General features: G+C 49.3%; 47 protein-coding genes (1 of these 47 cut by a window edge). 16 read left to right on the top strand and 31 right to left on the bottom strand.

Translation table 11 applies throughout. From position 1 onward, the window contains the following. From ACFVRY_RS23370 to ACFVRY_RS23360, 3 genes are all read right to left on the bottom strand, one after another. A protein-coding gene (locus tag ACFVRY_RS23370) for a formate--tetrahydrofolate ligase (protein WP_387502689.1) crosses the window boundary here: on the bottom strand, positions 1-974 show its 5' portion. 658 nt of this gene lie to the left of the window's left edge; 974 of the gene's 1,632 nt are visible here — the first part of the coding sequence; its start codon is at positions 972-974; its stop codon lies beyond the left edge, outside the window. Between the two features lie 229 nt (positions 975-1,203). Continuing rightward, on the bottom strand, positions 1,204-1,680 hold the full coding sequence (locus ACFVRY_RS23365; RefSeq protein WP_066379192.1) for a glutathione peroxidase: 477 nt from the start codon (positions 1,678-1,680) through the stop codon (positions 1,204-1,206). Positions 1,681-1,857: 177 nt separating this feature from the next. Continuing rightward, complete coding sequence (locus ACFVRY_RS23360) at positions 1,858-4,323, bottom strand: glycoside hydrolase family 38 N-terminal domain-containing protein (protein WP_387502688.1); 2,466 nt, start codon at positions 4,321-4,323, stop codon at positions 1,858-1,860. Between the two features lie 212 nt (positions 4,324-4,535). Here ACFVRY_RS23360 and ACFVRY_RS23355 point away from each other — a divergent pair, with 212 nt between their 5' ends. Beyond that, on the top strand, positions 4,536-5,384 hold the full coding sequence (locus ACFVRY_RS23355; protein ID WP_387502687.1) for an AraC family transcriptional regulator: 849 nt from the start codon (positions 4,536-4,538) through the stop codon (positions 5,382-5,384). Positions 5,385-6,134: 750 nt separating this feature from the next. On the opposite strand, the gene ACFVRY_RS23350 is transcribed toward ACFVRY_RS23355, so the two are convergent. The 8 genes from ACFVRY_RS23350 to ACFVRY_RS23315 all read right to left on the bottom strand — a co-directional run bounded on the left by ACFVRY_RS23350 (position 6,135) and on the right by ACFVRY_RS23315 (position 16,181). Further along, on the bottom strand, positions 6,135-7,010 hold the full coding sequence (locus ACFVRY_RS23350; protein WP_387502686.1) for a M15 family metallopeptidase: 876 nt from the start codon (positions 7,008-7,010) through the stop codon (positions 6,135-6,137). A gap of 187 nt (positions 7,011-7,197) precedes the next feature. Then, a complete protein-coding gene (locus ACFVRY_RS23345) occupies positions 7,198-9,057 on the bottom strand; it encodes a DEAD/DEAH box helicase (protein WP_387502685.1) in 1,860 nt (619 codons plus the stop codon). 613 nt (positions 9,058-9,670) lie between these two features. Then, on the bottom strand, positions 9,671-11,341 hold the full coding sequence (locus tag ACFVRY_RS23340; RefSeq protein ID WP_387502684.1) for an AarF/UbiB family protein: 1,671 nt from the start codon (positions 11,339-11,341) through the stop codon (positions 9,671-9,673). Further along, positions 11,342-11,689 carry a phasin family protein gene (locus ACFVRY_RS23335; protein WP_387502683.1) on the bottom strand — a complete coding sequence of 116 codons (348 nt, stop codon included), beginning with the start codon at positions 11,687-11,689 and terminating at the stop codon, positions 11,342-11,344. A gap of 105 nt (positions 11,690-11,794) precedes the next feature. Further along, positions 11,795-12,433 (bottom strand): ThuA domain-containing protein, encoded by a 639-nt coding sequence (locus ACFVRY_RS23330; protein ID WP_066379228.1) that lies wholly within the window; start codon positions 12,431-12,433, stop codon positions 11,795-11,797. A gap of 203 nt (positions 12,434-12,636) precedes the next feature. Next, the gene (locus ACFVRY_RS23325) at positions 12,637-13,449 is read right to left on the bottom strand and encodes a uroporphyrinogen-III synthase (protein ID WP_387502682.1); all 813 of its coding nucleotides are present in this window, start codon (positions 13,447-13,449) and stop codon (positions 12,637-12,639) included. An 85-nt stretch (positions 13,450-13,534) separates the two neighbouring features. Further along, positions 13,535-15,523, bottom strand: coding sequence for a HAMP domain-containing methyl-accepting chemotaxis protein (locus ACFVRY_RS23320; protein ID WP_387502681.1), 1,989 nt, complete (start codon positions 15,521-15,523; stop codon positions 13,535-13,537). A gap of 262 nt (positions 15,524-15,785) precedes the next feature. Beyond that, positions 15,786-16,181, bottom strand: coding sequence for a Fur family transcriptional regulator (locus ACFVRY_RS23315; RefSeq protein WP_066379244.1), 396 nt, complete (start codon positions 16,179-16,181; stop codon positions 15,786-15,788). 186 nt (positions 16,182-16,367) lie between these two features. Between ACFVRY_RS23315 and ACFVRY_RS23310 the strand changes: the two genes are divergently transcribed. Beyond that, positions 16,368-17,510, top strand: a complete 1,143-nt coding sequence (locus ACFVRY_RS23310) for a GGDEF domain-containing protein (protein WP_387502680.1) — start codon at positions 16,368-16,370, stop codon at positions 17,508-17,510. On the opposite strand, the gene ACFVRY_RS23305 is transcribed toward ACFVRY_RS23310, so the two are convergent. Genes ACFVRY_RS23305 through ACFVRY_RS23295 form a run of 3 tightly spaced genes read right to left on the bottom strand, consistent with a single transcriptional unit; the run spans position 17,503 to position 21,072 of the window. After that, positions 17,503-18,600 carry a Ger(x)C family spore germination protein gene (locus ACFVRY_RS23305; RefSeq protein WP_387502679.1) on the bottom strand — a complete coding sequence of 366 codons (1,098 nt, stop codon included), beginning with the start codon at positions 18,598-18,600 and terminating at the stop codon, positions 17,503-17,505. The two genes, ACFVRY_RS23310 and ACFVRY_RS23305, sit on opposite strands and share 8 nt — an antisense overlap. Next, a complete protein-coding gene (locus ACFVRY_RS23300; RefSeq protein WP_387502678.1) occupies positions 18,597-19,706 on the bottom strand; it encodes a GerAB/ArcD/ProY family transporter in 1,110 nt (369 codons plus the stop codon). Before ACFVRY_RS23300 ends, ACFVRY_RS23305 begins: the two co-directional genes overlap by 4 nt. Further along, the gene (locus ACFVRY_RS23295; RefSeq protein WP_387502677.1) at positions 19,699-21,072 is read right to left on the bottom strand and encodes a spore germination protein; all 1,374 of its coding nucleotides are present in this window, start codon (positions 21,070-21,072) and stop codon (positions 19,699-19,701) included. Before ACFVRY_RS23295 ends, ACFVRY_RS23300 begins: the two co-directional genes overlap by 8 nt. Before the next feature lie 159 nt (positions 21,073-21,231). Here ACFVRY_RS23295 and ACFVRY_RS23290 point away from each other — a divergent pair, with 159 nt between their 5' ends. The 6 genes from ACFVRY_RS23290 to ACFVRY_RS23265 all read left to right on the top strand — a co-directional run bounded on the left by ACFVRY_RS23290 (position 21,232) and on the right by ACFVRY_RS23265 (position 26,927). Beyond that, positions 21,232-22,788, top strand: a complete 1,557-nt coding sequence (locus ACFVRY_RS23290) for an FAD-dependent oxidoreductase (protein ID WP_387502676.1) — start codon at positions 21,232-21,234, stop codon at positions 22,786-22,788. Between the two features lie 125 nt (positions 22,789-22,913). After that, positions 22,914-23,633: a 3-ketoacyl-ACP reductase gene (locus ACFVRY_RS23285; protein ID WP_387502675.1), complete on the top strand. Its 720-nt coding sequence runs from the start codon at positions 22,914-22,916 to the stop codon at positions 23,631-23,633. A gap of 51 nt (positions 23,634-23,684) precedes the next feature. Further along, positions 23,685-23,996 carry an antibiotic biosynthesis monooxygenase gene (locus tag ACFVRY_RS23280; RefSeq protein WP_379466514.1) on the top strand — a complete coding sequence of 104 codons (312 nt, stop codon included), beginning with the start codon at positions 23,685-23,687 and terminating at the stop codon, positions 23,994-23,996. A gap of 1,216 nt (positions 23,997-25,212) precedes the next feature. After that, positions 25,213-25,647, top strand: coding sequence for a hypothetical protein (locus ACFVRY_RS23275; RefSeq protein ID WP_066379282.1), 435 nt, complete (start codon positions 25,213-25,215; stop codon positions 25,645-25,647). 304 nt (positions 25,648-25,951) lie between these two features. Continuing rightward, positions 25,952-26,092, top strand: a complete 141-nt coding sequence (locus tag ACFVRY_RS23270; RefSeq protein WP_387502674.1) for a hypothetical protein — start codon at positions 25,952-25,954, stop codon at positions 26,090-26,092. Positions 26,093-26,345: 253 nt separating this feature from the next. Further along, positions 26,346-26,927 carry an IS3 family transposase gene (locus ACFVRY_RS23265; RefSeq protein WP_387502722.1) on the top strand — a complete coding sequence of 194 codons (582 nt, stop codon included), beginning with the start codon at positions 26,346-26,348 and terminating at the stop codon, positions 26,925-26,927. Positions 26,928-27,148: 221 nt separating this feature from the next. Here ACFVRY_RS23265 and ACFVRY_RS23260 read toward each other — a convergent pair whose 3' ends face one another. Continuing rightward, positions 27,149-27,547: a hypothetical protein gene (locus tag ACFVRY_RS23260; protein ID WP_066378509.1), complete on the bottom strand. Its 399-nt coding sequence runs from the start codon at positions 27,545-27,547 to the stop codon at positions 27,149-27,151. 751 nt (positions 27,548-28,298) lie between these two features. On the opposite strand from ACFVRY_RS23260, the gene ACFVRY_RS23255 reads away from it, so the two are divergent. Then, entirely contained in the window at positions 28,299-29,267 is a 969-nt protein-coding gene (locus tag ACFVRY_RS23255; protein ID WP_066378506.1) for an IS4 family transposase, read from the top strand. 373 nt (positions 29,268-29,640) lie between these two features. Here the strand turns inward: ACFVRY_RS23255 and ACFVRY_RS23250 are convergent, their stop codons facing one another. The 9 genes from ACFVRY_RS23250 to cidR form a co-directional block, all read right to left on the bottom strand. After that, the gene (locus tag ACFVRY_RS23250) at positions 29,641-29,811 is read right to left on the bottom strand and encodes a hypothetical protein (protein ID WP_387502673.1); all 171 of its coding nucleotides are present in this window, start codon (positions 29,809-29,811) and stop codon (positions 29,641-29,643) included. Between the two features lie 32 nt (positions 29,812-29,843). Next, positions 29,844-30,251, bottom strand: coding sequence for a hypothetical protein (locus tag ACFVRY_RS23245; protein ID WP_066378500.1), 408 nt, complete (start codon positions 30,249-30,251; stop codon positions 29,844-29,846). 298 nt (positions 30,252-30,549) lie between these two features. Beyond that, positions 30,550-32,766, bottom strand: coding sequence for an MMPL family transporter (locus tag ACFVRY_RS23240; RefSeq protein WP_387502672.1), 2,217 nt, complete (start codon positions 32,764-32,766; stop codon positions 30,550-30,552). Positions 32,767-33,088: 322 nt separating this feature from the next. After that, positions 33,089-34,987, bottom strand: coding sequence for an ABC transporter ATP-binding protein (locus tag ACFVRY_RS23235; protein ID WP_387502671.1), 1,899 nt, complete (start codon positions 34,985-34,987; stop codon positions 33,089-33,091). Further along, positions 34,984-36,744 carry an ABC transporter ATP-binding protein gene (locus ACFVRY_RS23230; RefSeq protein ID WP_387502670.1) on the bottom strand — a complete coding sequence of 587 codons (1,761 nt, stop codon included), beginning with the start codon at positions 36,742-36,744 and terminating at the stop codon, positions 34,984-34,986. Before ACFVRY_RS23230 ends, ACFVRY_RS23235 begins: the two co-directional genes overlap by 4 nt. Further along, positions 36,737-37,177, bottom strand: coding sequence for a MarR family winged helix-turn-helix transcriptional regulator (locus ACFVRY_RS23225; protein ID WP_387502669.1), 441 nt, complete (start codon positions 37,175-37,177; stop codon positions 36,737-36,739). The genes ACFVRY_RS23230 and ACFVRY_RS23225 overlap by 8 nt, the downstream gene beginning before the upstream one ends. Before the next feature lie 473 nt (positions 37,178-37,650). Then, a complete protein-coding gene (locus tag ACFVRY_RS23220) occupies positions 37,651-39,051 on the bottom strand; it encodes a DNA-binding protein (protein WP_387502668.1) in 1,401 nt (466 codons plus the stop codon). Between the two features lie 146 nt (positions 39,052-39,197). Continuing rightward, positions 39,198-39,482, bottom strand: a complete 285-nt coding sequence (locus tag ACFVRY_RS23215; protein ID WP_387502667.1) for an aspartyl-phosphate phosphatase Spo0E family protein — start codon at positions 39,480-39,482, stop codon at positions 39,198-39,200. A 110-nt stretch (positions 39,483-39,592) separates the two neighbouring features. Continuing rightward, entirely contained in the window at positions 39,593-40,480 is an 888-nt protein-coding gene (gene cidR, locus ACFVRY_RS23210; protein WP_387502666.1) for a cidABC operon transcriptional activator CidR, read from the bottom strand. Positions 40,481-40,592: 112 nt separating this feature from the next. On the opposite strand from cidR, the gene ACFVRY_RS23205 reads away from it, so the two are divergent. Then, positions 40,593-40,964 carry a CidA/LrgA family protein gene (locus ACFVRY_RS23205; RefSeq protein ID WP_387502665.1) on the top strand — a complete coding sequence of 124 codons (372 nt, stop codon included), beginning with the start codon at positions 40,593-40,595 and terminating at the stop codon, positions 40,962-40,964. After that, on the top strand, positions 40,964-41,644 hold the full coding sequence (locus ACFVRY_RS23200) for a CidB/LrgB family autolysis modulator (RefSeq protein ID WP_387502721.1): 681 nt from the start codon (positions 40,964-40,966) through the stop codon (positions 41,642-41,644). Before ACFVRY_RS23205 ends, ACFVRY_RS23200 begins: the two co-directional genes overlap by 1 nt. 101 nt (positions 41,645-41,745) lie before the next feature. Here the strand turns inward: ACFVRY_RS23200 and ACFVRY_RS23195 are convergent, their stop codons facing one another. Both ACFVRY_RS23195 and ACFVRY_RS23190 read right to left on the bottom strand, forming a co-directional pair. Continuing rightward, on the bottom strand, positions 41,746-42,714 hold the full coding sequence (locus tag ACFVRY_RS23195) for a Gfo/Idh/MocA family protein (RefSeq protein ID WP_387502664.1): 969 nt from the start codon (positions 42,712-42,714) through the stop codon (positions 41,746-41,748). 52 nt (positions 42,715-42,766) lie between these two features. Continuing rightward, positions 42,767-45,073, bottom strand: a complete 2,307-nt coding sequence (locus ACFVRY_RS23190; RefSeq protein WP_387502663.1) for a helicase C-terminal domain-containing protein — start codon at positions 45,071-45,073, stop codon at positions 42,767-42,769. 283 nt (positions 45,074-45,356) lie between these two features. Here ACFVRY_RS23190 and ACFVRY_RS23185 point away from each other — a divergent pair, with 283 nt between their 5' ends. Next, on the top strand, positions 45,357-47,222 hold the full coding sequence (locus ACFVRY_RS23185) for an LTA synthase family protein (RefSeq protein ID WP_387502662.1): 1,866 nt from the start codon (positions 45,357-45,359) through the stop codon (positions 47,220-47,222). Positions 47,223-47,302: 80 nt separating this feature from the next. Here ACFVRY_RS23185 and ACFVRY_RS23180 read toward each other — a convergent pair whose 3' ends face one another. After that, positions 47,303-47,734: a MarR family winged helix-turn-helix transcriptional regulator gene (locus ACFVRY_RS23180; RefSeq protein ID WP_387502661.1), complete on the bottom strand. Its 432-nt coding sequence runs from the start codon at positions 47,732-47,734 to the stop codon at positions 47,303-47,305. Positions 47,735-47,967: 233 nt separating this feature from the next. On the opposite strand from ACFVRY_RS23180, the gene ACFVRY_RS23175 reads away from it, so the two are divergent. Next, positions 47,968-49,662 carry a methyl-accepting chemotaxis protein gene (locus ACFVRY_RS23175; RefSeq protein WP_387502660.1) on the top strand — a complete coding sequence of 565 codons (1,695 nt, stop codon included), beginning with the start codon at positions 47,968-47,970 and terminating at the stop codon, positions 49,660-49,662. A gap of 186 nt (positions 49,663-49,848) precedes the next feature. Here ACFVRY_RS23175 and ACFVRY_RS23170 read toward each other — a convergent pair whose 3' ends face one another. From ACFVRY_RS23170 to ACFVRY_RS23155, 4 genes are all read right to left on the bottom strand, one after another. After that, positions 49,849-51,861 carry a putative bifunctional diguanylate cyclase/phosphodiesterase gene (locus ACFVRY_RS23170; protein ID WP_387502659.1) on the bottom strand — a complete coding sequence of 671 codons (2,013 nt, stop codon included), beginning with the start codon at positions 51,859-51,861 and terminating at the stop codon, positions 49,849-49,851. A gap of 206 nt (positions 51,862-52,067) precedes the next feature. Next, complete coding sequence (locus ACFVRY_RS23165; RefSeq protein WP_387502658.1) at positions 52,068-53,732, bottom strand: hypothetical protein; 1,665 nt, start codon at positions 53,730-53,732, stop codon at positions 52,068-52,070. Beyond that, positions 53,725-54,525 (bottom strand): ABC transporter ATP-binding protein, encoded by an 801-nt coding sequence (locus tag ACFVRY_RS23160; RefSeq protein ID WP_387502657.1) that lies wholly within the window; start codon positions 54,523-54,525, stop codon positions 53,725-53,727. Before ACFVRY_RS23160 ends, ACFVRY_RS23165 begins: the two co-directional genes overlap by 8 nt. 246 nt (positions 54,526-54,771) lie before the next feature. Continuing rightward, positions 54,772-55,725 carry a 1,4-dihydroxy-2-naphthoate polyprenyltransferase gene (locus ACFVRY_RS23155; protein ID WP_387502656.1) on the bottom strand — a complete coding sequence of 318 codons (954 nt, stop codon included), beginning with the start codon at positions 55,723-55,725 and terminating at the stop codon, positions 54,772-54,774. A gap of 213 nt (positions 55,726-55,938) precedes the next feature. Between ACFVRY_RS23155 and ACFVRY_RS23150 the strand changes: the two genes are divergently transcribed. The 3 genes from ACFVRY_RS23150 to ACFVRY_RS23140 all read left to right on the top strand — a co-directional run bounded on the left by ACFVRY_RS23150 (position 55,939) and on the right by ACFVRY_RS23140 (position 57,662). Beyond that, positions 55,939-56,562 carry an acetate uptake transporter gene (locus ACFVRY_RS23150; protein WP_387502655.1) on the top strand — a complete coding sequence of 208 codons (624 nt, stop codon included), beginning with the start codon at positions 55,939-55,941 and terminating at the stop codon, positions 56,560-56,562. Positions 56,563-56,746: 184 nt separating this feature from the next. Next, positions 56,747-57,055, top strand: a complete 309-nt coding sequence (locus ACFVRY_RS23145) for a hypothetical protein (protein ID WP_387502654.1) — start codon at positions 56,747-56,749, stop codon at positions 57,053-57,055. Positions 57,056-57,185: 130 nt separating this feature from the next. Beyond that, complete coding sequence (locus ACFVRY_RS23140) at positions 57,186-57,662, top strand: DsrE/DsrF/DrsH-like family protein (RefSeq protein WP_387502653.1); 477 nt, start codon at positions 57,186-57,188, stop codon at positions 57,660-57,662. Positions 57,663-57,671: the final 9 nt, after the last annotated feature.

Genomic DNA, 57,671 nt, shown 5'->3' with positions numbered 1-57,671 from the left:
CCGTTGTATTTCAGGGACTTCACGGTAACCACCAGTACGGCTGCGGCAGGGGTTAATCCAGCTTGACGGCATTTAATGTCCATGAATTTCTCAGCTCCAAGATCAGCGCCAAAACCGGCTTCCGTGACAACAAGATCACCCAGCTTCAGCGCATAGCGAGTACCTATAACACTGCTGCAGCCATGAGCAATATTCGCAAAAGGCCCACCATGCACGATAACCGGCGTGCCTTCCAGCGTCTGCACCAGATTCGGCTTCACCGCTTCCTTCAGCAGGGCTGCCATGGCCTCCACCGCACCCAGCTCCTGTGCTGTGACTGGCTGACCGAGATGGTTATATCCAACAAGAATCCGGCCCAGCCGTTTCTTAAGATCAGACAAATCATCACAAAGGCAGAGCACGGCCATAATCTCTGAAGCTGTAGTAATCTGAAAGCCAGTCTCCCGGACGGTACCGTTGCCGTCCCCGAGACCAGTTACAATGCTCCGCAGACTGCGATCGTTCATATCCATGACGCGCTTCCATACGATTCGCTGAGGATCTAGATCCAGCGTATTGCCATGGAAGATATGATTGTCGATCATAGCAGATAATAAGTTATGCGCAGAGGTCACCGCATGAATGTCTCCGGTAAAATGGAGGTTTATCTCGTCCGCCGGGATAATCTGTGATTGGCCCCCACCAGTAGCTCCGCCCTTCATGCCCAGGCAAGGCCCCAGCGAAGGTTCGCGCAGCGCAGCTACTGTCTTTACTCCAGAAGCGTTCAGTGCCTGAGCGAGACCAATTGTTGTCAGCGTCTTACCTTCTCCAGCCGGCGTGGGATTGACCGCCGTCACCAGAACGAGCTTCCCGTCTGGACGGTGCCTGAGCTCCTCCCAGAGCGAAGGCGCCAGCTTACTTTTATATTTACCATACAGCTCCAGATGTTGTTCACCAATTCCTGCTTCTGCTGCTACTTCCGTAATCAATTTCATGCCGTGTACAGAACCCTCCTGCCAATTATTATTCTGAAATCTTCCCTGCTTTATGCGAATTATTGTTATGTATCATTGCTACTAAAGAATACAAGGTCTATGAAAAGCGTCAAGGATTATTTTCACACTTCAGTGATCTCTACAAGGCTAAATAGACAAACTCCCGGACAACAGCTAAAAGCCGTGTCCGGGAGAAAATGTGATTCCTAATTTTCTTGCTTACTGAAGATTATAACAAGGACTCGATGCTGTCCTTCATCGTCTCAGGCGATTCTTTCGGCTCAACGCGAGCGGTCACATTGCCGCTACGGTCGACGAGGAATTTGGTGAAATTCCACTGGATGTCACTGCTCTCGCCTTCACCTGGTTGCTGTTCCTTCAAATATTCGAAGAGTTGGCTGGCTTCTGGTCCATTAACATCTACCTTGGCAAATACCGGGAAGGACACGCCATAGTTAATCTGGCAGAATTCCGCTGCCTCTTCACTAGTTCCTGGCTCTTGTCCCGCAAACTGATTGCAGGGAAAGCCCAAAACTACTAATCCTTGTTCTCCATACTGCTCGTACAACTTTTGAAGCTCTCCATATTGCGGAGTCAGCCCGCATTTGCTGGCCGTATTGGCAATCAGCAGCACCTTGCCTTCATATTCCGTTAACGGTACTTCCTTGCCCGCTGGCGTAACCCCCGCAAAACTGTAGATCGACATTGTGCTACCATCCTCTCAAAATTCATTAGTTTTCTATATTTTACTCCTATTCCGGTCCGAATACAAAAGTACGTCCTATACACCCTAGATTGTGTATCCGATCACTATAATCCATCGGCAAATAAAAGCCGCCGAGCGATCCATAAGGACCGTCCGGCGGCTGGCACAGCCAATACATTATCGTTCGCAGAGCGGAATCTCCTCGAGGATGCCTGAAGCAGGCTGAATGCGGAATGTCTTGAATTCAAATCCCTTCAGGCTGACTTCGCTGCGGATGCCAAGCGCAGGGATACTGACGGTGGTGGAACCACCGGAGCCCGTCGGCTCGAACAGCCTCAAAATGTAGCCGTCGCCTTGCTCCTCTTTCTTGAAAGCGCTGAGCTGGATACGTTCATCTTCCAGTACGATAAAGGAGTCCATCGGCCCGCCCTCCCCTGACGGGAAGAATGACAATGCGTAAGGGCGTTCGTTATGACCCAGCGCTTCCCGGTCCACCCGGTCTCTGCGATCTGCAAGCTCTCCCGCATTCAGCCAGAAGATGTAGCTGCGTTCACCCTGATCCATCCGCGGCTGGAAACGATCCTGGACCATAATCGGACGGTCTCCGATTGGATGAGCACAGTATCCTGCGCCCCGCAATAGCGACAGACGAGCTTCGCCTTGACGGAAATCTCCGCCGTAGATCCCGTTATTGATACAAGTAACCGCCATATTCTGCGCTGCATCTTCCACTGCAATCCACTTCTGGGCCACCGTCTCATTACCCTCCCGATCCAGCGGATTGACCCCAAAGGCTGTCTGGCCAAGGAAGTCCCCTTGCTCCAGAACCGTAGGGATGGACAGCTTGAGCATCTTGTCCTTCTCGTTCCAGTAGACACGCAGCTCGATTTCAATCTCCGTCCCCTGCTTCGGAAGCTTATAGAGCTGACAAATGCGGGAATTGCCGTATGTCAGCACCGATTCAATCACCGTGCGTACCGCCCCATCTTCAATGACCCGTACTGCCGGAAGTGGATTCTTGACCCCGGAGAATACACCACTCTCTTCTTCAGTCATCAATTCAAACCTGCCTTCTACAGGGCCAAAAGCAATGGTGTCCATTCTCCATGGATCTTCATTGTCCTCAAACACCAAAGCTGCAAATGCATCCTTACGCAGGTACGAAACGCCCTTGACGGAGTATTCATCCATCCGCCCTGTTGCAGCATTTATGACTACCCGCAGATCCGCCGTTTCAAACCGGAAGGCCCCGTCCCGCTCTTTAAGCTGCGGAAGCGGCTTCTCCGCCAACATCTTAATCCGGGCGTCAAAGCGGTTCATCGAAGAAGGAGCAAGCTCGGCCTCAAAGACCACTCTTTTTCGCCAGTCCAAATTCAAGTTACTGAGCTCCTTTTCCGGCTGACACGGGAGCAATTGTCCATCTCTGTATACTTGAGGCATAGAGAACTCTTCATTCCAGTTCTGGTCCTCCAGCATAAATTCACACTCAAAAATGCCCTTCACCGGGAACGGATGCGGATTATAGATCAGGATCGGATATTCTTTCAGCGCCGCCTTGGGCTGGCCCGAAGCCAGTGCGAAGAAGGCTCTGGCCTTCAAACGTGCCACGATCTCAAGCCCATGGTCAATCTGCCGCAGCGAAGCCTCTTCCGCCGGTTGTATTGATGTTCCAGGCAGGATGTCATGGAACTGAGCAGTGAGCAGATCACACAACGCTTCATACAGATCGTTAGAAGGATACGACAGCAAGCCTTGAAGCGCCGCTACTGACAGCATTTTCTCCGTCATAAACAGCTCATTCTCCAATTGACGGTGCTTCTGCTTAATGCGAATCATGGAGGTGTAGCAGCCCACAAACCGGGGATTGAGATCGCCCGCAAAGGCCGGCAGCTCCGCCGCTCGCAAATCCTCGAAATACGCTTCCGGCGTGGAGTGAATAATCTCGAAATCTTTCCGCTCCGCGATCAGCTCTCCGATCTGGGCCAAGTCAATTCGGGATGGACCGCCGCCGTGGTTGCCTACTCCCCAGAGCACAAGTCCTGTGTCCCGGTCTTCGTGATCACTCAGCCAGCGCTCGATCTTCTCACGGGTTTTGCCCATATTGGTGTTATAGCCGCCTTCGATCTTATGGGCCATCACCTTTGAGCCATTATAGCCTTCCCAGATGAAATCTCCCGCTGGAAGGGCATCCATCTCATCAGGACGCATAAAGATATATGAATCATATCCGGCTTGTTCAAGGATCTGCACCAGTCCCCGGGTATGTCCGAACGAATCAAAATTGATCGCAGTTGTCGGCTCCACGCCGAATTTCTCCCGGAAATAGGCTTTGCCCAGCAAGATCTGCCGAACGAAAGATTCCCCGGAAATCATGTTGCAATCAGGCTGCAAATACCAACCACCCATGATCTTCCACTTGCCTTCCTTCACCAGTCGCTGAATACGCGCAAACAGTTTGGGTTCATATTCCTCAATCCATTTATAGAGAATCACTTCATTGTGATTAAAAATATAACCGTCGAATTCCTCGCAAAACTCCGCCGCTGCGCGAAAGGTTGATACAGCTGCTGCCGCCCCTTCCTCCCATTCCCACTGCCATACAGGGTCCAGGTGGGCATTGCTGAGCAAATGCAGTTTTTTCATCTCTTGCCGCCTCCTTAAGTAAGGTCATCTTCTCCCTTCCATTGTGAGGCCGCAGGACGCCTGCGTACATTTCCAAAACACGCGTATATTTGTCCAATTATGATATAATGTATCCAAAAAACAGAAAGAAGTCATAATCCAAAATGGAACTCAACGACTGGAAAAGCGCTCTCCCTCCCGTTTTCAATCGCTTATGCGAAGAAATACAGGTGATGGATGTCATTATTGAATGGGTAGATATCATTTTTGAACAAATAGGCACCGCCAGCAAATGTCCACCCCACGCCCACACCTGGTTTGAATTCAACTATGTGCTGACCGGGCGATTGGATACACATTTCGGCGGAGATTCCATCTGTGTCCAGGCTAGTGAGTTCTTCCTTATCCCCCCGGGCATGGTTCATTCCCATACGTATACTAAGGGTAATCCGCATGAGGGCCTCTGTTTCAGGTGGCGGATTCGGCGTGCAGACAGAGCAGAAGGAAGTTTGCCTGGAGATTCCCTGTACGCACGGTTACTCCGGCTGCAAAAGTGGAAGCCCGGCTCCTACCGTGATGAAGCTGGATTTGGAGCCATGCTGATTCATTTTCTTCGCGAAGCCGCATTAGAGCGTTCGGAGCTTGGGCTTCAGCTCTTGCTTGTCGGACTATTGGAGCAGCTCTGCACCCTTCAACAGTCGATGGAGGGAGAATCAGGATTAACTAGAACCTATCAGGACCCGCTGGTGCGAAAAGTGGAGATTTACTTGGAGGACTATCAGGGCGGTCGCCTGAGCGTCGCGGAATTGGCTGCGTCACTGCATATGAGCTACGGACATCTGTCCCGGCAATACAAGAAGCTTACAGGGCATACCATTGTGGAACGGATGAATCAGATCAGGCTGGAAAAAGCGGCCGAACTGCTTCGCCTGCCAGACGCCCTTGTCTCAGAATCGGCAGAACAAGCCGGCTTTGCCGACCTTAGCTATTTCAGCAGGGCTTTTAAAAAACGCTATGGACAAAGCCCACTGAGCTATCGAAAAGAGCAACTTAGGCTGCCAATAGAAGAAGCTAGGGAATGAGATCACTCGCCTACTGACACCACAATGTGGTGAAATTGAAAGGAATCTCTCACGACGGCTGTAATTCAAGAGATAAACTTTACTAAAACGACGCCAGGACACTGTCCCGAAAGTGAGCTGTCTACGCGCAGTGACGGATTCTTTTTATTTGCAAAAACATAAAAACAATAGAGCAGCGATTCTGCTGTTATTAGACGCTGCTCTGCGTATTGACAGAAGCGTCCCAAAAGCTATGCCATGGTCTATGGGACACTCTTTTTTTCCCTAATGAACAATTGATCTAAGCCTAGAAGGTTGAGGGGGTGGGAAATAGATGCAAATATGCACCTTAATTTCTATCTATATGTTTAATTTAAGGAATTAAGTGAAAAATTGTATGTTAATTCTTATCTTAGTTTGAAAAAGAGCCTTTTTCGTGAATATAAGGTACAATATTGCACTTATTTCGCGAATACAGCGATTTCACCATTAATTAAAGTACCGAATTGCCTTTATTTCAAACCACGGGGCACCTGTTACGGTTACGGTTACGGTTACGGTTACGGTTGTGGTTGTGGTTACGGAGTACAGGGTACAGCGTACCTGTTACGGTTTGCGGGTTACCTCTCACAAGTCACTAGCCAAGACGCACAAGTTAACAGCCTCCGGCCAGCTACCATTATCCATCTCATTAGGTCAGACCATGCAAAAGAGGATGTCCGTAAGCCTATGGCTTATCGGACATCCTCTTCCATCATGCTAGGTCCATGCCTATTGAGACACCGGAACCGCATTATAGTATTCCTCCAGCGTAACGCCGCTCTGTACAATATCAGCCGCTATCTCCTTGCCGACATAACGAATATGCCATGGCTCATACATGTATCCGGTAATGTTCTCCTTGCCCTCTGGATAACGGATGATGTACCCATACTCCGCTGCATGTTCAGCCAGCCATTTGGCTTCTGGCGTACCGGCGAAGCAGCTTTCTGCTGCGCACTTCCCGTCACTGCTCGTCACATCAATAGCTAGTCCGGTCTGATGCTCGCTATGGCCTGGAACAGCGCTGTATCTGCGCGCTTTCTCCTCGCCATCACGTTGGACATAATTGTTGAACAGCCTCACCTGTGTGGATTGGGAACGGTAAGCGGAGACACCCGCCAGATAAATGCCATCTTTCTTCGCACCGGCAAACAAACCTTCCAGTGCCGAAGCCGCTTCCTTACGCATCATCCGTTTCTCAATTTCCTCCTTGAACGTAAACCGCACATTCGGATAGACGAGATCCTCCGGCTTATAGTTGTCCGGCAGTCCGTACTGCTTGTTCACCATCACCGTAATGCTGTCTGGTTCGGCAGCCGTTTGCTCGGAGGAACCGTTCCCCGAAGCAACTGGATCAGTTGAACCCGAAGGTACATCTCCTCCATTTGTGTTACTGTTGCCAGCGTTATCCGGCTTGTCCGATCCTTCATCACCCGGAACCTCCGTCGGCTTAGGCGAAGCCACAGGCTGACCCTGAAGGTTATCCTGTTGATTAGCTGACGCCCCCTGTTCCTCTGAGGCTGAAGGAATCGTATATTTACCGATCCCCCAACCGATAGCAATAACAATGATGAATAAGAACAGGACTCTTACTTTTTTGGACATCTTTCTACTTCTCCCTCCTAAACCCGTTTTCTTCTCTATTAGACCGGCAAACGACCGGAAATGTTTCATGAAGAAGAAATAGACACATCGTAACCTGTTATATTCCCAAAAAAATATTACCATAGTCGCCAGCGTAAACGCCAACTGCACTATGGTAACAAGGTTTACTCACGCCTGTCCATCGCCTTTATCTGGATGAGCCACGTCCGCCTTTACGGCCGCCGGAACTATTGCTACGGCCTCCGCTGCGCGGACCACTACCGCTGTAGCCGCTCTGACCTCCGCTACGTGAGCCACTACCGCTGTAGCCGCTCTGACCTCCGCTGCGTGAGCCATTGCCGCCGTAGCCGCTCCGGCTTCCGCCACGCGAGCCACTGTCGCCGTTGCCGCTCTGGCTTCCGCCACGTGAGCTATTGCCACCGTAGCCGCTCTGGCTTCCGCCACGCGAGCCATTTCCGCCGTTGCCGCTCTGGCTTCCGCCACGCGAGCCATTGCCGCCGTAGCCGCTCCGGCTTCCGCCACGCGAGCCACTGTCGCTGTAGCCGCTCCGGCTTCCGCCACGCGAGCCACTGTCGCTGTAGCCGCTCTGGCTTTCGCCACGCGAGCCACTGTCGCTGTTGCCGCTTTGGCTTCCGCTGCGCGGGCCACTAGCGCTGTAGCCGCTCCTTGGGCCATTGCCGCCTTGGGCGCTGCGGCCCGAGCGGGAGCTGGCTGCCGGCTGTTCCCAGACGGCAGCTTCCTTAGCGCGTCCACGGCCACCGCCGCCTTGACGCGCACCAGCCTCCGCACGCGGCGCTCCGCCGCTGCGGGCTGCCCCACGGCCGCCGGTCTTCGGTCCGCGACCGGCCCGTGCCGATTCGGCACCCTGGCGGCTACCTTGACGGCTTCCTCCGCCCTTTGCAGCAGCGGAGAATTCACCGACGCCGAACTCGTCTTTCTCATAGCGGCGGCGATCAAGCCGCTGCGAGATGCCCTGCTCGATCATGTCGAGGCCTTGATGGTCACGCGGCGAAGCGAAGGTAATCGCCAAGCCCTTGCCACCGGCACGGCCTGTCCGCCCGATCCGGTGAATGTAGCTGTCCACATCCAGCGGCATATCGTAGTTGAAGACATGCGTTACGCCTTCAACATCCAGCCCGCGGGCTGCTACGTCGGTAGCGACAAGAAGCTGTAGCTTGGCGTCGCGGAATCTTTTCATCACCGCTTCACGCTTGGCCTGAGACAAATCGCCATGCAGCTCATCACATTCGTAACCAGCCTGCCGCAAGGTCTCGTTCAGCTTAGATACCCGGCGTTTGGTCCGGCAGAAGATCATCGCCAAATACGGACGGTCCCGCTCGATCAAGGCTTGTAGTGCTTCCTCCTTATTCCGGTCAGAGCATTCCACTACCTGCTGACGGATATTGTCCAGCGGAATCGGGGAACCGCTCTTGATCACGATATCTAGCGGCTCTTTCATATAATTGGCTGCAAGACGCTTAATTGGATCTGGCATAGTTGCCGAGAACAGCATCGTCTGACGGCGGTAAGGCACAGCCGTGATAATGGTCTCAACATCCTCCAGGAAGCCCATATGCAGCATTTGATCTGCCTCGTCCAGAACGAGCATTTTCACCCCACTAAGATCCAGTGTCTCCCGGCGCAAATGGTCCAAGAGACGTCCAGGCGTTCCAATAATCAGGTGTCTACCGCCTTCCAGCTTGCGGAGCTGCTTCTCCACATCTTGGCCACCGTATACAGCGAGGATTTTGACGCCTGTGTGACGCGCCAGCTTGCGTGCCTCTTCTGTAATTTGCAAAGCCAGCTCCCGTGTTGGAGCCAGGATTAACGCCTGCGGATAAGCCCGCTCTACATAGATCTTGTCTAGAATCGGCAGCAGGAACGCAAGTGTCTTCCCTGTTCCTGTCTTAGCCCGCGCAATAACATCCAATCCCTGTACGACTGGCGGAATCGCTTCCTGTTGTACGGGGGTCGGTTGGACAATCCCTTGTCCTTGAAGAAGTCCAGTCAACACCTCTGAAACTCCCAAATCTTTAAAACCCGGCAAATTCTCCACCTCACTGTTTCTACAAAATAATGATGCTTCTCAGCATCTCTTCGCTTCCTAAACTTCAGACCTTCCGCAACATCCCTATTCAAGTAGAAACGGCTTTGCCGTCCTCTAAGGGACGGTATCCGTTTCAGCGAGAAATATAAGGATAATTTATAGTGTAGAACGAATCAATTTCATAATGCGGATTTCAATCCGAATAGGTACGATATCAAGTTGTACCTAAACCATGTACAATTTGATATCGATGATTAGATGCTTACTTATAGATTTATGAAATTGATTCAGAACATATAAATTCTTATATCTCAAACAAAAAGCGGAAGAACTCCGTCACCGGAGCCCTTCCGTCCCAATGTATCCTTGATCACCATAGCGGAGTCGTCAAGGTTCGGTTTCTTAAAGGGCAGCTAGTCACCGGACAGTTCAGACGGCACTCCATTGCTTTATATTCAACACTTTCGTCATGAGAATCCAGCTTAGGCTTAGAAAGTTCCTCTATATTGTACTTGATCCTCAGGCCTTTGTGGTGAAAATGGACAAGAATATTTCCTGATTCATTAGCCGGCTCTATTAATATACCCCAAATGGCAGCCTTTGCTTCAACTCGCTAGAACCTGCCCGATTTGAAAATCGAGAACAGCAGCCACAGGAACATTAGCAGCGCCACCACTGCGCCAATTTCCACCGTAGGGAAATCCCACAGATGGGAAGGATCACCCCGCATCGCCGAGCCGATAATCAGCCCCACCATGATGATGCTAAAGGCCAGCAGCACGATGCTGAAGGACAACCGGTTGCCGATCCGGTCCAACTTACGCTGGAGCGCCTGAAATTCAGGCAGTCCAACCTCAACCTTCAGCTTACCCGAGCTGACCAGCGCTGAGAGCTGACGTGCTTGTGCCGGCAGCTCAATCAGACTCTCGGCGAGGTCTGCTACGCCGTCCCACAGCTTGCGTTGGATCCGGCTACCGGTAAAACGCTCTTTGGCTAGCCGCTTGCCGAAAGGCTCAGCCATCTGGACAATGCTGAAAGAGGGGTCGAGGTTCCCGACGACCCCTTCCATAGTCAGCATCGTCTTGCCCAGTATGGCCAGATCCGGCGGAATCACCAATCGATGTTTGCGGGCAATGCCGAAGAGATCGTTCAGCGCCTTACCGATACTGACCTGATTGAAAGGAACATCATAATATTCATCCCGGAGACGGTCGACATCGTTATGCAGCCCCGCCCGGTCTGCACTCTCTGGAATCACGCCAAGCTTGAGAATGGCCCGCACCATCGCCTCTGTATTCTTGCGCATCAGAGCGATGATTAGCGCAGACAATTGCTCCCGCATCTGATCACTCAGACGGCCAACCATCCCGAAGTCGATCAAAGCCAGCTTCCCGTTCTCCATCAACATCACGTTGCCAGGATGCGGGTCGGCATGGAAGAAGCCGTGAATGAATACCTGGCTCAGCATCGTCTCTACAAGCTGCTGTGCGACCTCCTTGAGCTTGACACCCTTGTCCAACAGCTCCTGACGTCGGTTTAAGGTAATGCCTTCCACGTACTCCATGGTCAGCACCCTTGTTGAAGAGTAGTCCCAATAAATCTCCGGGATGTATACCGCCTCGTGTTGTTCTAGCTGACCCGCTATTTTCTCAGCATTGCGCCCTTCCTGGCTGTAATCCAACTCCGCCAGCAGAGACCTGGAGAACTCATCCGCCATGCGGGACAGGCCATACTGCTTGGCCCAATCCATGCGCCTCTCCGCCAGAGCGCACAGGTCGCGGAGAATCTCCAGGTCACGACTCATCGTCCGCAGCACGCCAGGACGCTGGATTTTGACTGCAACAGTCACCCCATCGTGCAGCACAGCACGGTGAACCTGACCGATGGAAGCAGCGGCAAGCGGTTTATATTCAAAGGATTGAAAAATCTCGTCCACATGCTGGTCCAACTCCTGCTCCACAATGGACCGGGCCGTGTCCGCCGAGAACGGCGGCACATGATCCTGAAGCTTCACCAGCTCCTGAATAATGGAATCGGGCAGCAAATCGGAACGGGTACTGGCGAGCTGGCCCAACTTGACAAAAGTTGGCCCCAAATCCTCCAGCACCCGGCGGATCCGCTCCCCGAGGGTTAGACTTTCATGAACCTCCTGTGTGACCAGACGGCGCGGGAGGGATAGAAGATGATAGAGCCCAAGTTCCTCCACCATATAACCAAAGCCATGACGCATAAGCGCCATGGCAATCGCCCGATAACGTCCAGCATGCCTGATGCGGACCGCCATTTATTCGTTACGCGTTTCCGGTAAGGTTCCTTCCAACCGGGAAATGCCCTCCAGCGCCGCTATGCGATGCTCCAGTCCGGCTATTTTGGCCTCAAGGGCTTCAATATCCTTGTGCGACGGCACCTTCAGGTCGCTCAGTACACGTTGTACTTGTTCTTGTATGGCTGACTTGAATACGCCGCGCTCTTCCTCTCCCCGCTCGATAAGCCGATCCACCAGCGCCTTCGATTCGGAGGGGGCAAGCTCTCCGCGCTTCACAAGATCCTCAACTGCCTTCTCAACTTTTTCCTTGCTGACTATGGTGAGGCCCACTCCTAAAGAGATCGCTTTTTTAAACAAATCACTCATGGCTCTTTCCTCCCAAAGATTGCATTTTGTTGTAAACAGAAGTCATGGTTAAAGTATACCCCACTAAGCAGCCATTTCACAAAAGAGGAACGAGACATTTATTCTTTAGGAAGTATGAGGAATGCGAGCGGCCCAGGTTGCAGCCTGCAAGATTAGCTCCCGGATCGCGGGATGTCGGAACGTAGGCTCATGATGGCCTGGCATCAGATAGACAACTCGTCCTTGACCATAGCGGTGGCACCAGGCAGCAGGCAGCCATTCCCCATCGGCTTCATATTCCAGAAGTACAGTTTTCTCTGTAAAAGGGTCAAATTCGAAGCGGTATGGCTCCTCATCCAGTTCAAAATCTTCAATTCCCTCCGTAATATCATGCTGCTGCACTCGGAACTTCAAGGGACCATAAGGCGGATGGGTGGTGAATTTCCCGCCGATTAGCTGGGCCAGCTCATAGCGCTTTGCCAGCGATACGCCGGTATGCAGAACAATAAGTCCACCGCCACCGCTCACATAACTTAGTAGCCCTGCCGTCTGCTGAGGAGACACCGTCTCATTCCATAATTCGTTATAAGCAATACATAAGTCATAACCGGCCAAATGCTCGCTCAGCAACAGTTTTTTATTCTCTGAACATTGAACTGTCAGCAGTTCATGCAAAATTTCACCGATTTGTTGATCCACTCCCTGCAAGGGATGGAAACGGGGATGGGTGTAGTCACCAAGTAATAGACATTTTCTTTTGTCCATAGGTGCACTCCTCCTTATTATTCGTCTGGTGTAATTGGTATGCGTTTCCTTTATTCTAAAGGAAAACGTTCTGGGATGTCCATTCATAACGGACTTTTCCTATAGATTCGTCCTCCAGTTAGAAAAGCATTTCCACCTTCGATTGCGGCGAAAATGCTCTCTTAATCGGCCTACTGTACGGGCTATCCAGCCCTCTATTCCGCTTAGCGGTTAGCGGCAAGATAGCGACCAAGCTCTACGAACATACTGCCCATACGCTCATGTTCTGGCATGACAATCCGCGTAATCCCCTCTTCTTGAAGTGCAGCAGAGGTGATGCGCCCGACCGACACGGCAAGCACATCATTCTCAAAAGCCTCTCGCAGTGCTTCCAGCTTATCCTTCTCCTTCGCAAATTGAGAGAGAAAACGAAATTGCGGTGCACTGGTAAAAGCCACGGCATCTACCTTGCTGGTCACAATCTCATATAGCAGCCTGTCCAGCTCACCAGGCTCGGGAGGGGTATGGCGGTACGGCAGGATCTGTCGGGTTACGGCTCCGATCGTGTCCAGCCATTCGGTGAGAACGGGTGCTGAATCACCGTGAAGCTGCAGCAGAATGTCCTTGCCCTGCAGATCCAGACTCTCCATGCCCCGGATCAGACCTGTGCTGCTGCCATCATCGTCGCGGGCGACAGGAACCAACCCCCTTTTCTTCAAAGCACTAACTGTTTTATAGCCCCGAGCGGCAATAAGGGATCCGGACAAGACTTCCTGAAAACGTTCCTCCAGACCCATGCTGCCGGCCATGGTGAACAATGCCTCCAGACCGATGCCTGTAGTCAGAATCACTAGATAAGGGGGGCTGGCAATCCAGCCCTCCAGGCCTTCGCGCAGTGCATCATCATCCAGAAATACGGTTCCCTGGGCAGGCCGCAGCAGCGCTGTCCCACCCATATTCTGTACCAGCTTGGTCATTTCCTCCGCCTTACGCGCACCGGCGAGGGCGATGGTGAGACCTTTTAATTGCTCTGCCATGAAATCTGCTCTCTCCTTATCATAACCCTGTTATTTTGCTTATCAGTATACTTGTAAATACCAGGAGATGGAAAGAAGGATTTGACTACCCCCGATCATCCAGCTTGAAGCGACTCGCCAGCTTTTGCAGCTCTTCGGCCAGATGGCTGAGATCCGCGGACGATGAGGCGATCTCCTCCACAGAAGCCAGTTGCTCCTGTGCGGCCGCGGATATCGTCTCTGTGCTGACAGCAGCTTCACCGGTGATCAGGCGAATTTCGGCAATTGCCTTCTCCATGCTGTCTGTTTCTGAAGTGAGTGTACGGACAGCTCCACCCATAACTTCGATTTTATCCGCAGCACCCTTAACCGCTCTGCGGATACGCGAGAAAGATCGGCCCGTCGTGTCAACGGCCAGAATCCCTTCCGACACACGCTCTTTGGCAGCTTCCATTGCAATTGTAGCCTGCGTTATTTCCCCATTGATGGAACTGATCTGATCGGCAATTCGTGTCGCCGATTGCTCTGATTCCTCCGCCAGCTTGCGCACCTCTGCGGCCACAACAGCGAAACCGCGGCCCTGCTCGCCTGCCCTTGCAGCCTCAATGGAAGCATTCAGCGCCAGCAAGTTGGTCTGACGGGCAATCCCCTTCATGATCCCCACGACGCCGCTGATCTGATCAGTACGGCTATTGAGCTGATCGATCACGCCGCCAAGCTCTTCTACCGTCTCGTGGATGCCATTGATTTTGTCCACGACACTAATGACCGAATCGCCACCTTCCGAGGCGGACAACGAGGTCTTATCCATCATTGCTGACACCTGCTCCATAACCTCCGAGATCCCCATCACTTCATTAGCCGTGGCTGCCGTACTCTCCATACCTTTATGTACGCTGTTGACCTGGCGCTCCATTCCTCCCGCTACCTCCTGGATCGCGATAGTCACATGTTCGATAGCCTTAGTGGTCTGCTCTGCATTCGCAGTCAATTCCTCAGCAGAAGAAGAGACGTTGTCCGTCATCTCCTGTACACCAATGATCATGCTTCGCAGATTGACCACCATAGACTGGAAATTTCCAGCCAGCACGCCGACCTCATCCATTCGGAACCCATCGATATCCTTCGACAAATCACCCTCGGCGATCACCTCTGTAGCCTTTCTCAATCGGCGAAGTGGCTGAAGTATGGAATGAACATTAATATAGATAAGCACCAGCGCCACTAAAACAGAGCCAATGATAACCATCGTGGCAGTAGCCCGGATAGGCGATGTTACATCATTGACCTCGTCCATGCTGATCGTGCCCCCGATTCTCCAGCCCGTCAGTTCGTTGACCATAAAAATCATCTTCTTGTTATTATCCTTATAAACGTAATCGAAGGAGCCTGACTCCTGTTCGAACATTTTCTTCACAAAATCAACACCCGATTCTGCACCAATCGTCTCTGTAGGGTGGACCAAGAACTTCTTACTGCTGTCCAAGATAAGGATATAGCCCCCCTTCCCCACCTTAAGACTTGTCAGCTTGCTAAGCTCGGCCAAATTGAGATTCAGGGCCACAACACCATCGCCGTTCTCCAATACAGCGGAGATGGCAATGACATTTTCTTTGTCGGCCGATTGGAAAGCCGGGGAGATGACCACCCCTTTACTGTTCTTCAACGCATTGACATAGGAATTCTCCTTGCGTGGATCATAATCATCAGGCAGCTTGGACTCGGAGGCATGTAATGCCTTGGCCCGACTTGTCCCCACATAAATATCGAGTACATCGGAATGCAGCGCCGCATATTCCTTTAATCTGGTCTGGACCCCCGAAGATACCTCGCCATTTGCTTCGCTATTAATATTACCCGCCTTCAGTTGTCTGGCAAAGTATTCAATATCATTAATTTTGGACTGTATGTTGGCATTAATGATGCTGTTGACCGTTCCTACGCTCTCCTTCGCATTGTTAATCAATTGATCCTCCACTTCATGACTGGCCGATTGATAAGTCTGCCAGCCAATGATCATGCTTGGCACCAGCAGCACAAGCATGTAGGTGGCAACAAGCTTCGTACGGATGGAAATAACCGTATTTTTGTTCATGAGGTGTGATCACTCTCTCTTTCTTCTCTTTCTTCTGGGTCTTAAGTAGGCATATCTGCCGAAGTTAACAGCAACTTTATGTATATAAGTATAATTCAGCTTAAACGACCGCTTTTCCTTCTCAGTCCCTTGAATATTCTCACACATTTCTTCATAATTCTCATATAAAAAGCCGAAAAAGACCGCTTTTTTGAAAACGGTCTTTTCTTATATCTTCTATAAAGCAGAACACAAAAAAACAAGGACGAAAGTCCCTGTTTTCTTAATTCGTTCTTTTCCCTTTGCAAGTTGGGCAAATTCCGCCGAAAACGACATGGGCGTGCCCAATGGTATAGCCTGTTTCGCTAGCAACTTCGTTTATCCATTCCTCCGGAACGTGACTCATTACTTCATCCACCGCCCCGCACACCTCGCATATAATATGCTGATGATCATCCATCCGGGCATCATATCGGCTTGCCGATTCGCCGAGCTTAAGCTCCTGGATCAGCTTCTTATCGGATAGATAGCGAAGGGAGTTATATACTGTGCCATATGCAAGATTGTGTCCCTGTTCCACCAGACGGTTCATTACCTCCGCAGCAGTTGGGTGATCATGCGAATTCCGAACAATATCGTAAACGGCTTGCCGTTGAGAAGTCAGATTAAGGTTTCTCATTTCGATCATCCTCTTATTTATTTTTAGATCAAGTATAAGTATTAAAGCCGATGCGGTCAATAACAATAGGCGGGGCTCTAATATATTTTATATAGCCATTTTCGCAAAATTCGCTAAAATGGACTTATCTATTCATTGAATCCAATGGATTTAGCCAATTTTCCATGCAAGGGGCCCTTGAAAGTTATGCTGATCGACCTGCTTACCAGCTTGTTTACTAATTTCTGTATTCTCGTTACATTCGTCTTCCTCTCCGGCAGTCTTTCCAAGCGATACAACTTTTTGGGCCGTAAAATGTCGCCCCTCGCAGGCATAGTCGCCGGATTGATCTTCGGGCTCTTCGGCATCATTCTAATGAGCTACTCGTTCCCTATTGGACCGAATACCTACGCGAATCTGCGGCATCTGGCTATTATTATTGCAGGTGCTTATCTCGGCTGGCTTCCTGCTGCTGTCTGTGCTGTCCTTCTGGCCGTCAGTCGGCTCCTCTTCTATGATATTACATACAATTCTCTTTCCGCCGCCTTTTCCTTGCTGCTCTGCGGCGCCTGCTGCAGTTGGATCGCGCTTAAGCCTTGGACACGGCTACGCAAAATGACCATCAGCAATCTGGTCACGATGGGTCTCGTATTTGCTCTGCTGCTTAACAATCTGGACGGTTTCCAAGCGGTCATGCAGGTCTTTCCAATAGAACTGGCAGCCTCTCTTGCTACAGGCCTTATCATCTATTATGTTGCGGAGTATATCCAGCGCTCCAATGAATTGTTCAACCAGCTTGAGGTACGGGCCACGACCGATTTTCTAACCGGACTGAATAACCGGCAGCAATTCCAGCGGCATTTGGAGAGCGAGTTGCTCCGGGCAGCGCAGCAGCGAGAGAGTTTATCCATGCTTGCGTTGGATATCGATCATTTCAAGACCATTAACGATACGTATGGACATCCAGCAGGCGATCAGGTACTGATTCAGCTTGCCCAGCGGCTGATCGGAGCTACCCGGCCTCAGGATATTGTTTCTCGCAATGGTGGCGAGGAATTTTCGGTGCTACTACCCATCTGCACGCTGCAAGAGGCCGGGATAGCTGGCGAACGGATCCGTGCAGCTGTAGAACAAGACTTGTTCCTTTTGCCAGACGGACAGCGGATCCCCGTTACCATTTCCGTCGGTGCAGCTTGCTGCCACCCTGATTATAATGAAGCTATCAGTCGCCTGCTGACTCAACACGCCGACCAAGCGCTCTACCGGGCCAAGAATTCGGGGCGGAACAAGGTCTGCTACGAACCCCCTTACTCCCACGCGAACGAATCCTATGAGAGCCAGCTTATTTAATCATGCCAGAATATTTGACATCCACATCTACCAGCGTTTTAAATTCCAGATTCGGATAAATAGCCTTCCAGTCCCTCATCTCCGTATCATTGTTGAAATGTCTTGAGGCGTAGCGCAATCCCCAGCCAAACGGGTCCAGTCCGCTTCGTTGAATTTTGACCAGAAGCTTCTCAATCCCCTTCCTCAGCTCTTCTTCCCCAGCCTTGGAGATCTGCTGAAGGATCTGATGAGTGACCATATCCTGAGAGCTGCTCTCTTCGAGAATACCCAGAATCTTCACCTTGTATTGAATGTAAGGCTTTCCCCCTTCAGGGGTAAGAATCCGATAACTTGCGGATGTGCCCTCCGTATAGTATTGGTACATCCCCCCTTTGTAATGAGCTGGCAGATTGGTCCGCAGCTCCCGGCGTGTCAGCAGATTGAACAGTCTGGTTTCTTCGGGAGAAAGGATGTGACGGATTTTCTGTTTATCGAGTAGAGCGATCTTGTTAATCAGAAATTGGTCTGTTCCTTGAGATTCAATAATCGGAAGAGTGGGATCTATGCCCACCTCAAAAACATTTTTCATTAGCTGATAGGAATATACACTGGCGATAAAAGGCGACTCCGTCCCTTCCCCGCTCATCGCCATGATGAGGGAATTAGAAGGAATATGCTCCGACTGAGGCTTTATATTCAGCACTTTCAGCGCCTCCGGTCTGCCCACGCCAAAGTTCAGAATCAACTGGATATCCCTGCGCCGCACAGCCCAGTCCATAACATGGCGAATATCTTTTTCCGCAAGCTTTTCGCCTATAATGATTGATTTGCAATGCACGTAATCCAATTCCTTCTCCACTCTGGATTTCATCATACGGAGCGCTTCCGAGATGCTGTAGGATTCTTCCGTCAATATCTGCATTTTCTCATCAATCTTAGTAATATCCCCCTGCGGTACGGCCAGCTTCAGACTAACCTTAAGGTTACCTTCTTTCTCTCCAGGGTCGATCCCCATGGCAACCACGAATATTCGCCGGTCGATATCCTTGAAATCACATCCAGCCGTCAGTATTAACAGTATCGTTATTAGCAAAAAACCTGCTTTCTTCACGGATTCCGCCTCCTGGCCTTCCGCATTTTTATAACGCAGTAGAACAGTGTCGCTATCATCGACATTTCTCCAAGCCAGCGGATCTGCAGAAACCACTCAGCCAGTCGGTTAAGCTCATATTGGTCCATGAACATCAACAGCAGGGTAGCCACACAGAACAGCCCCAGGATGATCCATTCTTTCCACAGCTTCGCTTTGGAAGAATTTTTGTCTGCGAATGGCATAATACTCTTGAACAGCTCCAGCCCCACGTGCCAGTGTACGATCACACTCATGATGGATAGGGTCATGTAGGCAAAATAAAAAATAAACAGCATCCGCTCAATCAAAAACGTCTCGATCCGAATGCTGTCAGCGGTTGAGAACCAAGTGTATACATGACGTTCGACTCCAATCGTTCCGAAATAGCCGATAGGCACCAGAAACGTCATTAATAGCACAATCAATCCTTCCACAGCGATTAGCCAGACATGCCGGAGCTTGATTTTGTGAAAAATCCGGTTGAAGATGGCCAAATTGATATAGCCGCTGAACAAAAAAGTACCGGCAGCCATACTCTTGATATCCGGTTTATGCCAGATAAACGTCATAATCTGCAGCACAGAGTCCCAACTGAAATTAGGGTTGGTCAACGCTTTTACACTCGCATACAGAATTAGAGGCAAGGTGATGCCCAGGATTACCTCGAGCCCGTATAACAAGGACAGCCCATCAACTCGACAGCAAAGACAAACCAGAATTAGAAACCCGATAACTACCGGATAAGCCCCTGTATCCGGGCTGATAAATCGCAAGGTGATGTCCACGAATGAGAGCAAGGTGATCACCCCGGCTACATACCATAACACTGCGTAGATCAAGAGCATCGGTGTCGACACAAGCCTCGGCATAAGCGAATTGAAGATTTCCGGGATTCCCTTGCCAGGGAACTTGTCCATCAATTTGGTAAACACATAGACAAATGTTGTACCGATTGGCACCGCAATTAGGATCGACATTAATGCTCCGTCAAAACGTCTGTCCATCAGCTCTCTGGGCACAAAGTTAATAATATTGATCAGACTATTCATCAGAAAGAGACAGTAGAAATAGCGGCTTTTAACCATCAGTGCCCCCGCCTTTCTTGAATTTACGGAAGCTGATGTTGTCCATGAAGAAGAGTCGGAAATAGGGCTGGCCGAAACTCCGTTGGCTGCATAGATAAATCATCAAGCCGACCAAGCAGGATACAACGCCGACCAGACCCAGGAAGGCAGCGGCAATCACGAAGAAATATTTCAACACACGAACCGAGAAGCTCATCATATTCAGTGGGATCAGAAAGTTCGAAATGGCGACTGCGGAGACTAGAATGATCATAATATTGCCGACCAGACCGGCTTGCGTGGCCGCCTGACCCAGAATCAGACCGCCAACCGTGGTCGCCGTTGGACCGATCGCCCGAGGTAGCCGAATACTCGCTTCTGTCAGGAATTCCATCATGATAAGCATGATCAGAACTTCCACAAAAGAAGGATAAGGCACAGTTGCGCGACTTCCTGCCACAAGCAGCGCAATCTGCACCCGGATGATCTCTGGATTGTAAGAGGTAAACGCGACATATAGAGCCGGAAGCCACAGCGTCATCGCTACCCCGATGACCCGTAGAAGCTTCAGGAATCTTCCTACAAAGGGAAACTGGATTTTGTCGTCCATTGCAGTAAAGAAGTCATTGAAGATGGAGGGCAACACAATAGCGTAGCCTGTAGTATCCATCATCAGCGCCACTTTGCCTTCGGAGAGGTTAAACACTACGCGGTCCGGTCGCTCCGTCACAATGGTCTTGGGGAAAATCCTCAGCTTGTCGCTGCTTAAATACTTCTCAAGCTCGCCTGTAGCCTGCAGAATATCCACCCTCAAGGTCTGGAGCTTTTCTTTGACCTCAGCCAGCACGTCATGATTTACACGGCTCTCATCATATAGAATGGCCATCTTGGTCCGTGACAGATTGCCAATCAGCATCGATTCCATTTTTAGTTGCGAGGATTGATAGCGTCGCCGCACCATATTGAGATTGACCGCCAGATTCTCGGTGAATCCGTCAGACGGTCCCTGGGTCACACTCTCTGTGATGGTCTCCGACACAGCGCTGTTCTCGGCATGTAAAACATCAAAGAAATAGAGCTGGTCCAGAATACCTACAGCAGCATAACCGCTCAGCAGCAGTTCCAATGCCCGCTCACCCGTCGTCGCCTCTTCGCTACCTGGGTAGGTACGAATGTAATCCTTATAAGCTTCGTTGTCCTCCATCTCATAGAACGGAGCAATAATACCGTGGCTGATCTTAACTGAATCTGTAATACTCTTGATAAAGACCAGTCGGGCATCACCAGTAGGCGCAAGCAGCTGCTTATCCTCCAGATCTGCGATATTTTCCAGCTTTCCTGTGATCCATTCCAGAGAAGCAGCATGCTTCTGCGGTTGTTCTGACACTCTGGGTCCTCCCTTCTCTGGTTCCATTTTACGAAGATGTGTCCTTATTTTGGCATCATCGCCCGCAAATCATGCACCACACTCTGAACTGAAGTTTCTTTTTCCCATGTTGTGGTAATAATTGAACAACGTAACGCAAAAGTAGGGAGGGATCAGAGCATGAATCCAGAGAACCGGCTTACGGCTAATTTGCCGCAATTTCCTGAATCGTTATGGCGGGATACTGTCGATGTACCATCTTTCCCGCGACTGAACGGGAATCACCAAACAGACGTCGCGGTAGTAGGAGGGGGAATCACCGGGATCACGACGGCCTACCTGCTCTCCAAAGCCGGCTATAAGGTAACTTTACTGGAGGCAGGAACCATCCTTAATGGAACGACCGGATTTACCAGCGCCAAAATCACTGCCCAGCACGGACTGATCTACCACGATCTCTTAGAGCACTTTGGAGAGGAGCAGGCAGGCCTCTACTATAAATCCAACAACGAAGCCATGGAGTGGATGATCCGTACCGCACAAGAACTACATCTGTCCTGCGGAATGACACGGGATGATGCCTTCCTGTATGCTGATGCCGGAGACGACAAGACACGGGTACAGCTTGAAAAAGAATTCGAAGCTTATCAGAACCTGGGGTTGCCGGGAAAATGGCTGGATGCAGTCTCTCTCCCCCTCCGGGCAGAAGGAGCCATTACCTTACCGGGACAAGCCCGCTTTCATCCCCTGCAATATTTGCTGGGGCTACTTCAGGTCTTTCTTAAAAACGGCGGTACAGTGTACGAACACACAACCATTGCTGAAAAAGTAGAGAACAGCGGCAAGGTTACGCTTTTCACAGAGCAGGATCAGCATGCAATTACCTGCAGTCACGCCGTCTCCGCTTCCCACTTCCCCTTCTATGACGGTGGGGCGCTCTACTTCTCACGCCTGCATGCGGAACGCTCTTACTGCTTGGTTATTCAGCCCGAAATGCAGTTCGAGGGCGGGATGTATCTGAGTGCCGGGCAGCCTACCCGCTCCTTGCGGGCCGTGGAATGGGAGGGCCGCAAGCTAGTGATTGTCGGCGGAGACAATCATAAGACAGGCCAAGGGATATGCACCTTTGCCCACTATGAGAACCTGGAGAGGTTCGCGGGACAGTTGCTGGGGATTAAGGCAATGCCTTACCGCTGGTCGGCCCAGGACCTGATTACCCTCGATAAAGTTCCTTATATTGGAAAAATAAAGGGCGATAAGGAGATCTATATCGCCACCGGCTTCGGGAAATGGGGGATGACCAGCGGCACCTTGGCAGCACGGATCATTGCTGATCAAATCCAGGGCAAGGAAAACCCCTACACAGAGCTGTACAATCCCTCACGCTTCAAGGCAAATCCTGGCATCAAGAACTTCATTGTGCAGAACGCCAATGTCGCCAAGGAGCTTATCGCAGGCAAGGTCGAGATCATCCACAAGAAGACCAAGGATCTCAAGCGGGATGAAGGAGCGGTTGTATTTCATGATGGGAAGCGTGTCGGGGCGTACAGAGACCTGGAAGGTCACCTTCATCTGGTCGACCGGACATGCACCCATCTGGGTTGTGAGTGTGAGTGGAATAACGGAGAACGGACCTGGGATTGCCCCTGCCATGGCTCTCGCTTCTCCTACGATGGCGCCGTGCTGGAAGGACCGGCCACGCTGCCACTGGGCACGATCAGCCCGAAGACCCCGTGAGCATCGGGTACCTGAGGCAAGCATGGCGACGCTACCAACTGGAGCGGCGTGCTTGTCTTTGCCGGCTCAGGTATAATTGAAGCGGAAGCTGTTATCTATTCTTTAAAAGGACGTGAAGCGAAGTTATGGATCTGAGAGGAAAAAGCGTTGTAATTACCGGCGCAGGTAAAGGGATTGGGAAAGCATTGGCCCTTGCGCTAGCCAAAGAGGGAGCTAACCTCGGCCTGATCTCCAGAACATCGGGCGATTTGGAGGCCTTGAAAGCCGCATTGACGGAAGTCTACGACGTCAAAGTCAGCATGGCCGTTGCCGACATTTCCGTACAGGAAGAAGCAGAACGGGCTGTTGTTTCACTCCAAAATGACCTTGGCGCTTTCGATGCGCTTATTAATAACGCCGGGGTTGCCCAATTCGGTACATTTGTGGAAATGGACCCTGTGGACTGGAGACGCCACATTGAGGTCAATCTGTTCGGTGTCTACTATGTTACCAGAGCTGCACTGCCAGCCATGATTGAGCGCAGCAGCGGCAATATCATCAACATCTCGTCCACAGCGGGCGAACGCGGATTTGCTACAGGCTCTGCCTACTGTTCCTCCAAGTTCGCGCTGATGGGCATGACAGAATCGCTGGCTCAGGAAGTGCGCAAGCACAATATCCGGGTCACTGCGCTGACGCCAAGTACGGTCAACACTCCACTGGCTGAGAACGCAGGTCTGAAGATTGGTGACGAAGACCGTATGATGCAGCCGGAGGATGTAGCTGAACTGACTATTGCTGCCCTGAAGCTGCCGGATCGCGTCTTCCTCAAGACCGCCGGTATTTGGACCACGAACCCGCAATAAATAGTCTGTATCTTATTCGCTCACTCATACTATCTTAGGGAGGTTCATTGCATGCTAGTAGTTACGAATACGATTAAAGTCAAGGAAGGCCATGGCGCCGCTATGGCCCAGCGTTTTGCAGGTTCAGGCGGCGTACAGGACATGCCGGGCTTTGTGCGCATGGAAGTATGGCATGGCAGTGCCAAGGAAGGCGTGGAGGAATTAAAGATCTGTACCGTGTGGGAGAATGAAGAGAGCTTCAAGGGCTGGACCTCCAGCGAATCCTTCAAGCAGTCTCACCGCGGTGCCGGCGGCAGTGACGTTATTCTCGGCGCCTCGCTCGACAAGTACGAGCTGCTGATCAGCCGTACGCCAGGGAACTAGTACACCTTAATGCTAGTGGTTGTTGGTGAGCTATTGGTTGATACGAGCGTACTAGTGGTTGATATAAGTGTGCTAGTGTCGATATGATCTACTGGTATTTGATATGGCTGAAAAAGGCCATTATGAGCCATCTCTAGTGCTACAATTATCATTGTGTTCAAGTGAAACTAAGTAGCCTAACCCCCTTAAACATAGGAATCAGGCTGCTTAGTTTTTGTCTTTGGATAGCTGTATATGACCGACCTAAGATCTGAGTAAGCGCCTCGGCCGTCACTACGATGGCTTATTTAGGCTTCCGATCGCTGTTAACTCCAGCTTTGTTTATTAACCCTGATAGCGCCTAAAATCGAGAAGCAGCTCATATTTTCGACGTGAGCTTTCCTCTGAAGACCTTTCAGGCGAGCGTCTCACTCCTACAATCCCTAACTTTCTCCTTCGTTCCTCCCCATCTTCTTGTTGTGTCAGTAGAAAAAGAGTGCACCCATCGCTTCCAAAGGGCAGGGGAATATAACGGCATTTTTGCACCTTAAATTGGCTGCATCTAGGCGTCGAATTCAATTAAGGTCATTTTTGCGATTAGAATAAATAGTGGACACTCGTTAATTTTAGGGTTTGTAATTCCAAGCTGAACTTCGCTTTTCTCACCTTTTTATAAGGATTATAGAAATATCTCCGCTTTTTATAAACCACTCACTACTTGCCTCTGGCTAAACCAAAAATAAGAGGGCTAAATCTTCATTACTTCAATAATCCGCTATATTCACGAAGACAAACAAAAAAAACAGCACTCATATGAGCTGCCTTTAAGCTATTACCTTTCTTGCGAAACTTCCAAAGCTTTTGTTCCCACATTGGTTCCCTACCATCTTGTGAACAAACGAAACCTAGTAATCCTTGGTACATAAGGATTTTATTTTTCTCTAGGTCAGAGGTCCTTAGCGTTGTAAATTCGCGCTTTGCTGGCGGTACTCCTTTATGAGGATTGCTATATTTAATGGTCGATTATTTACTGGTTTTGAAGTGCCAGAAGATCACTATCACAACGCTATCAAGCGTATTAAAGAAGAGGATTCCTCATAATGAAGAACTCAACTCTGACGAAACGAGTCGAGAATAGAGTTATATAAAGTATTTACAGTAATAATTTTCTATGGTATTGTATATACACAAATCCATAATATGGATTTAAATTATAATAACTGGAGGGAATTATATCATGAATCTTAAGTCCATTTTCAAAGGAGTAGTGTCATCGGCTCTTGCAGTTAGTCTAATTACTGGAGTTAGTACTTTACCGACTTTTGCGCAGTCGACTGAAAGTTCGTCGGAAAATTATGCAACTGAAGATGGAGTAATTAAGCCTTTTGACATGGATGTTTCAAGTGGCAGTTATTCAGGAACAGGATTTTCGACTACATACAAATTATCAAGTGCTAATGGGAAAACAGTAAATTTCTGGATTAAAAATACTGGCGATGTAAGCGTGAAAATTACAATTAATGGAGGTTCTGAAACCACTTTCGCACCAGGTAAGAGTGGTCACATTAGTGCTTCAGTTGGTGTCTTCGCTAGCAATTATGTTTTTAAAGCTTCAGCAACGCCTAATGGTGGTAGTATTGGTATAGATTATAAGATTGCTCAAAGAGACTGAGGAAATACCCTAAATAGAAAAGTCGATTTCCTGTAAGTTAATGGTATTATCCCCTTTAAGTAGACACTCAAAAAAAACCTTGTGTTAACATGAGGAAACGAGTGAACTTGGAGGGGATTTTTGTATGGCAAAAAAGGGACAGATATTTCAAGCGTACACAGAAGAATTCAAAATGAAAGCCATTCAAACGTATCTAACGGGCTCAGAGAGTTATAAAGTCGTTGCAGGGAGATTAGGGATTAGGCACTGCACCCAGCATCGAAAGGGGGAGCCCCTCGATACGCGCAAGGGCCTATCAAGTCCTATGAAGGGACGTCCCCGTACGGCGTTTTCCAGCATCGAAGAAGAACGGGATTACTTGAAAGTACAGGTGGACTACTTAAAAAAGCGATATCCAAATCTGGTAACGGAGCGAAGCTTAGACTTCAAGATAACTACAAAGTAATTGAAGAACTCGTGACTTACATGGCATTACGCGCCTGTTAGCCGTTGCAGGGCTATCTAGGGCTAATTACTACAAGTGGCGAAATACACGTTCGCAAAGAACAGAAACACATACACGGAACCATGAGATCAAGGAGCAGATGCTAGCTATTCACTTGGCGCATCCTTATTTCGGATACCCACGCATGCGAACAGCCCTGTGAGAGGCTGGTTACCTCGTCAATCATAAGAAAGTATGGCGGCTCATGAAAGAGTTGTCGATCCAATCGGTGATTCGAAAGAAAAGGAATCGTTCCAACTATACACCTTCCGTGGTATATCCTAACCGACTGAAGAGACAATTTCATGCGACCTCTCCTCAACTGAAGCTCGTCACCGATATCACGTATATCTCGGATGGTACCCAATTTTATTATCTGTCCGCGATTCAGGATCTCTTTAACAACGAAATCGTCGCTTGGCAGCTGTCTGAGCGTAACGATGTAAAGTTAGTACTAGATACGGTAGAGCAATGGACACGAAAAAGAGACGTTTCAGAAGCCGTGCTCCATTCGGATCAGGGCTTCCAATATACGTCTCAAGCGTACAACACACGGTTAGAAGCATTCGGCGTTAAGGGCAGCCACTCTCGCAAAGCAACCTGCCTGGATAACGCGTGCATCGAATCCTTTTTTTCGCATCTCAAAACAGAGAAGTTGTACCTTCACCAGTGTAAGTCAGAAGTGGAAATTCATAAAGCCGTAGAGGAATACATCTATTTCTATAACTACCAACGGTTTCAGGCAAAACTCAAACAGCGCGCGCCGATTGAGTATCGGCACGCGCTGGCTGCTTAGCTTTTTTCATTTGTCTACTTGACAGGGGTATGACCATTAAGGGAAATCGATTTTTATTAATTTAGGTATTTATTTTCCTAGCTTTCATCTATGAGCATTTTGCATAAGCTCCTCAAGTCTATTACGTACTCTTTTTCACTCTATGTCTACACTGAATTACCAAATTACCATCTCGGATTCAGGAGACTTATAAAAAACTAAAAATATTTTAAGCATCAATTTTAATCTCTTTGAGCAATACGATAGTCTATACTAATTTTACCACCATTCGGCGTTGGTACAGCTTTAAATTTATATTCGCTACTTAAAGAACCAACTGGAGCACTAATGTGACCACTCTTACCTGGTGCGAGAGTTCTTTTCTGATCTCCATTAATTATGATTCTTACGCTTACATTCCCAGTATTTTTAATCCAGAAGTTTACTTTGTCCCCATTACTCTTTTTTAATGGGTATGTAGCCTGAAATTCAGTTCCTGAATAACTGCCACTTTTAGCTGCATAATCTTTCGTCGAACTTTCAGCCGACTCCGCAAAAGCAGGTATAATACTAGTTCCAGCAATTAGACAAACTACCAGAGCAGATGATACTACTCCTTTGAAAACGAACTTAAGATTCACGATCAAGCACTCCTTATTAAATTTATTTGTAACTATTCCGCCTTTAGATAGTTACTTTTTTAAAATTACATGTCTGTACATTCCTGTTTCCGTAGAGGTAGTTCCGTAACGGAGTGCCTCTATTTGTCCTGTCTGTCAAATAAGATCGTAACAGGCTGAACCGTTACAATTTTTTTAATCCTAGAAACACAAATCTTCTCCTGTATTATTTTTGTATTAAATAATATTTTATACATATATTACATTTAATTATATAGTAAAAAAGTACCAGTCTGAACTTTTTTAGATCTGGATTTTTCAAGTTTCGATTCCGGCTGCTGACGAACTAAACCGTTTCGCTCTAATGGACAAGCACATATATACTTACCCGAAGAAAAAGATGGTTTATATTTGTGATTTTCATTTCACAGATGCGTTTCTGAAATCCATGTTTTGATTCAAGTGTTCCTTTCATATGATTATAAACGCGATTTCCGACGTTTCCACTCTCTCCAATATAAAGGACGTCCCCCGAATATCAAAAAGAACATACACTCCCGTCTAAAGTTAAGACTGCAAAAGAGTATGATCTCCCTCACTCGATTAGGCGGCTATCCCGCCGCACTGCTGCGGCAGCCGTCTTTTATCAAAAAAAGAGAAATATAAGGTACAAAAATGTAGGCCTGTTGATTAGCCAAAAAAAGGTAGAAAAAAAGCCGCCCGTTCGTTACAGTGTTTGTACCCCTACAAACAGTGGAAACGAGGCGACTTCATGAAAAATTCTACTTCATTATCGAATATCCTTCAATCGTTTATTCCAGAAGAAAAGGTGTTAGCGATTCTGAAGGAGTTCAATTACATCGATGTCGCTCGAAAGTTCACCGTCTATTCCCTGTTTCTTTTCTTGGCGGAGGCTGCGTTCCAAGGGTGGGAAGGCTATCGAGACGGGGAGCAGCGTATGCATGGCGTTGGACTCCAGAAAGTTGATCATTCGACCCTCTCCAAAAAAGCCAAAGATGTTCCTTTTGAATGCTTCAAACAATTGTTACATCTCTTGACCCAGCAATGCAACCGGGAAACGAAACGCTGCCTTGGTATCCCGACGGAATTACTGATCGTCGATTCCACGCAGATCACCGTGGGCCTGGGGCGACTTCCTTGGGCGCCCTTAAAAGGTGAAAAAGCAGGAGTTAAGCTCCATGTCGCCCTCACCGGAGACGAAGGTGCCTTGCACCAGGTGACCGAAACGCTTGGGACAGAACATGAAATCCATAGCGCTGCCGACTTGGTAGACCCCAGGTTTATTTTGGTTGCCGATCGGGCCTATAGCAAGCACGAGGTATTCGACCGTTACCAGGAGGCGAAAAATAGTCAATCTTTTGTGATTCGAATCCGGGAGAATACTCACTTTCATGATCCGATTCCAAGGGAACGGAAGACTTCTTTTGGCGGAACGATTACACAGGATTTAACCTGCCAGTTAGGAAGGCTGAAGTCCCTGACCCGGAATCGGTTTCGAGTAGTGGTTCTGACCGATCCGAAAGGGAAACCCGTCCTTTTAGCTACCAACCTGCATTGGCATTCGGCTGAAAGCATCGCTGAAATCTATAAAAACGCTGGCAAATCGAAGTGTTTTTCCGCTGGATTAACAGCATCTAAACATTCCGAAGTTGTTCGGAACCACGCCGAACGCGGTATATGGCCAGTTGTATGTGGCCTTACTTGTTTATGTTTTGCTTAAAATCCTGTTTGGCGAAGGTCAAAAAGTCGTGCATTGGAGCGCAAAATTAACATTTGCCGATTTCGCACGATTATTAAGTTTACAAACCTTGTCGTTAGAGTGGAGGATTCATTTAAATAAATTCTGGATTTAAACTCATAATTTAGCTAATCAACATGTCTAACAAAAATGCCCTTAGTTGGGCATATGTAGATTTTTTCATCACCAAGAAAGTCTGGGACAACCGTAGCTGTTTATTCTAGTTGCAACTACGACCGTAGCTTCAGATTTCACCGGGGAGATACCGAGTCTGCGCTTTGAATCATAATATATCTACTCGATGAGGCCGACTCATTTCGCTGTTCACCTTTTTATACTGATAAGGCGACCTCTGCTAAAGCTTACCTTTTGATAAAACATACTCTTTCAAGTCTTTAAACTCCTCTTTGTTTTCCTTTACCCACCGTATTTCATCAGTTGCTGTAAAGGACTTTGCTTGAGCACCTGGAATAAAAGACTGAACCACGGGAAAAAGCTCCGTTTTCCCAGACTCTACCTGATCCATAATAAATGGTACAGCAGGTACACCTAACTTTTTTAATAAAGCAAGCTTTTGGTCTTAGACAAATCAGAATTTGCGATTTTTTCAACTTCTTCAGGAAGGGTGCTAAGCTTTTGTTTCCATTCCGAAAAGTTATCTCCTGAAGCCCAAGTTGTACTCTGATCTTCTTTAAGGTTAATCTTCGAGATTTCCTCAATGGCAGCTGCAAAAATGTAATCAAAAAGGTTGCTTCCTTCGCTCTCATCCATTTTCTTTTCCAATATGGGGAGAGCATCCGTCCCAAGATTTACAATATTCGAATATGCCGCACTATTTTTGAGGTAATCATAAGGATTACTGCTTATGGCAAGCTCAGTTTTATTAGCAGCTTCAGTTTGTAACTGTTCTACTAATCCATCAAGATTCTCATCAATTTGTTTCTCAACAGATGCATCTGCAGTCATTGCATAAATAGAAGTCGTAACAGCGAAACCGAGAGCGCAAATGCCGACAAATAACCACCATCACGAGCTGCGTAGCCCCTGAATTGAGACATAGAAAGATGTAGAGCTAACCTTCCTACATTAAACTGCAATATGCACGCCCAGAAGATGATGAACTCAGCGAATGGGATATAAAAAAAGCTGACGAGGATGTCCTCGACAGCTTAAGACTTACCAATGAATCTCCCCCTTAGTCGTGGGGAGCATAGCAAATTCATAAACGCATCATTTATTTTGGCTTCTTAGGTCGAACTCTGCCTTATTCGCCACTCGCAGGCTGCGTCTCCGCCACTTCCACATGCTTCTCCGGCCAGAAGGCCAGCCGACCGAATAGCAAGGTAATGGCCGGCACGAGGAACGGGCGTACCACAAAGGTATCCAGCAGAACTCCAAGGGCTGTGATAATACCAAATTGCACAAGCACCTGAATTGGCAGCGTAGCTAGCACGCCAAAGGTCCCCGCCAGGATGAGACCGGCCGAAGTAATGACGGAGCCCGTCTCGTTGACACCCTCCGCAATCGCTTGCTTCAAGGGCATAACCTTTCGCTTTTTCCATATGTTCGAGATCATGAAGATGTTGTAGTCCTCGCCAAGCGCCACAAGGAACACAAAGGAATAGAGTGGAATCGCTCCCTGAATGGCCTCTGCGCCCAGGACATAGTGAATAATGATCCATCCCAGTCCAAGCGCGGAGAAGAAGGACAAGATTACAGTTCCCACTAGATAGATGGTAGCGATGATTGAACGTAAATAAACGAGCAGCAGCAAGGTGATCATTCCGATAACCACGGGAATAATGAGATCCATATCCCGTTCACCGGTCGCTCTATTGTCATACTGTATTGCCGTCTGGCCGCTAATCCACACCTTACCTTCAGGGTGCGCAACCCCCACATCTACAAGCGCCTGCTCTCCCGTCGCCCGTAGCGCCGGAATATGGCTCATAGCCTCAAGCGAGTAAGGATTGCTCTTAAATTCAATATCGAAGCCGAGGATATCCTTATTCACCGCGCCAGGCTGGGGGTCAGAAACCTTACCCACATAAGAGAGTGCGCCCAGGACGACTTTAAGATCTTCGCCATCTGCCTTACCTTGGGTATCGATCATCAGTTTGGCCGGAGCTAACTCACCAGGCGAGAACTTTGTGCCAATAAGTTCAAACCCCTGGCGGGATTCCATATTCTTCGGAAAAGAAGACAGAATATCATACGTGAACTTAATCCCGCTGGAGAAGGAAGCCAGCACACCAAGCAGCAGTATCGTCACGCCCACGATGGCCCACGGACGAGCAACCACCAGCTCACCGATGCCTTTTCTGTGGGATACCCGCGGCTGTGGTGCCGGCTTGCCCTTAGCTTTTGCCCGTTCTGCTTCCATTTGCGGTGTACGCGGAGTAAATGGATAGAATGAGGCCCGGCCAAAGATCGCTAGCAACGCCGGAACCAGTGTCAGACTGGCGATACCCATAATAAAGATTGCCAGACTGAAAGGAACCGCAAAGCGATGGTACGCCCCGAACTTCGCCAGCAGCAATGCGAATAGTGCCAGCACCACAGTGAAGCCGCTCATGGCAATTGCCCCGGAAGAATCCGTAATTGCATGCAGCAGGGCACGGCCCTTACTCTCCTCGCTCTTCAACAATTGACGGAACCGGGAGATCAGGAAGAGGCAATAATCCGTGCCTGCTCCGAATAGCAGGACGGTCATGATCGAGATGGCTTGCGAGTCTACGGTGATCCAGTCTTCCTGAGCCATTTTGCCCAGTATAGGTCCCGTAACCCCATAAGCGAAGCCCACCGCAACCAGCGGAATGATCGCCAGAATCGGTGAACGATAAATGATCAGCAGAAAAATAAGTACAAGAAGAACGGTTGCAATAAGCAAGGATACATCGGCGTTCTTGAACAAACCGCTGGCATCGATCGAGATGCCTACAGGTCCAGTGACGCGCAGACTTAACCCACTATCAGCTGTATCGGCTGCTGTCGGATCACCGCCAGTTTCCGTGCGGATGATCCCCTTGAGGTCCGTCACCGCTTCTTTAAGCTGTCCGCTGTCTGCCGAAGAATCGAAGAGTACTGGGGTCACCAGCGTACTGCCGTCCTCCGAGAGTGAAGCTTGAAGCGCCTGCGGGGGGATTTTCCCCAGGGGCGGCACGAAATTCTGATACGGCAGCGGTTGCTGCTCCAATGTATTGTAGATGGCTCCGATATGTACCAGATCCTCCGGAGATATTCCACCTTCCCGGTGCCACACCAATAAGGCCGGAACACCGCTGCCGCCCGGGAATTCTCTTCCCGCAACGACTTCCGCCCGAACCGATTGTGCTTTCTCCGGCAGATTGGGGGCGTTGTTCGCCACCTGTGAATTCACAGCAGGCCATAGCATGTTAAGGAGGCCGACTACTACAATCCACACAAGAAGCGTGATCCACTTACTTTTGCTGCCTGCAACCCATTTCCCGTAGCCTGACATCTATTTCATCCTCTCTGCAGAGCCTGCGGAACGCAAAATGAACCGCGGGTCATTTTTATATTCATATCATACACGCTGACCTGCCTAAATACCATCCGTGATTTCATGCATCCAGCACTACTTATACAATAAAAAAAGCCGCGCAATTGCGCGGTTTAAACTACGGAATAAGCGGCATACCCTGCAGCTTCTACACGGCCTAGGACCGCATGAAGCCGGGCCTTGCCCTGACAGACAAGTGCCCCTCACCACCGCATACTACGTACGGAGATGAGGGGCACTTTAAGGCCGCTAACCGTTATGACATTCCCCGCGGTTAGCCTCAGCTAACTTCTGGAACAGCTTCCTCGGAGAACTGACTGTTGTAGAGATCCGCATAGAAACCATTCTGCGCCATCAGTTCTTCATGGTTGCCTTTCTCAATGACACTTCCCTTGTTCATAACCAGAATCAGGTCTGCATCACGAATTGTGGACAGGCGGTGAGCAATGACAAAGCTTGTTCTACCTTCCATCAGCGTATTCATCGCTTTCTGGATCTGCACCTCGGTCCGGGTGTCGACGCTACTTGTAGCCTCATCCAGAATGAGGATGGACGGATCGGCCAGGATAGCCCGGGCAATCGTCAGCAGCTGCTTCTGGCCTTGCGAGATGTTAGAGGCTTCTTCGTTCAGCACCGTATTGTACCCGAGTGGTAGGGTGCGGATAAAGTGGTCTGCATGCGCTGCCTTAGCCGCACGCACCACATCAGCTTCACTGGCACCCTCACGTCCGTAGGCAATATTGTCACGGATCGTACCATTGAAGAGCCAGGTATCCTGAAGCACCATTCCAAATTTGCTGCGCAGATCACTACGCTTCTGATCCGTAATGTCAACACCGTCAATGAGGATTTGGCCATCGTTCAGCTCATAGAAGCGCATCAGTAGATTGATCATCGTGGTCTTGCCGGCACCGGTCGGTCCTACAATCGCGATCGTCTGACCCGGACTGACCTCAATATTCATATCCTCAATAAGAATAGCATCCTCTTTATATCCAAACTTCACATGGCGGAATTCCACGGCGCCTTCTTCGCCCACAGCTTGGTGTTTCACAGCGGCCGTCTTCTCAGGAACTTCCTCTTCTTCGTCCAACAGCTCGAATACCCGCTCTGCGGAAGCAACTGTGGACTGAATGATGTTGGCAATGTTCGCCGTTTGCGTGATCGGCATGGTGAACTGTCGTGAATACTGGATAAAGGCCTGGATATCCCCAACATCAATCATTTTCTTGGTAACAAAAATACCGCCAACTACGCAGACAAGCACATAACCCAGGTTCCCGATAAAGGTCATTAGTGGCATAATCATACCTGACATGAACTGGGCGCGCCAGCCGGAATTGTAGAGATCATCGTTAATTCCGTTAAAGTGGCGAAGAGATTCCTTTTCACGGCCGAAGGCTTTGATAATACGGTGTCCGGTATACATTTCTTCTACGTGTCCGTTCAACTGCCCAAGTGATTTTTGCTGCCTGATAAAATAGGTTTGTGAACGTTTCGTGATCCCTATGATCGCCACAAAACTGAGCGGCAGCGTCACCACTGTAATCAGAGTCAGCCAAGGACTGATCGTCAGCATCATGATAATGACACCGATAATAGTAACAATAGATGTTATCAGTTGAGTTAAGCTCTGCTGCAAGGTGGTACTGATGTTATCTACATCATTGGTAGCACGGCTGAGAATTTCCCCATGGGTTCTGGAGTCAAAATATTTCAGCGGAAGGCGTTCCAGCTTGAGATTGATCTGCTCACGCATATCATAGACAACCTTCTGGGCCACCCCGGACATAATATATTGCTGCAAATAGCTGAACAGGGCACTGAACAGATAAAGACCACCCAGAATCAGCAGAATATCATTAATATAGCCAAAATCAATAAAGGCTCCTTCTACACCCGTCAATTTTCCGTAGGCGCCTTCGAACAGCTTGGTCGTTGCTTTACCCATAATCTTTGGGCTTAAAATACTAAATACTGTACTGGCAATCGCCATTATAAAGATAACGATCAACTGCACCTGACGTGGGCGCAGGTAGCGAATCAGACGGCGGAGCGTACCCTTGAAGTCCTTGGCCTTCTCTGCTGGCAACATCATGCCAGGTCCGCCGCCAGGTCCACCAGGTCCCCGACCTCTTCCACCGCCCGGAAGTTTCATCTGGCTGTTCTTCTCACTCATGCTATTTCCTCCTCTGACAACTGCGAGGATACAATCTCGCGGTACACTTCACTGTTCTCCAGCAATTCCCGGTGCGTTCCCGTACCAGCGATTTTGCCTTCATCCAGCACAATAATCCGATCCGCATCCATCACCGTGCTGACCCGCTGAGCCACAATAAGCACCGTGGATTCTGTCGTCTCTCCTTTGAGAGCTGCACGCAGCTTGGCATCGGTCTTGAAATCAAGCGCCGAGAAGCTGTCGTCGAAGAGATATACTTCCGGTCTTCTGACCAGTGCACGGGCAATAGATAAACGCTGCTTTTGACCCCCAGAGACGTTATTCCCGCCCTGAGCAATTTCCGAATTGAATCCGTCCTTCATGGCCGATACAAAATCGAAGGCCTGTGCCACCTTGGCAGCATGGATAATCTCTTCATCGGTCGCATCCTCTTTACCGTACCGGATGTTCTCCGTAATCGTGCCAGTGAACAGCACAGCCTTCTGTGGAATATAGCCGATCTTGCTGCGCAGCTCTTCCTGAGTCATATCGCGAACATCGACGCCATCCACCCGCACGGAGCCTTCAGCCGCATCGTAGAATCTAGGGAGCAAACTCAGCATTGTGGATTTACCAGACCCGGTACCCCCAATAATCGCCGTGACTTCACCCGGCCGGGCGCTGAAGCTGATCCCAGACAACGCCGGCTGTTCTGCACCCGGGTAGGAGAAGCTGACGTTCTCAAATTCCACGTATCCGCGCAACCCATCGCGGCCATCACGCTTGGTCAATACGGCAGTATTGTCAAGCTCACTTGCCGACGGATCTAGAATTTCCGGCTTCATATCCAATACCTCGTTGATCCGTAGAGCCGATGCGGAAGCACGGGGAATCAGTACGAACATCATCGACACCATGATCAGCGAGAACATAATCTGCATGGCATATTGAATGAAGGCCATCAACGAACCCACCTGAAGATCACCGTCACCGATACGAATACCACCGTAATACAGAATGGCAATCATCGAAAAGTTCATAACAATCATCATGAGCGGCATCAGCCCAGCCATAATTTTATTCACCTTGATGGCTGTATCGGTCAGATCACGGTTGGCTTCCGTGAACCTTTTGTTCTCATGGTCAATCCGATTGAACGAGCGAATGACACGAATACCTGTCAGATGTTCTCTCAGCACAAGGTTGAGCTTATCCAACTTGACCTGTATCGCTTTAAACAACGGCAAGCCCTTCATGCCGATCAGGAAAATAGCACCCACAAGCAGCGGAATAACTACCACAAAGATCAGCGACAGCTTGGCATCCTCCGAGACCGCCATAATGATCCCGCCGATCATCATCATCGGTGCCGCGACCATCATCCGCAGCATCATGGTCAGAACGGTCTGTACTTGTGTAATATCGTTAGTCGTGCGGGTAATCAGCGATGCTGTACCCACCTTGTCGAACTCGTGGAGCGTAAAATTCTCTACATGATTGAACATTAGCGCTCGCGTATTCTTACCAAAGCCTGCAGCTATCTTGGCTGAGAAATAGCTGGCGATAATCGAACACAGCGCTCCGCCGGCAGCTACCAGCAGCATGAATCCGCCAATCCGCCAGATATAGCTACGGTCCTGGTGCACAATTCCCTTATCCACAATGTCAGACATCAGTGTAGGGAGATACAAATCGCCCATGGACTGCAGAAATACAAGGATTAGTACACCTATGACCGCTAGCTTAAAGGGCTTTAGTTGTCTTAGTAATTTAATCAAAGTTCTCATCTCCGTTCATTTGTAACCGATCGAAATCAGGTCGGGGGCTGCTCAGGGCAAACGCATGGACTTTCAACAGCAGATCACACAGCTGGTTGCTCTCCTCTTCGCCCAAGTATTCCACCAGCTTAATTAGCTCTTCATTCATATAGTCATGCACTCTTCGCGTGACCTTTTTTCCCCGCTCTGTTAATTGAATACGAACAGCCCTCCGGTCCTCAGGATCGGCCTGCCGCTCCACCATGCCCCTAGCCTCCAGACTATTGACTAACTGAGTGACCGTAGGAGCAGCCCATCCGAGGATACGTCCGATCTCCGAGACCTTCAGTCCCTGCTCACTGGAATGCCGATGTTTGCGAATGCATATCATCAAAGTCATCTCACTTGGCTTATTGCCCTCGACCGTATGCTGCCATTGGACTTTGTGCAACATGCGTAATGCAATGAAAAGCCTATTCGCGACTGTATTTTCTCCATTCATCCCAATCTTTATCACCCCGCAAATTAATTAGGTTAGCTAATAATTAAACTGTTTATTAATTAGGTAACCTAAATTATATTTACTGCAAAACACTTTGTCAAATAATGAATGCGGTATCATTTTTTACAGAATTCAAAACACTCCTCCCCTTGCTTTTTGACACAAAAAAAGATGACCCCTAAGAAACCGGGCATCATCTTGTGGCATTACAGCGTGCAATCAAAGTTATCTTGGGGGCATCACTGTTCTGCTGGTATAAAATATTATAAAAATGCAGCTTATTGCCGCGTTCTATGGTTATAAGTGGTCAATCGTTGGATACGTTCCTGAACGTTCCTACGGATTAGTACCCCACTCCGTGTTCAAGGGTGGTAAACGATCCTCCGTTACCTCCTTTGCCTGCCGGTGTTCCAATGATAATAAAACTAAACAATGCTAAAACGGCGGTCATCGTCAGCAGCGATTTTTTCATTTTGTCTCACCTCCTTCATAAGATCTGTGTACAGTTGCTTCTGCCTGTCGCTGGCATATTCCCTGTTAATCTCGAAGAGAGTGACACAATTGATGAAGCCTTTCTCATTATTCAGTCTGGCAGACAGCCCGAAACATTCGATAACATGTTCGATTCCCCGCGGGTACTCCTGATGATTGATAAGGTAAATAGCAATCTGATAGTTGAGCCTAAACAGCCTGTCTACATTAATGGGGTCCTGGAATTGGCCGAAGCGCAGCATTTCCCGTGAGAACTTGGTCAGTGCGTTATCGGCAGAAAAGCCAAACTGGTTCGCAGATTCCATGATCGTGATTAGGCCAGGCAGAATCTCGCCGGGATGATCGGCCAGGAAGGAAATATAGGATGGGAGGATGGAAATGTTGCCGTCCAGCATCTCTAGAGTGAAGCTGTTGGCTTTGGAGAAAAGCTTGAAGTCCTCAACCGCTTTGTGACCTTCTTCGTCCAAAATCTCAAACCAGCTAAGGTCCGCATATCCGGCCGTATATCGCTTGGCTTCTTCATATCGACCCTGCTTGGTCAGCGCAGCCGCCTTTAGCAAATAACCATGGCCGTAATACACTACAAGTGGCCGCTCCGTATGCATAGTCTCCCTACGCTTGTTTGCATTCTTGCGCACTTCATCCCGGTACAATCCATTAGCCAGCGCGCGCAGTTCGTCCGCATATTTCTCCACATCCCGCCAGCGGTGCAGCGTAAAACAGACGTTGGCCAACTTTAGCAGGCCATCCAGTTGCATGGCTTCCGGCAGACGTCCCCGAAACGGCTCGAATGTGATCACCGCCCTGAATTTCTCCTCCATATCCACCACAGACTGCATGGATTTGAAAATGCGATATTGACTGATAGCCAGACGCTCCGAGTAACTGTCCTGCTCATTCTCGGCTACAATTTTATAGAAAATGACAGATTCGTTGATTTTCCCATTGGCGAAAAGCTTCTCGGCGACTGAATAAATCAAGTCAATCTGCTTCGGATACTCAAGGATTCTGCTCAGAAGCTCATCAATACAAGGCTGCTTGCCGATCTCCGCACATCGGATCAGAAACGGTTCTGCCCTGCGACGGGAGACCTTGTCCTCATAAAAACATTCATCAATATAGAGCGGATACAGCCAACCTTCAGGAAACCCAAAAGCCCGAGTAATTGCGTCCATTTGCCCTAATGATATAGGCTTTGGGGGATTCCCATGCAATATAGCACTGAGACTGCCGCGGTTCAGGCCGGAAACTTTCGCAAAAGAAGCGAGATTATGACCCGAACGGGATAGATTCTTCTCAATTTCTGAGCGTATAGTTGTAAACTTCGCCTCCACCCGGCACCTCCTATAATGATATAATAACAGCTTCTAATTATTTACATAATTATAGGATAATTGTCCAGAAAGCACAACAAAAAGAGGAGCTGTTCTCTCCCCTAATTCTACCATCTATATGATTATGGATGCAAAAGACTATTGAACTATTGCAACGCGGTCTGGCTTCTTAGAGCCGAATTCCTAGAATTTTTGACAGACGGGCCATTTCCCGCCTTCCGGCTGCGCAGATTCTCCATCATTTTGTTCTGGGCTAGCAAAATATAACCGTCCAGCCGCTCGCTCAGCTCTACTACAGCACGGTCACTCAGACTATGCTGCTCGGCAACCTCAAGCAATTGACATCTCAAGCTCTCAATCGTAATCAGCAGTTCGTCTTCTCTTATATCTCTCCTATGAATGTTACGGGAGGAAGCATCGTAAAGGCTCACGATTCTCTCACCTTCTCTCTATCAACTTCTCCCCTATCATAAAGCATGATGCCAAAAAACATATTTTCAAAAAAAAGAAAAATTTGTCGATGATTCAACAAAACGGGAGGCTAACGACCTACGAAGATCCCTTTAGCAAAAGAAATCCATTCTCGCGCCGCAAAAGAAAGATAGCGATCCCGGCGCCAGATAATACCCAGCTGCCAGGGAATGACCGGAGCCGTCAGAGGAATCACTGCGATCCTTGAGCGGTCAATGTCACGGCAGATCGTCTCTGGCAGAAGCGCAATGCCGAGTCCTGCCCCTACCATGCCACTGATCAGATCCCACTGAGAGCTCTCGTATACAACCTTAGGTTGAAAACCTACTTTGACGCATTCCGTAATAATCCGGTCATGCAGCATAAAATCCTCTCGGAACAGGATAAACTCTTCTGCTGCCAGTTCCGCCAGCTTCACGCATTCCTGGCCAGCCAGGCGGTGGCCTGCCGGAACTAGCAGCTCCAGCTTTTCCTCCAGAATAGAGAAGAATTCAAACTTGCCCTGATCCACGGGCAGCACAATGACACCGATATCCAGCAGACCCGTCTCCACGTCATTCTCCACCTTCTTAGCGCCATCCTCATGCAGGCGTATGGTCACCCCGGGGTAGCGATGATGGAATTCACCGATAACAGCGGGGAAGAAGCTTGCACCCACCATGGGCGGCAGCCCCATCTGAATATGTCCCTGCTTCAGCTCGCGCAAGCTGTCCAGCTCAGAGGACAGGCTGGTGAATGAATCTACAATATTCTGCGCTTTGGTTAGCAGAATCTCGCCCGCATCCGTCAGACGAATGCTTTTGCCCTCCCTGTAGAACAGATCAGCGCCCAGCTCGATCTCCAGATTCCTGATCATTTTGCTGATTGTAGGCTGTGAGATATACAGTGATTTGGCCGCTTGGGAAAAGCTGTTCAGTCTAGCGATTTGAACGAAATATTGCAGCTGCCGGATGTCCATGGCTCAGCCTCCTATGTATAGACAAAAGGAATGTCAGCTATTCGATCTATTCATTTTACCTATGAAAATAAATAATGTAAACTTTCATTACGATGAAAGGAGCGAGGCCATTATGAAAAAAATGATCTCAGGATTGCTGCAGATAGGCGGCCTCACTGTATTCTCACTACTGATCAACTCACTGGCTTCATGGTTGCATTTTCCCATCCCCGGAAGCATTCTGGGTATGGTTATCTTATTCCTTCTGCTTGAATTCGGCGTAGTACGCTTAAATTGGGTGGAGGTCGGAGCCTCCTGGCTGCTGGCTGAGCTGCTCCTGTTCTTCATTCCTTCCGCTATCGGCGTCATGAAATACACAGATATGTTGGAGACCGACGGGCTGCGGGTGCTAGCAGTCGTATTGGTCGGTACATTCGCAGTCATGGCTTGCTCCGGGCTGCTCACAGGAGCTATATCCAAGGCAAAGGAGCATAAACCCTTATGATGACCGGACTATTGTTCCTCGCGCTAACCGTAGGACTCTACCTCCTTGCCAAACGTGCCTATAAGATTCACAGCAAAGTATACCTATCTCCGCTTATCATCACGCCTCTGCTGATTGTTGGCATTCTGTTGATGACAGGTATCCCTTATGAATCCTACAATGCGGGAGGCAAGTGGCTGACTAACCTGCTGCAGCCGGCAACCATTGCGTTTGCCATCCCTTTGCATAAGAACTTCAAGGTCCTCAAAAAACACGCCGCCGAAATTGCGGCAGGCGTGTTCTCAGGTACGATTATTGCGGTGATCTCCTCCATGCTGCTTGCCAAATGGCTGCATCTCAGCAGCGATCTGGTCTCTAGTCTGGTCCCGCGATCGGTTACTACTCCGATCGCCATGAGCATCTCGCAGCGTATCGGGGGTGTACCTAGCATTACTGCGGTCTTCGTTATCCTGACCGGGATACTAGGCACAATGATGGGCCCTTCCGTGCTGCGTCTCTTCCGCATTGACAACGAAATTGCGCGCGGTGTATCGCTGGGAACCGCAGCGCATGGTACAGGTACCTCCAAGGCCTTCGAGCTGAGCTCGCTGACCGGTACCATCTCCAGCATCGCGATGATCCTGACGGCGCTATTGACCATCGGCATTGCGCCGCCACTGCTCGCGGTGTTCCTCCACTAAGGCCGTCCCGGCTTGGGCCAAAGCACGTAGCTCCGAAGAAATCCCCGGAGCTGTGTGCTTTTTTCTATGACCTCACTTCGGACTCGATCCTTCTACTTAACCTACAGTTTAACTGGCAGTCCAGTCTGTGCCGACTCATAAGCCGCACAAGTCACCTTGAGTGTCTTATAGCCGTCCTCGTAGTCGCTGAGAATGCGGGAGCGATCACCAGTACGCACAGCATGCAGGAACGCCTCGCTCTCGGCGGCATAAGGGTCGCCGCTGTTGGCATACTCTGTGCTGCCATCGGTACGAACAGTAAGCAGGCGATCCAGATTCCAGTCCAGCAATCCTTGTTCATTATAGAAAGCCAGATTGACCCGGCCGATTTCTCCTGGAAGCACGCAAGTGTTAGAAATATTGGCAATGACGCCGCTAGTAAGCTTCAGCGACACCGTACCGATATCGGCAACCGTGACGTTCTCATGCTGCTCATGTACAATACGATTGCCGTACATGCCGTACACTTCTTCTACCTCACCGCCCAGATAGCGGAGCAAATCTACGATATGCGTCGTCTGCTCTGTAAACTGCCCACCGGACTGCTCCTGGTTGCGCCACCAAGCTACTCCTGGCATACCGCCCATCCACTGACCGACAACCATGCCGATTTTATCCTCAGTCAACGTTTCCTGCAGCCTTCGGATATTATCCTGATAGCGGAAGTGATAACCCACCGAGGTCAGCAGATTGCGCTCCTTAATCTCCTGCAGCAGACTGGCCGGAATTTCGGTACTATAGCTCAGCGGCTTTTCGATAAAGAAGGGAATGTCTCGGCGGATCAACGCACGCTCAATATCGCCATGTGACTGCGGGGGAACGCATATATAAGCTGCATCCAGCTTATGAGCTTCTAGCATCTCCGTAATATCGCCATAGCCCTCAGCGTCATAATGACGGGCCATCTCATCCGCCTTCTCCTTGCTGCTACCGCATACCGCTACTAGAGTAACATCTTCCATTCCAGCCAGTAAATCCGCGTGAACCTTACCAAACCAGCCTGTACCAATCAACCCGATGTTAAGTGTCATGCTCTGCCTCCTGTGAGTCTGAATTGTATGCCCTTTCATAGATTATACGATGTTATTGCCAGATAAGGTAGTCCCGCCACTCTTCGGGGAGCAACCAATGGTATGGCTGCTGCGTAAATCGGTCGTCTGCCAGCACAATGGTGCCACGATCGGTCTCGGTGCGGATCAGCCTTCCGCCAGCCTGCAGCACCTTACACATCCCCGGATAGACATAGGCATAGTCAAAGCCATTTTTGCCCTGGCGATTGAAGTAGGCGCGGAGCAGATTACGTTCCAGTCCCAGCTGCGGAAGCCCTACACCGACCACCATAACCCCGTTTAACCGGTCGCCGGGCAGATCCACTCCCTCCGAGAAAATACCGCCCAACACAGCAAATCCAAGAAGCGTTTGATTTGCGTCCGGACGGAAGGCTGCGAGGAAGTCTTCGCGTGCTTCTTCACTCATGCCAGAACCCTGTACTAGAGTAGCGATTTCGGGATATCGCTCGCTGAACAGATCATATACATTCTGCAAATAAAGATAAGAAGGGAAGAAAGCCAGATAATTTCCCGGCTTGCTGATCATCCTGTGCAGGGCCTCGCTCAATGGCAGCAGGGACGCTTCCCGGTCATGATAGCGTGTAGACAACGGGAGCAGCGACACCTCCCATTGCTCCTTTTGAAAAGGGGAAGCCACGATTAGGCTGTAGTCCTCCTCAGCAGCACCGATCATATCTCTGTAATATGACATCGGGGCCAAGGTAGCCGAAAACAGGATTTGGCTGCGGAAGCCCTTGGCCATCTGCCGCAGTAGATAAGAAGGGTCCAGGTTGAAGAGTTTCAAATACACATCTCCCCGGCGAATCTCGGCATAGGTCACATATCGCTCGTCATAGGTCTTGAAGGTGCGTAGCATCCCTTGTACGGCATAGAAGGTGTCCAGCAGACTGGATTCCCCTTCCTCCGCAGCGGCGGCCAGCATCATCGACGGATGAATCAATTCCAGTTCTGCCTCGGCTGCAAAGTTCTCCAATAGGCCCGGCAGCTCTTCAGGGAAGTCATTCCACCAGCCCTGACCCTCTTCGTTGCACAGCTTGCGCAGCGCGATGAAGAACGAGTTCACCGCCTTGGCAGCAGCGCTCAAGCTTGAGTTGCTTACTTTGTACTGCCGCTGCAGCCCCAAGAAAGGAGACTTCTGCAATGCAGCTGAGAACATCTCCCTTCCCCGATCGACCAAGTTGTGGGCTTCATCCACAAGCAGGACAGTATCCTTCTTACGCTCCTCGGCCAGCCGTTTCAGGCTAATTCGGGGATCATAAATGTAGTTATAATCACAAATCACCGCATCGCAGACATAAGCGGCATCCAGCGAAAACTCGAAGGGACAGACCTCGTGTGTCTTCGCGTAGCCGGCGATAACCTCCCGTGTCATCAGCGTTTCCTGACCCAGCATGTCCAGCAGCGCCCCATTGATCCGGTCATAATAACCTTCGGCGAACGGGCAATGCTCACTACTACAAAGTCCCTCCTCCCGGAAGCACGCTTTATCCTTGGCAGTCAGTGTAATGACATGCAGGACAAGGCCCCTGGCCGACAGGAGCGCCAGCGCCTCCTCAGCAGCCATGCGGGTAATTGTCTTGGCAGTCAGGTAAAAGAATCCCTTCGCCCGGCCTTCGCCAATGGCCTTGATCGCCGGGAACAGAGTGGACATCGTCTTGCCGATGCCGGTCGGCGCCTGAGCGAAGAGATTGACGCCTTCCGAGACCGCTTTGTACACAGCACCGGCAAAATGCCGCTGCCCCTTCCGGTAGGCAGGAAAGGGGAACCCGCGCTCGCGAATGCTCTGCTCCTTGGTGATATCATGCCGGAGCAGCATTTCGGCATAAGGTGCATAGCGGGCCACTGTATCAGCAGCAAATTCCGTGAGCTTCTCCATGCTGACCGTTCGCTGGAGGCTTTGCTCCTCCTCTCCCCCACGCTGAACATACGTTAGCCTTACTTCCATGGAAGTTAAGCCCTGCTCAAGTGCGATCATATAGGCATACATCAGCACCTGCGCCCAGTGGACCTCACGGCCTTCACCCAACAAGTCCAGCGGCCCAGCCGTGGACTTGATCTCTTCGACAATCAGCGCACCTTCTTCCGACAGCAGAAGACCATCACAGCGGCCATCCACCACGAGTAGCAGCTCCTTGTATGGTATCTCAGTTTTCAGATAGACTTCCTTCTGGTCGCCTTCCTTGTATCGCTTCTGAATCTTCTGATGAATACGTGTTCCTTCCACCATGGAAGCCGCACTGCGGAACCCCGGCTCCAGGCTCCCGCTGCGGAATACATACTCCACTAGCGTCCTGACGGATATGGATATCCTATGCTGCATACCTCAGCCTCCTTTACGTACCTATGCTGACAACCCTATGTATTCCACTCGTCGTTTTTGTCTTTTATTCGCTGTATAAGTTCATTTGGCGGCAGGAGCAGCAGGAACGGCTGTACTGTCATTCAGTTCCGCTTTACATTGCGCTAATGCTGGCATGCAGTGTTTTTGACATTTACTTTTCAGGGGGAGATAATAAATTCTGTTACTATGGAATTCCTTTGTCCTTACACTGCTTCCTCTGTCCGGGAAGAAGCGTGTCATCACGTAGAAAGAAGGCGGAGCTGTGTCATCCAATACCTTGAAACGGTGGATCATCAAACCCTTTGTGTTCTTTACCATTATTTTTGTTCTAAAGAGCTTTCTAGCCTGGGGTGTTATCTTTGGCGATATTCTCCCCTGGAAGTCTCTAATTACGGAGATCCCTTTTGCATGGGCACTTTTTTGCATTATTGAACGTTTTGCTTCCAAACGCAAATTAGGATATTACATGACGGTGAACCTGCTGGTGACCGCCATCTTTTTTGCCGCCATTATGTATTTCAAATATTACGGGGTTATTGTCACTTACCATGCCGCCGAGCAGGTGAATCAGGTCACTGCCGTCCGCAACAGCGTATTCTCACTGATGGACCCTTACTATCTCCTGATCTTCACTGATGTCATCGTACTTGGCTTCTACTTCTTCTTCAACAAGAATGGACGGGATTACAAGAAGACGAAGATCAACCTTGGTAGCGGAAAAGCGAAATTCAGTGTTTTGTTTGCAGTATCACTCGCCTTGTGTCTGTTCAATATTCTGCCTAATAAGGCCAGTATGAACGAGATCAAGAAAGCACAGGAGATGGGTATTCTCAATTATGAGGCCTATACCATTTTTGCCAAAGACAAAACTGAGATTGTAAGCACCAGTGATATCACCCAGGATGCTATAAACACGCTAAAAGGGGTTCGCGCTGATGATCATTCATCCCTGCAAGGCGTTGCCAAAGGTAAGAATCTGATCATTATTCAGATGGAATCATTCCAGAACTTCCTGCTTGGACTGAAGCTGGACGGCAAGGAAGTTACGCCAAATCTGAACCGCCTGATGGAGAGCAGTCTGTACTTCCCGAATTTCTATCAAATGGTGGGGCAGGGCAACACCTCGGATGCCGAGTTTGTCGTGAATACATCTTTCTACATTCCTCCCCGCGGCGCAGCTACGATGTCGTATGTAGACAAGACACTTCCAAGTCTGCCACGCCTGCTTCAATCCAATGGCTATCAGACTGCCACCTTCCATACGAATGATGTGGAGTTCTGGAACCGCCGGGAATTGTATAGTTCTCTGGGTTGGGAGCATTATTATGATCACCAATTCTTCGGTGATGAGGACGTATTCTTCTTCGGCGCCTCCGATGAAGTGCTTTATCGCAAGACAGCCGGCAAATTAAAAGAAATGAATGAGGCAGGTCAGCCATTCTATTCTCAGATTATTTCGATGTCTGCCCATCATCCTTTCACCATTCCGGCTGAGAAGTACCGGATGAAGCTACCTGAGCGTTATGAAGGTACTTTCGTTGGTGACTATATCCGATCCCAGAACTATGCAGATGAAGCCTTCGGCCAATTTGTAGAAGAGCTAAAAGCAAGCGGCGTCTGGGATAATAGCCTGATTATGATCTACGGCGACCATATGGGGCTACCCATCTACTCGCTAGATCATGACGACAAGGCATTGATGCAAGAAATCTACGGTCATGACTACAGCTATGCCAACATGATGAATATTCCGTTGATTATACATGGCGCAGGGATCACGAAGCCGCAGGTACTGGATCAGGTTGGCGGGGAGATTGATATTATGCCGACAGCCGCCGGGCTGCTCGGTGTCTCCATGGAGAACAATCTGCATTTTGGCCAAGATCTGCTCAGTGAGCCTGTCAATCTGCTGCCACAACGTTATTATCTGCCATCAGGGTCTTTCATTGCCAGCTCCGGACTGCTAATTCCGGGTAGCAGCTTTGAGGACAACACACAGTATCCTATCGCTTTAGGAGGCAAAACGCCTGCTGCTACGGAGGATGAATATAACCGGTCATTACGGCTGCTGCAGCTCTCGGACAGCTATGTAACCCAATTGCCGCTTAAAGCAGAAGGCAAGAAATAGAACCATTTCAAGAAGAAACGGCCACGCTCCTCTCAATCTGGAGTGTGGCCGTTTTTGTATAGTTGAAGGCTTGGTGCTTCTCAGCGCTCCTGCTTGTCCAGCATTTCGTAGTACTTGGCAAAGGTTTTAAGCTCTTCCGGTTCCAATATAGCCAAATGATCAGCCAGAAGTAGCTTGGAGCGATATTGTGCTTCCTTCAGTGATTCCTCACCTTTGGCTGTGATAGTGACAACAACCGCTCTACGGTCCTGCTCATCAGGAACCCGGGCGATGAAGCCCAGCAGCTCCAGGCGATCCAGCATCACCGTGACGGCGCTGGATTTCACCTCCATTTTCTCAGCTAACTGGATCACACGTGATTTCTTCTCGTGGGCAATCATATTGAGCAGGCCTAGTTGAGGAAACGTTAGGCCAATTTCCTTATGCAAAGACATTTGGGACACAATTTTCCGCTGCACCCTCCACATGGATATCCCGATGCCTTCAATCACCGGATCTATTTGTTTCGACATTCCTTCAGCTCCCAATCACTTTGTCCTGAAACCAGCGTACCATTTTAACACTCCCGGATTCAATGACTCTCGGTCAATATTTTGCCGTTTTCGCCATATAGTTGTCACAACTATTCCTTAAACAAGCAAATTTCGACACATAAACGCTGAGTTTCTTGCACTATAATCGTAGCAGTGAGCATGGAGAACGAGACTCTTTGCTAACAATTAGTCAAAGTTGGTGGGGAATAAAAATGAAATTGGCAACAAAATTAACCTGGATGATGTTCATTGTGCTGCTGCTTGTGGGCTCCTCCATCGGATTCTTCGGGTATCGTGCCGCTTACAGTCAAGTGGACGAGGCTGCCGGAATCGAATTGGTAGGCTGCGCCAATATTACAACCGGCCTGGTGAATCCAGAAGACATTTCCGCACTTACTGCGGGAGATACAAGCAAGATTGCTAAGGTAGAAGAGCGCATTGGCTGGATTGTTGCTCACAAGCCTATTTTCAAAGAAGCCTTCATCCTGTCGCTGGACGGCAAAGTCCTAGCCGCTGACAGCAGCTTCCAGAAGCGTGGCTATAAAGCAGGGGATACATTTTATTTTAGCGACGAAGACAAGGCAATGATCAACAAAATGCAGCATTCCACCTATTCCAAAGTTTATACCTACGATGGAACCTCCCTCAAAACCGGCTACGGTCCTATCTACCAGAATCATGATCCAGCCAAACCCATTATCGCCTTAATGGCCATCAATTTTGACGGTTCAATTATTCAGGAACGAACCATGGATGTGGTTGTACAGCCTTTTATCATCGGCGCAGCCATTTTTGTACTGGCTATTGTAGTCGCTTATCTGCTTATTCGCCGCATGGTCAGCCCGTTAACCCATTTGTCTCGTTCCGTTAATCTAGTAGCCCAGGGCGATCTGACACAGGACCCTATTCTTCTCGGCAGTAAAGATGAGGTCGGAACCTTGGCCCGTGACTTTAATGCCATGTCTGACAATCTTCGCTTGCTGATCACCGAAGTGAATGACACTTCGCATCAGGTTGCCTCTTCCTCTGGAGAGCTGTCGGCCAGTGCCCATGAAACCAATAGGGCCGGGGAACACAGTGTAGGAATTACCCTGGAGCTTGCCGATGGAGCGAATGCCCAACTCCAGAACCTCGAAGACAGCTACAAAGCCGTACAGAACATGTCCAGCTTCATCTCGGAGATTGCTGCTATGGCAGATACTGCGCTTGACCTTGCCAATGGCAATGCAGAGAAAGCCCGAACGGGCAGAGAGTCCATGGATTCCACCACAGCACAGCTGATGACTATGAGCGGCAGTATCAGTATGCTCTCTGGCATGATCAATCTTCTGTCGAGCAACTCCAAGGAAATCGAGAGCATTATTACCGTCATCTCCAGCATTGCCGAGGAAACACATCTGCTCTCCCTTAATGCAGCCATCGAAGCTGCACGGGCTGGCGAGGAAGGCCGGGGCTTCGCCGTTGTCGCCCAGTCCGTTCGCAAGCTGGCAGAACGATCTTCTCATTCCGCTACCCAGATCGGCGATCTGATTAAAATGACCGTAAGCCAGATGGAAAAGGCGACTGAGATGATGTCTTACTCCACACAAGAAATGGAACAGAGTAGCGAAATGATAGACCAAGCCGGGGCTTCTTTCACTGAGATTGAAATGTCGGTATCCAGCATGGCAGAGCAAAACCGGCAAATCTCTACTGTAGTTGGCCAACTTGCCGAGTTAGCCTCCGGGCTAGTCACGACCATTCAGCATGTTGTTGAGGTATCCAATCAGACTGCGGCGGGGGCGGAGAGCCTGTCTGCCTCATCCCAGCAGCAGCTTGCCGCTATGGAAGAGGTTGAGGCCGCCGCAAGTATCCTCTCCTCAATGGCCGAGAAGCTGCGCTTTTTGGTAGAGAAGTTCAGGATTTGAAATAGTAACAGCCACAGAACTTAAATAGATAAGCCTTTCAATGCAGCAAAGCAGGTCGGGGAACTCCCCGGCCTGCTTTTTATATAACAGAATTATGTGGTCGCAGACAAGTTGCCTCTTGTCCGGCGTGATTCCGAAAGTTATGTATATTGAATATGAAAACAAAATGATTACATGTCTAGATCATTATACTGCCGTATTTTCGATAAACCATTGCCCTAACTCGTTCACAGGCATCGGTCGGCCATAGTAATACCCTTGCATCACTCGGCAGCCCAGCGATTGCAGCAACTCGATCTGCTCGGTCGTTTCTACGCCTTCAGCAACGACATCCATATTCAGGTTACTGGCGATGGCAATAATATTGCTGATAATCGCTTTCTTGGAGTGTAGCTTACTCTTGCGAATGAACACCTGATCAATCTTAAGCGTATTGACCGGAATCTCGTCCAGATTGCCTAGGGAAGAGAAACCTGTACCGAAATCATCCAGTGATACCCGTACGCCCAGCAGCCGGAGCTTGGATAATTGAGCTACTGTCTCCTCCATGTTGTTCATCGCGATAGATTCTGTAATCTCCAGTTCCAGAAAATGCGGCTCCAGTCCCGATTGCGTCAGTGCTTCCTCCACAACTTCATACAGCCCGTTTCCTTCAAACATCCGCGCTGACATATTAACGGAGACGGCGACATTCGCCACTTCCTCTTGATGCCAGAGCTTGTTCTGACTACATACATCATGCAGCATCCAGTAGGTAATGGGCACGATCAACCCGGTCTCCTCTGCTATCGGAATAAATTCCGACGGAGAGATGATTCCATGCTCAGGGTGTCTCCACCGCAGTAAGGCTTCAAGTCCAACCGTCACATTCAACAACGAATCCCACTTGGGCTGGTACACGACCATGAATTCAGAACGGGCCAGCGCCTTGCGCAGATCCTTCTCCAGCGACATCCGCCGCAGTTGGTGACGATTCATCTCCTGATCGAAAATGCTGTATTTATTCTTGCCAGAATCCTTGGAGGTGTAGAGCGCAGTATCTGCGGCCTTCATCAAGGACGACCGGTCGGTGCCATGTAGAGGAGTCAGGCTGATCCCAACGCTTGCTGTCACGTACAGTTCATTACCTTGGATGCTGTAGTAGTGCTTGAGCTCCTGCAGAATACGCTCGGCTACTTCTTCCGCTTCTGGTACGGAGCACACAGACAGGGCAATCAGGAATTCATCCCCGCCTAGCCGAAACACCTTCCCCATAGTGCCAACACAGCCTTCCAGCCTTTGGGCAACCTCCTGCAGCAGCATGTCGCCGATATCATGCCCCAGGGTATCGTTGATCGATTTGAAGCGGTCCAGATCCACAAAGAACACCGCTCCGGATGTTCCGCCGAAGAAATCTTCAAGAAAGTAACGCTCCAGGCCATGTCGGTTAGGCAGTCCGGTCAGCGGATCATGGTACGCCATCCGTTCAAGCACATGACGGTCCAGAAAAACGGCTCCTCCGGAGACCGCGAGCATCAGGACCGTTATAATGGATACGCCGCTCAGCAGAATTACATCTGTATCCATCAGGAGAGATGAGGAGCCGGCTCCCTTGTAATATTCCCACTGGCTGGCTCTGAGACTGAAATAATGCAGACCTGTCACCGATAGTCCAATCAATAATGTTAAATAGAGTTTCCACTTATTAAAGCTAGGATGATCCTTGAACTTGCGAAGCAAATAGAGCCCCATGGAGGACATCAGCGCAGCTGCCAAGATCGAGATGGCCTGTGAGAGGATTGGATAGCGGATTCCTCCCCCCAGCAAAATAGAAGACATACCGATATCATGCATGGCGGAACTCCCTACGCCAAGCAGTAGCCCCCCGGCACCCGCTCGCCAAAGCTTGGGACGGTGTGCAAGCACAATCCAGAACGCAGCATAACAAGATAACATACACACCAGCAGGGACAGCAGTGCTTTACCCGGCTGGTAGCTGACTTCAAATGGTAAACGGCCGGCCATAATGCCGATATAATGCATTGCCCATAGGCCACTACCAAGTACACAGGATGCTGACAGCAGCCACATTCGCCGGATTCTGCCGGCAGAACGGGAAACTTGTGAAATCAAATTCAAGGCAGCATAAACCGCGGCAGAGACCAGCGCGAAAGTTAGTAAAACGATCCAAACATTATAACGGATTCCCATTTGATCCATGTGTCAACCTCTTCACCGGTATAGTAATTATCATCATCGCCACAGTGCGTTTCTCAAGTCAGAATCAGTACACGTATATCGGATAAATGGAAGAGTGCGTAAAGATTATAGGCTATCCCTGGAAAGCAACTTTAAGTGTAATTTTACCTTTTATCAACCAGACTGTCTAAGTAAATACTGGAACTTGCCCCCTGTTTTGGTGTCCGTTAAAAAATGTCCATATTTGACATCCCAGAGGACTCCATCCTCTTCGCCTCCGGAAATGCCCGGCGCCAGAGCAGAAAATTGCCGACAGCCAGCAACACAAGGTATATATAGACGCCACCTGTCAGTAAAGTTGCCAAATAATGTAGGCCCACCATACCGATCAACAGGAATAGCATCAGAAAGCTGCTTCCCGTGAATTCCTTCTGCTTAGCTGCTTCAAAGCGTTCTGAAAAAGGTAGTGACCGCGGCAGCACCAGGAAGCACACCACCGCATAAATAAGCGTTGCAAACAGTACAACTACAAGGTCCGGCAGAATCTTAACCCCATAGAGCACTGTGAACACCACCGCTTCTGCCAAAAATATCGGTACAAACAATCTGAGCAGGGCAGCCTTGAGCATGCCTCTGTACACTGTATGATCCCCCGGTAGTGGTATGACCTTGTAAATCCAAGCCCCTTTATAGCTTCCTGAATACCGCAGCATTTGAACAACGGTCATCATCATCGTAGCGCTAAAGTAAATCCACAGGTATGTCTTTGAATCTCCGATACCGCTCCCATCCCCTAGCCAGATCATATTTAAGATAAATATGAAAGGGAACACGATGGAGAAGCCCAGCGTCGGATATACCTTTAGCTTAAAGTCCCGTTCTGTCTTCATCATGGACCAGGTAAATCGAAAGAACATGCCCTCTTCCCGGCTCCGGCAAATTACAGTAGATAGCCATCCAGATAATCTCGCTGCTTCACGGCCACCGACCTCTTGTGCGGAAAGCTTTTGCAGGCTTTTCTCAAATTGGGGCATAAGTTTTATGTATGTAATGATCAGGAGAAGCGGAAGAATGATGGCCAAACCGGATAACACGCTAAAATGAGTGCCTCTCCCTCCACCAAATGCCAGCTCGAACGGGGCAGCAAACCAAACCGGAGGAATAAAATACTGCCACCATGCCGGTTTGAAGGATGCGCTAAACTCCGCCAGGTTAAACAGCCTGGAAATCAGTTGATAGCCCACGGTTATGGCAATCATCAGTACAATCTGCACATAGTTGATGATATCCTTCAATCTTTCTCCGTCGAAAAGCTTCAGGATCACCAGGTACAGAAGCCCTGTAACCACCAGGATGAAGCAGTCCATCAGTACAATGGCTCCACAGTATAAAAGAAAGAACAAAGGCCCCTGACGGAACAGTGAGACGATCAGCGTAGGTCCGGCAAGGCTTAACGTGAGGGTGAACAGATAGATCAGCACATGGATGTTCTTGGCCATGTTCAGGGTACGGCGATTCACCGGTTTGGAGAACAGTATGTTCTTGTCCCGAAGATCCAGCAGGACGGAGGAAAAGTCGGAGACCAGTGTAGTGGTAATCATGAACATCACCACACCCAGAACCAGACTCATTTGCAGCATGTAATGGCCCGATGGAACGATGAGCGGGATCAAGAACGCACCCATTATCAAGTACACCCACTGCGGGCGAAACGGCGAGCCTTCTGTCGGCTCGGCCGATCTTTGTGCAGCCGCAAGAACCGTAGGTGCCCTTCTCCCATCCATCGTCAGTTTGACTTGTAGAATGCTGCGCATAACGCCGTAATCAATGCCAACTCTGGAGAACAGTCCCTCCAGCCGATCCAGCAGCTTCAGTACCCGAAAATCATTCATGTGCAGCACCTTCTTGAATCACGGTCACAAATTCACCTGCGATGTCCCGGTATTTGTCAAAGCCGGTCAACTGGTTAAAAATCTCTTCAAGCGAGCCTTCCCGGCTCTCCTCCTTCAGCTCCGCAAAGCTACCATCGGCCACAATGTCCCCTCCAGCAATAAGCACTATACGGCTGCTGATCTTCTCGACAACATCCATGATGTGTGAAGAGTAGAAAATGGTCTTGCCCCGAGCAGCCAATGAAGCGAAGATTTCCTTCACCACCATGACACTGTTGGCATCGAGACCGCTTAGCGGCTCGTCGAGAAACAGAATATCCGGGTCATGCAGCATACTGGAGACCAGCAGCACTTTCTGCTTCATCCCTTTGGAAAAGGAGGAGATGCGCATGTCGTAGGCCTTCTCCAGACCGAGCAGGGCGGTCAGTCGCTTGGCCTTGTCATCAGCTGCACTCCGCTTCATGCCATACAGCTCGCCAACGAAGCACAGATACTCCCGTGCCGTCAGGCTGTCGTATAATTCCGCAACTTCCGGCACATAGCCGATCCGTCTCTTATAAGCATTGTCGCCATCAGCAATATCCCGGCCAAAGATTTCTACGGTGCCGTTATAACCCTCAACCAAACCAAGCATGATCTTAACCGTCGTGCTTTTGCCAGCACCGTTTGGACCGATATATCCGATAATCTGCCCCGCGTAGACTTCCAAATCAATCCCCCGGAGAACCATTCTGTCCGAATAATTCATCCACAAGCCAGAGATTGATATCACCGGCTTCTCTGCAACAGCCATTCCTTTCAACTCCTTCCAAGTTAACCTGTTAGCCCAGACTAATCTTCCGACAGCTAGCGGATTCTCCCTTAAATTGGGTTACTTTACCTTATTCTAGCGGAAACTATTCCCTCTTACTATCCTTAATGACACATTATGCGGGAAAACGACGCCGCTTTGCACAAACTGCAATAATTTGGCACAATTCAAAAAGCAGCACCCTCGGAGTCCTTCCGTAAGGCGCTGCTATAAATAAATTAAATGAAATTAAGCGAAGTTATGCAAGAGTATTGCTATACCCAAAACCATAATGCGTGCAGCATTCATCAACATGAAATTTTTTACCGAAAGAATAAAGGTGCTAGCCTTCTCCTGCTTCGCATGGAACGCTGCGACATTGCGGCGGAGCGGAATAAGGGTCAGTATGATTAGCAGGACGAGTATCGGATGAACCTTGAGAATCAGCAGCACTACAAGGTCAAGATAAGAGACATAATATAGCAGTTTGAATAACAGGAGAGCGCGCTCCTTGCCAATATAGACAGGAAGAGTATATCTACGGTTCTCAACATCCTCCTCGATGTCGCATATATTGTTCGCCAGCATAATGCCTGAAATCCCCAGGATAGCTGGCACTGAGAACCAGAAGAGATAGATTACCTCTATAAGATTAATATGAAGATTGACCCAGCCCTCTTGAATCAGTAGCGAGACGACACTATTGTCGGTATGGATATAGGCCGAGATAAAGATAATGACGAAGCCCATGAACAGCCCCGAGAACAGCTCACCCAGCGGCATTCGTGAGATTGGGATGGGTCCGAAAGAATACAGAATGCCTATCAGAAACGATAATCCCCCCAGCAGGAAGACTAAAAGACCTGTCTGTGATACCAGCGCAATTCCGCCCCCGGCCGCCAGCACCAGCAGGATGATAATGGTCGCAACCACCGTACGCTCTTTCAGCTTAAAATGAACGATGGCATTATGCGTCTCATAGCCGTAGCCATCGGTTTTGGATGCTTTTTTGAAATCATAATAATTGTTAATCGCCGTTGTAGCCATATCAAAACTCAGCAGAGAAATGAACATCAGGCCAAACCGCAGAATATAAAAATCCTCGAACCGGTACAAGGCGTACAACGTCCCCATTAGAAAAGGAATCATACTAGCTGCCTTCGTCGGCAGCTCTACAAACTTCAGAAAACTTCTTACATTCAAATCAATCACCCTTATCACTCAAATGAACAGTTCATATCACAGAGACATTATATCGTAAATTGTAAGTGACCTGTCAGGAATCGACAGGAAATGAACAAAAAATCATTCCAGAGAAGCAGGGCAGTATGATATGATAGGCAAGCCAATAACAGCGCCCTTCAGGGTGCTGTTGTCATGAGCGAACACTTTTAAATAATGGAGGCATTAACTTTTATGTCAGCGCAACCGCAATCCCCCCAATCCGTCAAGATCGTCACTGCCGATCCTGGTGCTATTGGCCTGTTCGGACTAGCTATTGTCACGCTGGTCGCATCTTCACAGAAGCTCGAGATCACCTCGGGGCTCAGCTATGTCATTCCTTGGGCTATTTTCCTGGGCGCCTTCGCCCAGCTATTTGCCAGCATTCAGGATGCTAAGCACAATAATACCTTCGGCATGACCGCCTTTGGAGCCTATGCCTTCTTCTGGTTCGGTATGGCCGCCAGTTGGCTGATCAAGCTCGGTGTATTCGGAACAACCCTGGCCGAAGCCGTGGATCCGAAGCAGCTCGGATTTGTGTTTCTTGGATACCTGATCTTCACCCTGTTCATGACGATCGGTGCCGTGGAAGCCAACAAAGTCCTGCTAATTATCTTCATCTTGATTGACTTCCTGTTCCTGGGTCTGACGTTTGATTCTTTCGGGATTGCGGCTGAAGCCTTTCATAAGCTGGCTGCCTTTGCGGAGCTAGGTATCGCTATAGTCTCCCTCTACGGATGCGGAGCTTCGGTGCTGAACGCTCACTTCGGACGTACGTTCCTGCCAATGGGCGCACCGCTGCGTATTTTCAAAAAATAAACTTTCAATTCCTGCATCAAAAAAACAATGGATAAACGTACACCTGCCACTCTGGCGGAGCGCGTTTATCCTTTTTTTTTGCAGATGTGCTGTCCCTCAAGGATAGGCGTGGTACACTATCTTTATACCGCAATAATCAGATTAGAACCCTCATGTTAACCGAAAGGATTTGGAGACAATGAATGTGTTCACTTCTTCTGAATGGATTGGAACGGCCGTATTTGCCCTAATTCTTCTTATTATTGCTTACCGCGTCATTCGCGGGCTTCCCAAGATAACAGGAGACATCGCCGCTTTTCGCAAAAGAACACTCGTCTGGACCCAGGTTGCGCTGGTGCTGACCGTACTTCAGTTGAATTTCAAAGCCGGGGATTGGCGCTTCGCTATTATCCTGGGGATGATCGTTCTCTTCACTGGAAGCATCTGGCTGGCCGCACGCCGTGAAGATATTCGCAGTGGTGCAGGAGCAGAGCCTGCCGGACATAATGAATAAATTCATGCTCCCGCAAGGGAGCTTTTTTCATGACCTCCCGCTGAAGTGCGAACAAGTTGTGACAAAAGCATAGTTCATGCTGGCCTAACCATACTAAGCTCATTCCAAGAGGATCACGGAGGGATGATGGATGGGCAAAAAGATGAATCTGCTGATGTTCAGCGGGGACTATGACAAAGCAATGGCGGGATTGATCCTGGCAAATACTGCTAGGGATATCGAATGCGAGGTGACCATGTTCTTTGCATTCTGGGGGTTGTTCCTGGTCCGTGATCCGGAGAAAATGACACTGGAGGACAAGAGTATCTATGAGAAGCTGATGGATGTCATGACCCCCAAAGGGCCAGAACAACTCCCCTTGTCGCGGATGAATTTCAGCGGGCTGGGCCGGATGATGCTAGAGGAGATGATAGAGACACAAGGCGCGCCGAAGCTAATTCATTTTCTTAAGGGCGCCCGTAAAAAGAATATCAAGTTCTACGCCTGTAAACTCTCCGTGGAAATCATGGGCTTCAAACCGGAGGAATTTCTGCCGGAAGTTGAGATTATTGATGCGACTACCTATTTGAAGGATGCGCTGGAGAGTGACATGCAACTGTTCATCTAGCTCTCAGGC

This window comes from Paenibacillus sp. NPDC057934, from assembly GCF_042887565.1.
Taxonomy (GTDB): domain Bacteria; phylum Bacillota; class Bacilli; order Paenibacillales; family Paenibacillaceae; genus Paenibacillus_AQ.
The sequence above is the reverse complement of the archived record's forward strand: the minus strand, read 5'-3'. Positions and strand labels throughout refer to the sequence as shown.

Bases quoted from the DNA above. Each gene is read 5' to 3' on its own strand.
- ACFVRY_RS23365 (WP_066379192.1), bottom strand. From the start codon at position 1,680: ATGTCGATCTACAGTTTTGCGGGGGTTACGCCAGCGGGCAAGGAAGTA.
- ACFVRY_RS23360 (WP_387502688.1), bottom strand. From the start codon at position 4,323: ATGAAAAAACTGCATTTGCTCAGCAATGCCCACCTGGACCCTGTATGG.
- ACFVRY_RS23355 (WP_387502687.1), top strand. From the start codon at position 4,536: ATGGATGTCATTATTGAATGGGTAGATATCATTTTTGAACAAATAGGC.
- ACFVRY_RS23350 (WP_387502686.1), bottom strand. From the start codon at position 7,010: ATGTCCAAAAAAGTAAGAGTCCTGTTCTTATTCATCATTGTTATTGCT.
- ACFVRY_RS23340 (WP_387502684.1), bottom strand. From the start codon at position 11,341: ATGGCGGTCCGCATCAGGCATGCTGGACGTTATCGGGCGATTGCCATG.
- ACFVRY_RS23335 (WP_387502683.1), bottom strand. From the start codon at position 11,689: ATGAGTGATTTGTTTAAAAAAGCGATCTCTTTAGGAGTGGGCCTCACC.
- ACFVRY_RS23330 (WP_066379228.1), bottom strand. From the start codon at position 12,433: ATGGACAAAAGAAAATGTCTATTACTTGGTGACTACACCCATCCCCGT.
- ACFVRY_RS23325 (WP_387502682.1), bottom strand. From the start codon at position 13,449: ATGGCAGAGCAATTAAAAGGTCTCACCATCGCCCTCGCCGGTGCGCGT.
- ACFVRY_RS23320 (WP_387502681.1), bottom strand. From the start codon at position 15,523: ATGAACAAAAATACGGTTATTTCCATCCGTACGAAGCTTGTTGCCACC.
- ACFVRY_RS23315 (WP_066379244.1), bottom strand. From the start codon at position 16,181: ATGAGAAACCTTAATCTGACTTCTCAACGGCAAGCCGTTTACGATATT.
- ACFVRY_RS23310 (WP_387502680.1), top strand. From the start codon at position 16,368: ATGCTGATCGACCTGCTTACCAGCTTGTTTACTAATTTCTGTATTCTC.
- ACFVRY_RS23300 (WP_387502678.1), bottom strand. From the start codon at position 19,706: ATGGTTAAAAGCCGCTATTTCTACTGTCTCTTTCTGATGAATAGTCTG.
- ACFVRY_RS23290 (WP_387502676.1), top strand. From the start codon at position 21,232: ATGAATCCAGAGAACCGGCTTACGGCTAATTTGCCGCAATTTCCTGAA.
- ACFVRY_RS23285 (WP_387502675.1), top strand. From the start codon at position 22,914: ATGGATCTGAGAGGAAAAAGCGTTGTAATTACCGGCGCAGGTAAAGGG.
- ACFVRY_RS23280 (WP_379466514.1), top strand. From the start codon at position 23,685: ATGCTAGTAGTTACGAATACGATTAAAGTCAAGGAAGGCCATGGCGCC.
- ACFVRY_RS23275 (WP_066379282.1), top strand. From the start codon at position 25,213: ATGAATCTTAAGTCCATTTTCAAAGGAGTAGTGTCATCGGCTCTTGCA.
- ACFVRY_RS23270 (WP_387502674.1), top strand. From the start codon at position 25,952: ATGAAGGGACGTCCCCGTACGGCGTTTTCCAGCATCGAAGAAGAACGG.
- ACFVRY_RS23255 (WP_066378506.1), top strand. From the start codon at position 28,299: ATGAAAAATTCTACTTCATTATCGAATATCCTTCAATCGTTTATTCCA.
- ACFVRY_RS23250 (WP_387502673.1), bottom strand. From the start codon at position 29,811: ATGGATCAGGTAGAGTCTGGGAAAACGGAGCTTTTTCCCGTGGTTCAG.
- ACFVRY_RS23245 (WP_066378500.1), bottom strand. From the start codon at position 30,251: ATGACTGCAGATGCATCTGTTGAGAAACAAATTGATGAGAATCTTGAT.
- ACFVRY_RS23240 (WP_387502672.1), bottom strand. From the start codon at position 32,766: ATGTCAGGCTACGGGAAATGGGTTGCAGGCAGCAAAAGTAAGTGGATC.
- ACFVRY_RS23235 (WP_387502671.1), bottom strand. From the start codon at position 34,987: ATGAGTGAGAAGAACAGCCAGATGAAACTTCCGGGCGGTGGAAGAGGT.
- ACFVRY_RS23225 (WP_387502669.1), bottom strand. From the start codon at position 37,177: ATGTTGCACAAAGTCCAATGGCAGCATACGGTCGAGGGCAATAAGCCA.
- cidR (WP_387502666.1), bottom strand. From the start codon at position 40,480: ATGGACATCCGGCAGCTGCAATATTTCGTTCAAATCGCTAGACTGAAC.
- ACFVRY_RS23205 (WP_387502665.1), top strand. From the start codon at position 40,593: ATGAAAAAAATGATCTCAGGATTGCTGCAGATAGGCGGCCTCACTGTA.
- ACFVRY_RS23200 (WP_387502721.1), top strand. From the start codon at position 40,964: ATGACCGGACTATTGTTCCTCGCGCTAACCGTAGGACTCTACCTCCTT.
- ACFVRY_RS23195 (WP_387502664.1), bottom strand. From the start codon at position 42,714: ATGACACTTAACATCGGGTTGATTGGTACAGGCTGGTTTGGTAAGGTT.
- ACFVRY_RS23190 (WP_387502663.1), bottom strand. From the start codon at position 45,073: ATGCAGCATAGGATATCCATATCCGTCAGGACGCTAGTGGAGTATGTA.
- ACFVRY_RS23180 (WP_387502661.1), bottom strand. From the start codon at position 47,734: ATGTCGAAACAAATAGATCCGGTGATTGAAGGCATCGGGATATCCATG.
- ACFVRY_RS23175 (WP_387502660.1), top strand. From the start codon at position 47,968: ATGAAATTGGCAACAAAATTAACCTGGATGATGTTCATTGTGCTGCTG.
- ACFVRY_RS23170 (WP_387502659.1), bottom strand. From the start codon at position 51,861: ATGGATCAAATGGGAATCCGTTATAATGTTTGGATCGTTTTACTAACT.
- ACFVRY_RS23165 (WP_387502658.1), bottom strand. From the start codon at position 53,732: ATGAATGATTTTCGGGTACTGAAGCTGCTGGATCGGCTGGAGGGACTG.
- ACFVRY_RS23160 (WP_387502657.1), bottom strand. From the start codon at position 54,525: ATGGCTGTTGCAGAGAAGCCGGTGATATCAATCTCTGGCTTGTGGATG.
- ACFVRY_RS23150 (WP_387502655.1), top strand. From the start codon at position 55,939: ATGTCAGCGCAACCGCAATCCCCCCAATCCGTCAAGATCGTCACTGCC.
- ACFVRY_RS23140 (WP_387502653.1), top strand. From the start codon at position 57,186: ATGGGCAAAAAGATGAATCTGCTGATGTTCAGCGGGGACTATGACAAA.